Origin of the sequence: Caballeronia sp. PC1 (genome assembly GCF_021353155.1) — a bacterium.
Taxonomy (GTDB): domain Bacteria; phylum Pseudomonadota; class Gammaproteobacteria; order Burkholderiales; family Burkholderiaceae; genus Caballeronia; species Caballeronia cordobensis.
Genome location: NZ_JAJUBH010000002.1, coordinates 345,904 through 401,329, shown reverse-complemented (window position 1 = coordinate 401,329; position 55,426 = coordinate 345,904). Strand labels below are relative to the sequence as shown.

The 55,426-nt window shown below is 63.9% G+C and carries 56 protein-coding genes and 1 pseudogene (2 of these 57 running past the window's edge); 29 read left to right on the top strand and 28 right to left on the bottom strand.

Features of this window, described 5'->3' with window-relative positions:
• The 4 genes and pseudogenes from ehuA to LY284_RS17585 form a co-directional block, all read left to right on the top strand.
• Window positions 1-355, top strand: the 3' portion of a protein-coding gene (gene ehuA, locus LY284_RS17600) for an ectoine/hydroxyectoine ABC transporter ATP-binding protein EhuA (RefSeq protein ID WP_375294265.1). 500 nt of this gene lie to the left of the window's left edge; the window shows 355 of its 855 coding nt (coding positions 501-855); the start codon falls outside the window, past its left edge; it ends in the stop codon at window positions 353-355.
• Window positions 356-433: 78 nt separating this feature from the next.
• A complete protein-coding gene (locus LY284_RS17595) occupies window positions 434-1,996 on the top strand; it encodes an FAD-dependent oxidoreductase (protein WP_233387455.1) in 1,563 nt (520 codons plus the stop codon).
• Window positions 1,997-2,048: 52 nt separating this feature from the next.
• Window positions 2,049-2,177: pseudogene (locus LY284_RS17590) on the top strand (uracil-DNA glycosylase); the annotation flags it as partial.
• Window positions 2,177-2,569: a DUF3175 domain-containing protein gene (locus LY284_RS17585; protein ID WP_233387454.1), complete on the top strand. Its 393-nt coding sequence runs from the start codon at window positions 2,177-2,179 to the stop codon at window positions 2,567-2,569. The pseudogene LY284_RS17590 and the gene LY284_RS17585, both read left to right, overlap by 1 nt.
• A 68-nt stretch (window positions 2,570-2,637) precedes the next feature.
• On the opposite strand, the gene LY284_RS17580 is transcribed toward LY284_RS17585, so the two are convergent.
• Entirely contained in the window at window positions 2,638-3,048 is a 411-nt protein-coding gene (locus LY284_RS17580; protein WP_233387453.1) for a hypothetical protein, read from the bottom strand.
• A gap of 34 nt (window positions 3,049-3,082) precedes the next feature.
• Between LY284_RS17580 and LY284_RS17575 the strand changes: the two genes are divergently transcribed.
• The 3 genes from LY284_RS17575 to LY284_RS17565 all read left to right on the top strand — a co-directional run bounded on the left by LY284_RS17575 (window position 3,083) and on the right by LY284_RS17565 (window position 5,103).
• The gene (locus LY284_RS17575; RefSeq protein WP_233387452.1) at window positions 3,083-3,250 is read left to right on the top strand and encodes a hypothetical protein; all 168 of its coding nucleotides are present in this window, start codon (window positions 3,083-3,085) and stop codon (window positions 3,248-3,250) included.
• Window positions 3,251-3,351: 101 nt separating this feature from the next.
• Window positions 3,352-4,626: a sorbosone dehydrogenase family protein gene (locus tag LY284_RS17570; RefSeq protein WP_233388363.1), complete on the top strand. Its 1,275-nt coding sequence runs from the start codon at window positions 3,352-3,354 to the stop codon at window positions 4,624-4,626.
• The gene (locus tag LY284_RS17565; protein WP_233387451.1) at window positions 4,627-5,103 is read left to right on the top strand and encodes a hypothetical protein; all 477 of its coding nucleotides are present in this window, start codon (window positions 4,627-4,629) and stop codon (window positions 5,101-5,103) included.
• A 23-nt stretch (window positions 5,104-5,126) separates the two neighbouring features.
• Here LY284_RS17565 and nadE read toward each other — a convergent pair whose 3' ends face one another.
• Together nadE and LY284_RS17555 are read right to left on the bottom strand one after the other, a co-directional pair.
• Entirely contained in the window at window positions 5,127-5,984 is an 858-nt protein-coding gene (gene nadE, locus LY284_RS17560) for an ammonia-dependent NAD(+) synthetase (RefSeq protein ID WP_233387450.1), read from the bottom strand.
• 60 nt (window positions 5,985-6,044) lie between these two features.
• Window positions 6,045-7,247: an ammonium transporter gene (locus LY284_RS17555; protein WP_045453570.1), complete on the bottom strand. Its 1,203-nt coding sequence runs from the start codon at window positions 7,245-7,247 to the stop codon at window positions 6,045-6,047.
• A 312-nt stretch (window positions 7,248-7,559) separates the two neighbouring features.
• On the opposite strand from LY284_RS17555, the gene LY284_RS17550 reads away from it, so the two are divergent.
• Both LY284_RS17550 and LY284_RS17545 read left to right on the top strand, forming a co-directional pair.
• The gene (locus LY284_RS17550) at window positions 7,560-8,369 is read left to right on the top strand and encodes a crotonase/enoyl-CoA hydratase family protein (protein WP_233387449.1); all 810 of its coding nucleotides are present in this window, start codon (window positions 7,560-7,562) and stop codon (window positions 8,367-8,369) included.
• Window positions 8,366-9,016 carry a phosphoribosyltransferase gene (locus LY284_RS17545; protein ID WP_233387448.1) on the top strand — a complete coding sequence of 217 codons (651 nt, stop codon included), beginning with the start codon at window positions 8,366-8,368 and terminating at the stop codon, window positions 9,014-9,016. Before LY284_RS17550 ends, LY284_RS17545 begins: the two co-directional genes overlap by 4 nt.
• On the opposite strand, the gene mdeB is transcribed toward LY284_RS17545, so the two are convergent.
• Window positions 9,013-11,721: an alpha-ketoglutarate dehydrogenase gene (gene mdeB, locus LY284_RS17540; RefSeq protein WP_233387447.1), complete on the bottom strand. Its 2,709-nt coding sequence runs from the start codon at window positions 11,719-11,721 to the stop codon at window positions 9,013-9,015. The two genes, LY284_RS17545 and mdeB, sit on opposite strands and share 4 nt — an antisense overlap.
• A gap of 139 nt (window positions 11,722-11,860) precedes the next feature.
• Here mdeB and LY284_RS17535 point away from each other — a divergent pair, with 139 nt between their 5' ends.
• The 3 genes from LY284_RS17535 to LY284_RS17525 all read left to right on the top strand — a co-directional run bounded on the left by LY284_RS17535 (window position 11,861) and on the right by LY284_RS17525 (window position 13,605).
• On the top strand, window positions 11,861-12,391 hold the full coding sequence (locus LY284_RS17535; RefSeq protein ID WP_233387446.1) for an Lrp/AsnC family transcriptional regulator: 531 nt from the start codon (window positions 11,861-11,863) through the stop codon (window positions 12,389-12,391).
• Window positions 12,392-12,547: 156 nt separating this feature from the next.
• Window positions 12,548-13,360, top strand: coding sequence for a mechanosensitive ion channel family protein (locus LY284_RS17530; RefSeq protein ID WP_014250597.1), 813 nt, complete (start codon window positions 12,548-12,550; stop codon window positions 13,358-13,360).
• 80 nt (window positions 13,361-13,440) lie between these two features.
• Window positions 13,441-13,605, top strand: coding sequence for an FmdB family zinc ribbon protein (locus LY284_RS17525; RefSeq protein ID WP_014250596.1), 165 nt, complete (start codon window positions 13,441-13,443; stop codon window positions 13,603-13,605).
• A gap of 20 nt (window positions 13,606-13,625) precedes the next feature.
• On the opposite strand, the gene LY284_RS17520 is transcribed toward LY284_RS17525, so the two are convergent.
• The 8 genes from LY284_RS17520 to LY284_RS17485 form a co-directional block, all read right to left on the bottom strand.
• Window positions 13,626-14,528: a LysR family transcriptional regulator gene (locus LY284_RS17520; protein WP_233388361.1), complete on the bottom strand. Its 903-nt coding sequence runs from the start codon at window positions 14,526-14,528 to the stop codon at window positions 13,626-13,628.
• Between the two features lie 167 nt (window positions 14,529-14,695).
• Entirely contained in the window at window positions 14,696-15,460 is a 765-nt protein-coding gene (locus tag LY284_RS17515; protein WP_045453549.1) for a ParA family protein, read from the bottom strand.
• Window positions 15,461-16,198: 738 nt separating this feature from the next.
• Window positions 16,199-16,708 (bottom strand): hypothetical protein, encoded by a 510-nt coding sequence (locus LY284_RS17510; protein ID WP_014250592.1) that lies wholly within the window; start codon window positions 16,706-16,708, stop codon window positions 16,199-16,201.
• 62 nt (window positions 16,709-16,770) lie between these two features.
• On the bottom strand, window positions 16,771-17,895 hold the full coding sequence (locus LY284_RS17505; protein ID WP_304503012.1) for an ABC transporter ATP-binding protein: 1,125 nt from the start codon (window positions 17,893-17,895) through the stop codon (window positions 16,771-16,773).
• Window positions 17,896-17,900: 5 nt separating this feature from the next.
• Window positions 17,901-18,938 (bottom strand): carbohydrate ABC transporter permease, encoded by a 1,038-nt coding sequence (locus LY284_RS17500; protein ID WP_233387445.1) that lies wholly within the window; start codon window positions 18,936-18,938, stop codon window positions 17,901-17,903.
• Complete coding sequence (locus LY284_RS17495; protein ID WP_233387444.1) at window positions 18,935-20,086, bottom strand: carbohydrate ABC transporter permease; 1,152 nt, start codon at window positions 20,084-20,086, stop codon at window positions 18,935-18,937. The genes LY284_RS17500 and LY284_RS17495 overlap by 4 nt, the downstream gene beginning before the upstream one ends.
• 47 nt (window positions 20,087-20,133) lie before the next feature.
• Window positions 20,134-21,612: an extracellular solute-binding protein gene (locus LY284_RS17490; protein ID WP_053569105.1), complete on the bottom strand. Its 1,479-nt coding sequence runs from the start codon at window positions 21,610-21,612 to the stop codon at window positions 20,134-20,136.
• Window positions 21,613-21,661: 49 nt separating this feature from the next.
• On the bottom strand, window positions 21,662-22,390 hold the full coding sequence (locus LY284_RS17485; protein WP_233387443.1) for a GntR family transcriptional regulator: 729 nt from the start codon (window positions 22,388-22,390) through the stop codon (window positions 21,662-21,664).
• Between the two features lie 123 nt (window positions 22,391-22,513).
• Between LY284_RS17485 and LY284_RS17480 the strand changes: the two genes are divergently transcribed.
• The 3 genes from LY284_RS17480 to LY284_RS17470 are packed head-to-tail and all read left to right on the top strand — an operon-like array spanning window position 22,514 to window position 25,767.
• A complete protein-coding gene (locus LY284_RS17480) occupies window positions 22,514-23,812 on the top strand; it encodes an L-fuconate dehydratase (RefSeq protein WP_045455599.1) in 1,299 nt (432 codons plus the stop codon).
• Window positions 23,800-24,684: a DUF4922 domain-containing protein gene (locus tag LY284_RS17475; RefSeq protein WP_233387442.1), complete on the top strand. Its 885-nt coding sequence runs from the start codon at window positions 23,800-23,802 to the stop codon at window positions 24,682-24,684. The genes LY284_RS17480 and LY284_RS17475 overlap by 13 nt, the downstream gene beginning before the upstream one ends.
• A gap of 54 nt (window positions 24,685-24,738) precedes the next feature.
• Window positions 24,739-25,767, top strand: a complete 1,029-nt coding sequence (locus LY284_RS17470) for a S1C family serine protease (RefSeq protein WP_045453537.1) — start codon at window positions 24,739-24,741, stop codon at window positions 25,765-25,767.
• A 21-nt stretch (window positions 25,768-25,788) separates the two neighbouring features.
• On the opposite strand, the gene LY284_RS17465 is transcribed toward LY284_RS17470, so the two are convergent.
• Complete coding sequence (locus LY284_RS17465) at window positions 25,789-26,082, bottom strand: hypothetical protein (RefSeq protein WP_041731551.1); 294 nt, start codon at window positions 26,080-26,082, stop codon at window positions 25,789-25,791.
• A 281-nt stretch (window positions 26,083-26,363) separates the two neighbouring features.
• Between LY284_RS17465 and LY284_RS17460 the strand changes: the two genes are divergently transcribed.
• Window positions 26,364-26,537: a hypothetical protein gene (locus LY284_RS17460; RefSeq protein WP_156903116.1), complete on the top strand. Its 174-nt coding sequence runs from the start codon at window positions 26,364-26,366 to the stop codon at window positions 26,535-26,537.
• A 60-nt stretch (window positions 26,538-26,597) separates the two neighbouring features.
• Here LY284_RS17460 and LY284_RS17455 read toward each other — a convergent pair whose 3' ends face one another.
• Window positions 26,598-26,972, bottom strand: a complete 375-nt coding sequence (locus LY284_RS17455; protein ID WP_233387441.1) for a hypothetical protein — start codon at window positions 26,970-26,972, stop codon at window positions 26,598-26,600.
• A 245-nt stretch (window positions 26,973-27,217) separates the two neighbouring features.
• Here LY284_RS17455 and LY284_RS17450 point away from each other — a divergent pair, with 245 nt between their 5' ends.
• Window positions 27,218-27,652, top strand: coding sequence for a hypothetical protein (locus tag LY284_RS17450; RefSeq protein ID WP_045453529.1), 435 nt, complete (start codon window positions 27,218-27,220; stop codon window positions 27,650-27,652).
• A gap of 11 nt (window positions 27,653-27,663) precedes the next feature.
• On the opposite strand, the gene LY284_RS17445 is transcribed toward LY284_RS17450, so the two are convergent.
• The 5 genes from LY284_RS17445 to LY284_RS17425 form a co-directional block, all read right to left on the bottom strand.
• Window positions 27,664-27,876 carry a hypothetical protein gene (locus tag LY284_RS17445; RefSeq protein WP_233387440.1) on the bottom strand — a complete coding sequence of 71 codons (213 nt, stop codon included), beginning with the start codon at window positions 27,874-27,876 and terminating at the stop codon, window positions 27,664-27,666.
• A gap of 114 nt (window positions 27,877-27,990) precedes the next feature.
• Entirely contained in the window at window positions 27,991-29,091 is a 1,101-nt protein-coding gene (locus tag LY284_RS17440; RefSeq protein ID WP_233387439.1) for a fimbrial protein, read from the bottom strand.
• Window positions 29,025-31,541: a fimbria/pilus outer membrane usher protein gene (locus LY284_RS17435; protein ID WP_309243201.1), complete on the bottom strand. Its 2,517-nt coding sequence runs from the start codon at window positions 31,539-31,541 to the stop codon at window positions 29,025-29,027. Before LY284_RS17435 ends, LY284_RS17440 begins: the two co-directional genes overlap by 67 nt.
• Window positions 31,542-31,894: 353 nt before the next feature.
• Window positions 31,895-32,626, bottom strand: a complete 732-nt coding sequence (locus LY284_RS17430) for a fimbria/pilus periplasmic chaperone (RefSeq protein WP_233387437.1) — start codon at window positions 32,624-32,626, stop codon at window positions 31,895-31,897.
• Between the two features lie 79 nt (window positions 32,627-32,705).
• Window positions 32,706-33,275: a fimbrial protein gene (locus LY284_RS17425; RefSeq protein ID WP_045453518.1), complete on the bottom strand. Its 570-nt coding sequence runs from the start codon at window positions 33,273-33,275 to the stop codon at window positions 32,706-32,708.
• Window positions 33,276-33,839: 564 nt separating this feature from the next.
• On the opposite strand from LY284_RS17425, the gene LY284_RS17420 reads away from it, so the two are divergent.
• Complete coding sequence (locus LY284_RS17420; RefSeq protein WP_053569096.1) at window positions 33,840-34,778, top strand: DMT family transporter; 939 nt, start codon at window positions 33,840-33,842, stop codon at window positions 34,776-34,778.
• Window positions 34,779-34,809: 31 nt separating this feature from the next.
• On the opposite strand, the gene LY284_RS17415 is transcribed toward LY284_RS17420, so the two are convergent.
• The gene (locus tag LY284_RS17415) at window positions 34,810-35,025 is read right to left on the bottom strand and encodes a hypothetical protein (protein ID WP_081478199.1); all 216 of its coding nucleotides are present in this window, start codon (window positions 35,023-35,025) and stop codon (window positions 34,810-34,812) included.
• Window positions 35,026-35,625: 600 nt separating this feature from the next.
• On the opposite strand from LY284_RS17415, the gene phaP reads away from it, so the two are divergent.
• Complete coding sequence (phaP, locus tag LY284_RS17410; protein WP_233387436.1) at window positions 35,626-36,219, top strand: TIGR01841 family phasin; 594 nt, start codon at window positions 35,626-35,628, stop codon at window positions 36,217-36,219.
• 67 nt (window positions 36,220-36,286) lie between these two features.
• On the opposite strand, the gene LY284_RS17405 is transcribed toward phaP, so the two are convergent.
• The 4 genes from LY284_RS17405 to LY284_RS38660 are packed head-to-tail and all read right to left on the bottom strand — an operon-like array spanning window position 36,287 to window position 38,746.
• Window positions 36,287-36,661, bottom strand: coding sequence for a DOPA 4,5-dioxygenase family protein (locus tag LY284_RS17405; protein WP_233387435.1), 375 nt, complete (start codon window positions 36,659-36,661; stop codon window positions 36,287-36,289).
• A 53-nt stretch (window positions 36,662-36,714) separates the two neighbouring features.
• On the bottom strand, window positions 36,715-37,065 hold the full coding sequence (locus LY284_RS17400; protein WP_233387434.1) for a hypothetical protein: 351 nt from the start codon (window positions 37,063-37,065) through the stop codon (window positions 36,715-36,717).
• Window positions 37,062-38,585 carry an FAD-binding oxidoreductase gene (locus tag LY284_RS17395; RefSeq protein WP_233388357.1) on the bottom strand — a complete coding sequence of 508 codons (1,524 nt, stop codon included), beginning with the start codon at window positions 38,583-38,585 and terminating at the stop codon, window positions 37,062-37,064. Before LY284_RS17395 ends, LY284_RS17400 begins: the two co-directional genes overlap by 4 nt.
• A 32-nt stretch (window positions 38,586-38,617) precedes the next feature.
• Window positions 38,618-38,746, bottom strand: a complete 129-nt coding sequence (locus tag LY284_RS38660) for a hypothetical protein (RefSeq protein ID WP_255724411.1) — start codon at window positions 38,744-38,746, stop codon at window positions 38,618-38,620.
• 156 nt (window positions 38,747-38,902) lie between these two features.
• On the opposite strand from LY284_RS38660, the gene LY284_RS17390 reads away from it, so the two are divergent.
• From LY284_RS17390 to LY284_RS17375, 4 genes are all read left to right on the top strand, one after another.
• Window positions 38,903-40,306 (top strand): PLP-dependent aminotransferase family protein, encoded by a 1,404-nt coding sequence (locus LY284_RS17390; RefSeq protein WP_233387433.1) that lies wholly within the window; start codon window positions 38,903-38,905, stop codon window positions 40,304-40,306.
• Between the two features lie 31 nt (window positions 40,307-40,337).
• On the top strand, window positions 40,338-42,659 hold the full coding sequence (locus tag LY284_RS17385; protein ID WP_233387432.1) for an ATP-dependent DNA helicase: 2,322 nt from the start codon (window positions 40,338-40,340) through the stop codon (window positions 42,657-42,659).
• Between the two features lie 131 nt (window positions 42,660-42,790).
• A complete protein-coding gene (locus LY284_RS17380; protein WP_045453508.1) occupies window positions 42,791-43,285 on the top strand; it encodes a hemerythrin domain-containing protein in 495 nt (164 codons plus the stop codon).
• Window positions 43,286-43,367: 82 nt separating this feature from the next.
• Window positions 43,368-44,102, top strand: a complete 735-nt coding sequence (locus LY284_RS17375; RefSeq protein ID WP_233387431.1) for a 2OG-Fe(II) oxygenase — start codon at window positions 43,368-43,370, stop codon at window positions 44,100-44,102.
• 7 nt (window positions 44,103-44,109) lie between these two features.
• Here LY284_RS17375 and ribA read toward each other — a convergent pair whose 3' ends face one another.
• Window positions 44,110-44,778, bottom strand: a complete 669-nt coding sequence (gene ribA / locus LY284_RS17370; RefSeq protein WP_041731543.1) for a GTP cyclohydrolase II — start codon at window positions 44,776-44,778, stop codon at window positions 44,110-44,112.
• 3 nt (window positions 44,779-44,781) lie between these two features.
• Window positions 44,782-45,150: a hypothetical protein gene (locus LY284_RS17365; protein WP_233387430.1), complete on the bottom strand. Its 369-nt coding sequence runs from the start codon at window positions 45,148-45,150 to the stop codon at window positions 44,782-44,784.
• On the opposite strand from LY284_RS17365, the gene ahpC reads away from it, so the two are divergent.
• Both ahpC and ahpF read left to right on the top strand, forming a co-directional pair.
• Window positions 45,140-45,703 carry an alkyl hydroperoxide reductase subunit C gene (gene ahpC / locus LY284_RS17360; RefSeq protein ID WP_014250566.1) on the top strand — a complete coding sequence of 188 codons (564 nt, stop codon included), beginning with the start codon at window positions 45,140-45,142 and terminating at the stop codon, window positions 45,701-45,703. The two genes, LY284_RS17365 and ahpC, sit on opposite strands and share 11 nt — an antisense overlap.
• Window positions 45,704-45,846: 143 nt before the next feature.
• Window positions 45,847-47,433: an alkyl hydroperoxide reductase subunit F gene (gene ahpF, locus LY284_RS17355; protein ID WP_014250565.1), complete on the top strand. Its 1,587-nt coding sequence runs from the start codon at window positions 45,847-45,849 to the stop codon at window positions 47,431-47,433.
• A gap of 58 nt (window positions 47,434-47,491) precedes the next feature.
• On the opposite strand, the gene LY284_RS17350 is transcribed toward ahpF, so the two are convergent.
• Window positions 47,492-48,724, bottom strand: a complete 1,233-nt coding sequence (locus tag LY284_RS17350) for a sensor histidine kinase (RefSeq protein ID WP_233387429.1) — start codon at window positions 48,722-48,724, stop codon at window positions 47,492-47,494.
• Between the two features lie 298 nt (window positions 48,725-49,022).
• Here LY284_RS17350 and tam point away from each other — a divergent pair, with 298 nt between their 5' ends.
• A complete protein-coding gene (gene tam, locus LY284_RS17345) occupies window positions 49,023-49,790 on the top strand; it encodes a trans-aconitate 2-methyltransferase (RefSeq protein ID WP_233387428.1) in 768 nt (255 codons plus the stop codon).
• Window positions 49,791-49,799: 9 nt separating this feature from the next.
• Here tam and LY284_RS17340 read toward each other — a convergent pair whose 3' ends face one another.
• Complete coding sequence (locus LY284_RS17340) at window positions 49,800-50,735, bottom strand: LysR family transcriptional regulator (RefSeq protein ID WP_233387427.1); 936 nt, start codon at window positions 50,733-50,735, stop codon at window positions 49,800-49,802.
• Between the two features lie 140 nt (window positions 50,736-50,875).
• Between LY284_RS17340 and LY284_RS17335 the strand changes: the two genes are divergently transcribed.
• From LY284_RS17335 to LY284_RS17325, 3 genes are all read left to right on the top strand, one after another.
• Window positions 50,876-52,459, top strand: coding sequence for an aldehyde dehydrogenase (NADP(+)) (locus tag LY284_RS17335; RefSeq protein ID WP_233387426.1), 1,584 nt, complete (start codon window positions 50,876-50,878; stop codon window positions 52,457-52,459).
• Between the two features lie 579 nt (window positions 52,460-53,038).
• Window positions 53,039-55,006 carry a zinc ribbon domain-containing protein gene (locus tag LY284_RS17330; RefSeq protein WP_233387425.1) on the top strand — a complete coding sequence of 656 codons (1,968 nt, stop codon included), beginning with the start codon at window positions 53,039-53,041 and terminating at the stop codon, window positions 55,004-55,006.
• A gap of 187 nt (window positions 55,007-55,193) precedes the next feature.
• Window positions 55,194-55,426, top strand: partial view of a TAXI family TRAP transporter solute-binding subunit gene (locus tag LY284_RS17325; protein ID WP_063177198.1) — the start only. Its footprint extends 907 nt past the window's final position; only the first 233 of its 1,140 coding nucleotides appear in the window; it begins with the start codon at window positions 55,194-55,196; its stop codon lies off the right edge, out of view.

The following is a 55,426-nucleotide window of genomic DNA, read 5'->3' as shown; positions in this document are numbered from 1 at the left end:
GGAGAAATGCAATCACTATCCGTCGCAACTATCGGGCGGACAGCAGCAGCGCGTTGCGATTGCGCGCGCGCTCGCGATGCGCCCGAAGATCATGCTGTTCGACGAAGTGACGTCCGCGCTCGATCCTGAACTCTGCGGCGAAGTGCTTAACGTGATTCGCCGCCTCGGCGAGGAACATAACCTGACGATGCTGATGGTCACGCATCAAATGGGCTTCGCGAAGGAATTCGCCGATCGCGTGTGCTTCTTTTCACAAGGCAAGATCATCGAACAGGCGCCGCCGCAGCAGTTCTTCACCGCGCCGCAGCATGAGCGCACGCGTCAATTCCTGCGCGCAGTGACCGACGCGCTTTGAGCTTTTTTCAAGGTCCCGCGGTCCGATAATTGCTTCGCGCTCTTCGATGGCTTGGCCTTTCAGCCAACGGAGAGTGCGATGTCCCCCACCCTGCATAAAGTCGCGCGTTTCGCGGATCTTTCCGCCGAGCGCGGCACACGCGTGTGCATCAAGAGCGATGCAAAAGACGCCAAGGAAACGCCGATCTTGCTCGTGCGCGATAGCGACGCCGTGCGCGCTTATACCGCCGAATGTCCCCACGCGGGCGGCCCGCTCGATGAAGGCGCGATCTGCAACGGACGCATCGTGTGTCCGTGGCACAAAGGCACGTTCGAAGTTCGCGACGGCAGTCTCGTCGAACCGCCGCCGTTGAAGGCATTGACGCGCTACGACGCAAGCATCAGGGACGGCGACGTCTATGTATCCCTGCCGCCCGCCGACAGCGGCGCGGTGAAAGAGACACGGCATACGAAAGACCGCACGATGCTGATCGTCGGCGCGGGCGCGGCAGGCGCGGCCGCCTGTTCGGCATTGCGCGAAGCGGGCTTCGACAGCCGCATCGTGCTTGCGGGCGACGACGCGCGCGAGCCTTACGATCGCACGTCGCTCAGCAAGTTCACGCTCGCGGGCGACATGCCGCCCGACGACGTTCCACCGCTGCTGGATCAGGATTTCTTCGCCACGCACGATATCGAGCGCATCGATTCGAACGCCGTTCGTCTCGATGCCGGAGACAGGCACGCCGAACTCGCGAACGGCCAGCGCATCGATTACGAAGCCGCGCTCGTCTGCACGGGCGGCGTGCCGAAGCCGCTCGATATCGCGGGCTCCAATCTCGACCATGTTCATCTACTACGCACGCGCGAGGATGCGCGCGCGATTCTCCAGTCGCTCGAAGGGCGCAAGCGTGCGGTGATCGTCGGGGCGAGTTTCATCGGGCTCGAAGCGGCGTCCTGTCTCAGGAAGCGCGATATCGACGTGACGGTCGTCGCGCCCGGCAAGGTGCCGTTCGCGAAACAGTTCGGCGAGCGCATCGGCGAGATGTTCAGGAAACTGCACGAGAAGAACGGCGTGAGCTTTCATATGAATGCGCGCGTGAACGCATTCCGGGGCGGCAATGCGGTGCGCGAAGTCATCCTCGATTCGGGCGAGAAGCTCCTGGCCGATGTGGTGCTCGCCGGTACGGGCGTCGGACCGGCGACATCGTTTCTGTCGGGCGTGACGCTCGACGACGATGGCGGCATCGCCGTCGATGACACGATGCTCGCCGCGCCCGCGCTGTATGCCGCCGGCGATATCGCGCGTTTTGCGCTGCCGCGCTCGGATCAGCGCGTGCGCATCGAGCACTGGCGCGTCGCACAGCAGCATGCGCGCGTCGCCGCGTACAACATGGCGGGCAGCCCGCGCAAATACGTGGGCGTGCCCTATTTCTGGACCTATCACTACGAGAAGACGTTCGATTATCTCGGGCACGTGAAGGAGCCCGACAGCATCGAGATAGACGGTGATCTCGATGCGCAGCATTTCATCGCTTATCTGATGAAGGACGGCCGCGTAGGCGCGGTCGTCGCATGCGAGCACGACGCCGCCGTGTGCCGCCTTGCCGAAGCGATGCGCGAGCCGCTCACGCTCGCCGACGCGCGGCACATCGCGAACGCATGAGCGGCTGACATGGCCGCGACGAAGCAGCCGCAGCTCGGCGTCGAACCTGATCGTCGCGACGTATCACCCTTCGTTCGCGTTGCGCGCGCCCGATCCCGAAACACGCGAACGCGCCTACAAGGCGATCGTCGATGCGTTGCGCGAGGCGCATCGGCTCGTCACGCATCACAGGACACGATAATGGCAACAGCTACCAAAACGGCATCGAAGAAAAAGAGCAGCAAGACGGGCAGCGGCAAGCGCCCGAGCACGCGGCAAAGGCACGCGCTCGCGGGCGCGCGCAAGAAGCCGGAGCGGTCGTCGCACCGCTGGTCGCATCACGTGATGGAGACGAGCGACGCAATGGATATTCAGCGCGATATCTTCAAGAGCGGCAATGCGCAGGAAATCGCCGATTCACTCAAGCGATCTTCCACGCGCAGCACGCGCCGCAAAGGCTCGCCGTTTCAATCGGCGATGTCGATGCTCAATTTCTATATCAATCGTGCGGGACGCAATCTGCCGAAGTCGCGCAAGAGTACGCTCGAACGCGCGAAGAAAAGGTTGCGCGAAGCGTTTGGGCGCAAGCCGTGAAGACGACCGCGCGCGGCCCCGCGAAGGCGAGACCGCGCGCGTTGCTTACTGCCACGACTCCAGGATGATCAAGGTTGACGCTGGCCGCCCTGATGTTGCGGCTGCGGCTGATTCTGTTGCCGCTGACCAGACTTCTGACCTTGTTGCGATTGCCCCGGTGACTTCTCTTGTTGTCCGTGCTGCCTGTGAGACTCGTTCGATTGATTCGGCCTGGACGGTTCACTGCCCATCTGCTTTTTGTTTCCGCTCATAAAGTCCCTCCTGGCTTTGTCGTCGTACGGCGAAGAAATCCGCGCGACGGCGTTTGCAGTGGTAAAAGCCGCGGCTCGCGCCGCATGAAAGTAAAAGCATCGTGCGTACCAGAACAGCGCCCCGCGCAGCAAGGGTTTGCAGGCCCCTGCGCGCGGCACGTATGAAAAAACTTCCACACTGCTGCAAGCCTTGCAAAAGCGATGAGGAACGCTGATTGCTCCCTTCATGGCATTGCAACGCTTCAGAAGCGAGGAAACAGCGATGGCCCAACAACCTCCACTCAATCCCGGCGATGAAGCCGAGCCCGGCGCGCCCGGCAGCGGCGAAGACGTCTGTCCCGACTGCAACGGCTCGGGCAAGATGGAAGGCGCGGACTGCAAGACATGCGGCGGCACAGGCACCGTGACGCAAGGCATCGGCGGCGGTTGAATGGGCCGCGTCGAACTCTCATTGGCGTCGAACTCTCATTCGTCAGGAGCGCTCGCTTGAACAATCGATCCAGGCAACTCGCGCAGGCGACGGCCTTCACTTTGGTCCTGGCGAGCGGCGCAGCCATCGCCGACGATTACGCGCAGGACTTCGGCCCGAATCCGACGCTGCCCGCACCGCATAAATCGCTGATGCCGACGGTGAACATCGCGCCGGCAAAACCCTGGCCGCAAGGACAAAAGCCCACGGCTGCCGAAGGCTTCAGCGTGAACGCGTTCGGCACGGCGCTCGATCATCCGCGCTGGCTCGCGACGCTGCCCAACGGCGATGTGCTCGTCGCCGAAAGCAACGCGCCTGCGAAGCACGACGAGAACGCCGGCATCAAGGGCTTCGTGATGAAGAAGATGCAAAAACGCGCGGGCGCGGCCGTGCCGAGCGCGGACCGTATCGTCCTGTTGCGCGATGCCGATGGCGACGGCGTCGCGGAAACGCGCAGCGTGTTCATCGACAAGCTGCATTCGCCCTTCGGCATGGCGCTGGTCGGCGACGCACTCTACGTCGCGAACACGGATTCGATCGTGCGCTTCAAGTACGAAACCGGCGCGACTCAAATCACGACGCCCGGCGAGAAGCTCATCGACCTGCCTGCCGGCGATATCAATCATCACTGGACCAAGAACGTCATCGCGAGCCGCGACGGCAAGAAGCTGTACGTGACCGTCGGCTCGAACAGCAACGTCGCCGAGAATGGCATCGACGCGGAGAACGGGCGCGCGGCGATCATGGAAGTGGATATCGAATCGAAGCAGTCGCGCCTGTTCGCCTCCGGCCTGCGCAATCCGAACGGCATGGCATGGCAGCCGCAAAGCGGCGCGCTCTGGACCGTCGTGAACGAGCGCGACGAACTGGGCAACGAACTCGTGCCGGACTATCTGACTTCGGTGAAAGACGGCGCGTTCTACGGCTGGCCGTATAGCTATTACGGACAGCATGTCGATGACCGCGTGAAGCCGCAGCGCGCGGATCTCGTGCAAGCGGCGATCGCGCCCGATTACGCGGTCGGCGCGCACACGGCATCGCTCGGGCTCGCGTTCTACGACGGCAGCGCGTTCGCGGAGCGCTATCGCAACGGCGCGTTCATCGGTCAGCATGGCTCGTGGAATCGCAAGCCGAGAAGCGGCTACAAGGTCATCTTCGTGCCCTTCGAGAACGGCAAGCCAGCCGGTCCGCCCGAAGATATCCTGACGGGCTTTCTCTCGTCGGATGGCCGTGCGCTCGGACGCCCTGTCGGTGTCGCGGTCGATGGCAAGGGCGCGCTGCTCGTCGCGGACGATGTCGGCAACACGGTGTGGCGGGTCACGCCCGCTTCGAAGTGAATGGCCGCGAGAAAGCCTCGACGGACGCAGGGCGCGCCGAGCCTCTTCGCGCTCGCGGAACGGCAGATCGTCGCGCTCTACGATGCCGGTGTCATGTCGCCCGCGGTGCTGCATCACGTCGTCGCGGCGTATGCGGATAGCGGCATCGACTGGGACGAGGAAGGCACGCTGCAAACCGTGGACGGTCACAGCGTGCAGGAAGCCGTGGTGCTCGTGATGATGCCCGCGCGCGGCCTCAAAAGCGTGCGTAAAGACTTCATATCGATCGTCGGGCATCTTGCTGCCAGCGAGCCGCAGGAAAGCGCGCGGGAAGCAGCCCCGCCCGAAGACGACGAAGACTTGCTGAGCCAGTTAAGCGGCAACGATACCGAACCGAAAACCCGCACGGCGAAGAAAGCCTCAGCCGCCGAACCGAAGCGCGCCGCCTTCAATCCCCTCGTCGGCGCGCGCGCCGTGCCCGCGCGCAACAAGCGCTGAGTGCGCGTCGATGACAGGATCTATCAGCGAAGGGCGTGTCTGCGCCAGTCGTCATAGGGCGTGATCGGCAGCACGCGCTTGTGATGCGTCGCATCGTAGAAGCGGTAGACGGTCGTGTAGACCTGGTCCGACACCGGCTTGCCTTCGAGGAAGTCGTCGATGTCTTCGTAGCTGATGCCGTAGCTGTCCTCGTCGGGCTTCATTGGCGTGAGCGTCTCGAGGTCGGCGGTCGGCACCTTTTTCGATATCTCGACGCTCGCGCCGAGCGCTTCCGCGAGAGCGCGCACGCGGCGCTTGTTCAGGCCATAAAGCGGCAGCACGTCCGCGCCGCCATCGCCGAACTTGGTGTAGAAGCCCATCAGCGATTCCGCGGCGTGATCCGTGCCGATCACGATGCCCGCGTGCGCCGCGGCCACCGCGTATTGCGCGATCATCCGCTGACGCGCCTTGATGTTGCCGAGCACGAAATCCTCGTGGCGTTCGTCGCGAAACAGCAACTCGCCGGCCTTGAGCGCTTCGCGCATCGCATCGGCGGCGGGCTTCACGTTCACGGTGATCGTTTCGTCGGGCCGGATGAAGGCGAGCGCGCGCTGCGCATCGGCTTCGTCGCGCTGCTCGCCGTAGGGCAGACGCATCGCGATGAAGCGCGCATCGACGTTGCGCGCGCGCAGGCGCTCGACCGCGAGTTGCGCGAGCCGGCCGGCCGTGGACGAATCCACGCCGCCGCTGATGCCGAGAACGTAGGTCCTGAGCTTTTGCGCCTCGAGATAGTCGGCGAGAAACGCAATGCGGCGCTCGCGTTCCGCTTCGAGATCGAAGACGGCGGGAACCTTCAGTTCCTCGATGATGCCGGGCTGGCGGGAGGCGTGATCGTTCGACATTGTCCTGGCTCGTTTGATGGATGAACTTCGCTACGTTACCCCAAAGTCCGAGCCAAGACTTTACCCCGCCATTTCGCGATCCGGCGTCGACGAGATGCGATGAATCGCGAGATCCGCGCCGTTGAACTCTTCCTCGCGATCGAGCCGCAGACCGACCGTCAGCTTGATCGCGCCATACACGGCCGCGCCGCCCGCGAGCGCGAGCGCCACCGCGCCCACCGTGCCGATAAGCTGCGACCAGATCGAGACGCCGCCGATGCCGCCGAACGCCTTCTGCCCGAACACGCCGGCCGCGATGCCGCCCCACGCGCCGCACATGCCATGCAGCGGCCACACACCGAGCACGTCGTCGATGCGCCAGCGGTTCTGCACGCAGGTGAACATCTGCACGAACAGCACGCCCGCGACCGCGCCGACGATCAGCGCGCCGAGCGGATGCATCAGGTCCGAGCCCGCGCATACCGCGACCAGTCCCGCGAGCGGCCCGTTATACGTGAAGCCCGGATCGTTGCGGCCCGCGAACCACGCGGCGAGCGTGCCGCCGACCATCGCCATCAGCGAATTGACGGCGACGAGTCCGCTGATCTTGTCGACGGTCTGCGCGCTCATCACGTTGAAGCCGAACCAGCCGACCGCGAGCACCCATGCGCCGAGCGCGAGAAACGGAATGCTCGACGGCGGATGCGCGGCAATGCGCCCGTCCTTGTGATAGCGCCCGTGACGCGGCCCGAGCAGCAGCACGGCCGGCAGCGCGACCCAGCCGCCGAACGCATGCACCACGACGGAGCCCGCGAAATCGTGGAACGGCGCGCCGAACGCATGGGCGAGCCAGCCCTGAATGCCGAAGCGCTCGTTCCACGCCACGCCTTCGAGCAGCGGATAAACGAAGCCGACGATCACGCAGGTCGCGAACAGTTGCGGATTGAATTTCGCGCGCTCCGCAATGCCGCCCGACACGATCGCCGGAATCGCGGCGGCGAACGTGAGCAGAAAGAAGAAGCGCACGAGCGCATAGCCATTGTGCTCGGCGAGGATATCGGCGCTATGCATGAACTGCACGCCATACGCGATGTTATAGCCGATGAAGAAATAGGCGAGCGTCGATACCGCGAAATCGACGAGGATCTTCACGAGCGCGTTCACCTGGTTCTCGCGGCGCACCGTGCCGAGTTCGAGGAAAGCAAAGCCCGCATGCATCGCAAGCACCATCGCGGCGCCAAGCAACAAAAAGAGTGTGTCGGTTCCGGACTGAAGTGCCTGCATGATCGAACGGTCGGTGGAGACAAGGCCGCCTTTTTTGCAAGTTCCGGGCCAAGTTGGCGCATGAGCATCGAAACGGTGCGTGCGCGTTGTGCGTGGCGGCTTAGGGATGGTGCAGCACGCAATTCCATGCTGATCCACTTTCGCCCTCTCATGGTGCATTGCCCCGTTACGTGGCGTCGCATGCACCGCACGCGAGCCAAATATTTCAGGACGCAGGCCTCATGTAGGGCTATCGCAAGGCTTCGATGGGGCACACGCCCGCGCCGCGCGGCGAGTATCCTGAGATGTAATCGGAATGCAACGGAGCCGTCGATGTCGCCTCGCATCGAATCTGTTGGCGAGCACGTACGCATGGAACAGCTCGCGCGCGATCCGCGCGTCGTCACGATCGTGCTCGATAGGCCCGCGCGCCGCAACGCGGCCGATCGCGGCATCGCTAATGCGTTGCGCGAAGCCTTCGAACGCTTCGAAGCGGACGATGCGTCGTCGGTCGCCGTGCTGTGGGGCGCGGGCGGCACGTTTTGCGCGGGCGCCGATCTCACCGCCCTGAACGACGATACGCGCCGCAACGAAATCCATGCCGACGGCAGCGGCCCCGGCCCGATGGGCCCGACGCGCCTCGCATTGACGAAACCCGTGATCGCCGCCATCGCCGGTCATGCGGTCGCGGGCGGCCTCGAACTCGCGGCGTGGTGCGATCTGCGGGTCGCGGAAGAGGATGCGGTGCTCGGCGTGTTCTGCAGACGCGTCGGCGTGCCGCTCATCGATGGCGGCACGATACGGCTGCCGCGCCTCATCGGCATGTCGCGTGCGCTCGATCTGATCCTCACCGGGCGCGCCGTCGATGCGCACGAAGCGCTCGCCATCGGCCTCGTCAATCGGCTCGCGCCGCCGGGCGAAGCGCGCAGCGTCGCTGAGGCGCTCGCGTGCGAACTGGCCGCGCTGCCGCAAGGCGCCTTGCACGCGGACTTGCGCTCGGTTCACGAGAACGCGTTCGATGACGATCTCGACCGGGCCTTGCAGCGCGAAGGCGCGAATGGCTACGGCGCGGTATTCGATGAAGGTCTCGACGGCGCGGCGCACTTCGTCGCGCGGCCATCGGACAAAGGACGGGCGACATGAACTCAGCGTTCGAGAACCGCAGGGAAGCGGGCCGCGAACTCGCCAGGCTTCTGAACGAGTACGCCAATCGCGACGACGTCACCGTGCTCGCGCTGCCGCGCGGCGGCGTGCCGGTTGCTTATGAAGTGGCGCGCGCGCTCGGTGCGCGGCTCGACGTGCTCGTCGTGCGCAAGCTCGGCGTGCCCGTGCAGCCGGAACTGGCGATGGGCGCGATCGCATCGGGCGATGCGTTCTTTCTCGACGAACGCATCGTCGACTATGCGGGCGTCGACAAGCACGATCTCGAACGCGTGATCGCACGCGAGCGCGCCGAGCTCGAACGGCGCGAGAAGCTCTATCGCGGCGACGCGCCGCCGCTCGATATGAAAGGCCGCATTGCGATCGTCGTCGATGACGGCATGGCCACCGGCGCGACCATGAAAGCCGCGGCGATGTCCCTGCGTCATGCGCATCCCTCGAAGATCGTCGCGGCGCTGCCCGTCGCGCCGCTGGATTCGGAAGCGCGCATCGAAGATATCGTCGATGACTTCGTCTGCGTGATGCGGCCGGAGCGGTACTTCGGCGTCGGTCAGTTCTATGTCGACTTCGATCAGACCAGCGACGACGAAGTACGCGAACTGCTCGATGCGGCCCGCAAGGACGCTTAACGCAGCCAGGGCGCGTCGTGCGCTTCCTGCGTCTTGCCGTATTTGTCGCGCGCGGCCTTCAATACGGTTTTCTCGATGACGCCTTCATCCGCGAGCGCCTTCAACGCCGCGATGACGATCGATACGCGGTCCACTTCGAAGAACGCGCGCAAGGCTTGACGCGTATCGCTGCGGCCGAAGCCATCGGTGCCGAGCGTCACGTAGCGGCCCGGCACGTAGGCGCGAATCAGCTCGGGCACGGCGCGCACGTAGTCGGTTGCGGCGATGACCGGCCCGCGCGATGTTGCCAGCGCGCGCGTGACGAAGGGCGTCGGCGCATCGTCGTTCAGACGCGCGAGCCGCTCACATGACGCGCCATCGCGATGAAGCTCCGTGTAGCTCGTCACGCTCCACACGGCGGCCTCGATGCTCCAGTCGCGCTTCAACATCTCGCGCGCGGCGATGGTTTCGTTGAGGATTGCGCCGGAGCCGAGGAGTTGCACTTGCGCTTGCTTCTCTTCCCCGCCGATGCGATAGATGCCGCGCAGAATGCCTTCGCGCGTGGCTTCGTCGAGCGAGCCGCCGGGCGCGGACGGCTGCGCGTAGTTCTCGTTGGTCACGGTGACGTAATAGAACACGTCGTTCTGGCGTTCCATCATCTCCTGCATGCCTTCGTCGACGATCGCCGCGACTTCGTAGGCGAACGCGGGATCGTAGGCGCGGCAGTTCGGTATCGTCGATGCGGCGAGATGGCTCGTGCCATCCTGATGCTGCAAGCCTTCGCCGCCGAGCGTCGTTCTGCCCGCCGTCGCGCCGATCAGAAAGCCGCGCGAGCGCTGGTCCGCCGCCGCGAAAATCAGATCGCCGATGCGCTGAAAACCGAACATCGAGTAGTAGATATAGAACGGCAGCATCGGCAGATCGTGCACGCTGTAGGATGTCGCCGCCGCGATCCACGACGACACCGCGCCCGCCTCCGAAATGCCTTCCTCCAGAATTTGCCCGCGCGTGTCCTCGCGGTAGTAGAGCATCGAGCCCATGTCTTCCGGCTCGTACAACTGGCCGAGCGGCGAATAGATGCCGACCTGCCGGAACAGATTGGCCATGCCGAAGGTGCGCGCCTCGTCCGCGACCACGGGCACGACGCGCGGCCCGAGCGTCTTGTCCTTCAGCAGGCTGCCGAGCATGCGCACGAAGGCCATCGTGGTCGACATTTCCTTGCCGGATGCATCGAGCGCAAACTGGCCCCACGTGTCGAGCGCGGGCGGCGTGAGACCTTGCGAAGCCTTCGCGCGGCGGCGCGGCAGATAACCGCCGAGCGCCGCGCGGCGTTCGTGCAGATAGCGCATTTCGGGCGCAGTGTCGGCGGGCTTGTAGAACTTGAGCTGTTCGACATCTTCGTCCGACAGCGGCAGACGGAAGCGGTCGCGAAACGCCTTGAGATCGTCGAGATCGAGCTTCTTCTGCTGATGCGTCGTCATGCGCCCCTGCCCGACCGCGCCCATGCCGAAGCCCTTCATCGTCTTCGCGAGAATCACGGTCGGCTGGCCCTTGTGCGAAAGCGCCTTCGCGTAGGCCGCGTGCAGCTTGCGCACATCGTGGCCGCCGCGCCGCAGACGATCGATGTCTTCATCCGACATATGCGCGACGAGCGCGGCCAGCTCGGGATTCTGTCCGAAGAAACGCTCGCGGTTATAGCGGCCGTCGTTCGCCGAGAAGGTTTGGAATTGTCCATCGACGGTATGCGCGAATGCGCGCAGCAAGGCATTCGAGCGATCGCGCGCGAACAGCGCGTCCCAGTCCGAACCCCACAGCACCTTGATGACGTTCCAGCCCGCGCCGGTGAATTGCGCTTCCAGTTCATCCACGATGCGTCCGTTGCTGCGCACGGGACCGTCGAGCCGCTGCAGATTGCAGTTGATGACGAACACGAGGTTATCGAGCTGCTCGCGCGCCGCGAGCGACAGCGCGCCGATGGATTCGGGCTCGTCCATTTCGCCGTCGCCGAAGAAGCCCCATACCTTGCGGCCATCGGTCTGCAGCAGATTGCGGTTTTGCACATAGCGCATGAAGCGCGCTTGATAAATCGAATTGATCGGACCGATGCCCATCGAGCCGGTCGGGAATTGCCAGAAATCGGGCATCAGCCACGGATGCGGATAAGAACACAGGCCCGGCCCCGCGATTTCGCGGCGATAGTGCTGCAAATGTTCTTCGCCGAGAAAGCCTTCGAGGAACGCGCGGGCATAGACGCCCGGCGACGAATGCGGCTGAAAGTAGACGATATCGCCGCCATTGTTCGCATCGGCGGCTTTAAAGAAATGATTGAAGCCGACTTCGAAAAGATCCGCCGCCGAGGCATAACTTGCGATATGCCCGCCGAGTTCGCCATAGGCGCGATTGGCCCGCACGACCATCGCGAGCGCGTTCCAGCGCAGCACGGCGGCGAGCTTTTCCTCGACGTCCAGATTGCCCGGATAAGGCGTCTGCTGCGAGACGGGAATGGTGTTCGCATAAGGCGTCGCGCGCGCCCGCGCCGATTCGACGCCCACCGACAGTGCGTGCTCCGCGAGCCGGTCGAACAGATATTGCGCGCGCTCGCGGCCGACATGCGCGACGACCGCATCGAGCGCCTCCAGCCATTCTGCGGTTTCCTCGGGATCGATGTCCTCACGTCCCTTGGCAATGGAAAGAAGCTGGCGGGTTCCGCTCGATAAGTCGGTCATGGCGCGACTCCGTTAAGGCTTGAGAATGCATTCAAGCATATCCATAGCGGCGCAGAATGTGCGTCTCATTTGGCTGCCGTCCCGCTTTGCGGTAGTGTACTTATTCTTCAAAAACGCCCGAAACCGGAATCTTTCGACTATGACGGCCAATGCCAAGCAACGCCTCGACCGCACCGATATCGGCATCCTGAATCAGCTTCAGCAAAATGCGCGCATCACCAATTCGGAACTCGCGCGCGCGGTGAATCTTTCGCCGACGCCCTGCTTTAACCGCGTGCGCGCGCTCGAGAACGCGGGTCTTTTCAAGCAGCACGTCACCTTGCTCAATCCGGAAGCGCTGGGCTTATCCATCAATGTATTCATCCAGGTGAGTCTGGAAAAGCAGATCAAGGACGCGCTCGCGCGCTTCGAACAGGCAATCAGCGAGCGGCCAGAAGTGATGGAGTGTTATCTGATGACAGGCGATGCGGACTACCTCTTGCGCGTGGTATTGCCCGATGTGGCCGCACTCGAACGGTTCATTCTCGAACGGCTGACCAAGATGCCCGGCGTTTCCAATATCCGTTCGAGCTTCGCGCTCAAGCAGGTGCGCTACAAGACCGCGCTGCCGCTGCCCGCATCCGGGCTTACCCTGCCCGATCAGAACGCCGATGAAGCCGAATGGACCTGACCGTTGCGGCTGCACGGTCGAACCTTCCGATCAAACTTAAACATTCCTGTAATTCTTGCGATGACGCAGTGCGTCGCCTATAACTTGTCAGGCCTGTCGGCATGATTTCCCGGTCGGACACGTTATCTGGCGCAGCGCTACACGAGCGAGAACGACATGAATATCGAAACCGTACGTGTATTCATCATGACGCGCGGCGTCGACTTCGCGATCATGGTTATCGGCGCGATTGCGCTATGGATCATCGGGCGCTGGCTCATCGGTCTCGTCACGGGCACGCTACGCAAGCTGCTGTCGCGCAACGGCCGCGTCGATCCGACGCTCGCGCATTATCTCGGCTCGATCCTCGGCGTCATTCTCAATCTGCTGCTGGTTCTCGCGATTCTGCAGATTTTCGGCGTTCAGACCACGTCGTTCGCCGCGCTGCTCGCCGGTCTCGGTCTCGCTATCGGCACCGCGTGGGGCGGACTGCTCGCCCACTTCGCGGCGGGCGTTTTCATGCAGGTGCTGCGGCCTTTCAAAGTGGGCGATTTCGTGACGGCGGGTGGCGTCACCGGCACCGTCACCGAGCTTGGCCTGTTCGGCACGACGATCACGACGCCCGATAACGTCGCGGCCATCATCGGCAATAACAAGATCTTTTCCGACACGATCTGGAATTTCAGCCTGCTTCCGCACCGGCGCGTGGAACTGACGGCGAAGATCGCAAACGGCGTCGATCCGCTCGATGCGATCGCGCGCCTCAAGGAAGCCGTCGCCAAGATTCCGAACGTCGCGACGACGCCGCCGCCCGATGTCGAAGTGCTGTCCTTCACGCCGGAAGGACCGCTCCTGTGCGTGCGGCCCTATACCAATACGAGCGACTACTGGCAGGTCTATTTCGACACCAACCGCGCGATCATCGAAACATTCAAGCAGGCGGGTTATCCCACGCCGGAGACGCCGCTTTCGCGCCGCGTCGTGAACTGACTTTGCTGCGCCAATGCTGAACTAGAATGGGTTGAACCGGCGCTCATCGCGCCGGATCACAGTCGCGCGCGGAGGAAGCCATGCCGACTTATCAATACCGTTGCCAGGATTGCGGCGAGACCTTCGAACACGCGGAGCACATCGCCGAGCATGCAACGGTGCAACTCAAATGCCCGAAGTGCGGCAGCGAGAAGATCGCGCACGCGCCGGCGCCGTTCGTCGCGAAGACGACCAAGAAAAGCTGACGCATTGACGCATTGACGCGTCAGGCGGCGCGGAATCGCACTTCGTGCGACGGCAGGCCGCCTAGCCGCGATGCGACGTGATCGATGAACGCGCGCAGGCGCGGCGCTTCGTGACGGCTCGGCGGCCAGAGAATATGGAATACGCCTTCCGTGCCCATGTGCGCGCCGAGCACCGCGCGCAGCAGGCCGCCTTCGAGCGCGCCCTTCGCGATGAAATCCGGCACGCATGCGAGGCCCAGCCCCGAGATGCAGGCGGCGAGCACGGCTTCCATGTCGTTGAAGGTGAGCGTCGCGTGCGGATCGATGGCGAAGCTGTGATCGTCACGCGCGAAGCGCCACGGCTCGGGCCGCCCGCTTGCCGGGGAACGGAAGCGGATGCACGCATGGCCTTCGAGATCGGCGGGCGTCGCGGGCTCGCCGTGTCCCGCGAAATAGGCGGGCGAGCCGACCACGACCGGGCCGTATTGCGCGAGCGGGCGCGCGAGCAGTTGCGAATCGGCGAGACGACCGGTGCGGATCACCGCGTCATAGCCTTCCTGCGTGACATCGACCATGCGGTCGCTGAAATCGATATCGAGTTCGATGTCGGGATAGCGCCGCCTGAATTCCGGCACGAGCGGCAACAGGAGACGGCCGCCGAGCGATGGCGCGGCGATGCGCAACCGCCCGCGCGGCGACGAGGTCGAATGAAACAGCTCGTTCTCCGCCTCTTCGAGATCGGCCAGCATGCGTTTGCAGCGCGCGAAGAAGCGCGCGCCTTCGTGCGTGAGGCCGATCCTGCGCGTCGTGCGATTGAGCAGTTGCACGCCGAGCTTCGCTTCCAGCCGCATCACGCTCTTGCCCACCGCCGACGCCGACAGGCCGAGCGCGCGTCCCGCCGCCACGAAACTGCCCGATTCCGCCGCGCGCACGAAAGCGACCATGCCGGAGAGGCTTTCTGTCGAGGGAGGTCCGTTGGGTGCGGGATGGGCCTGCGAGGGAACGGTCGTCATATGCGTGATCATCGGGAAATGCGGCGCAACGGAATGCGCCTGTCTCCTGCATGAACGTCCGCGACGCCGATTTATTCCCGACTATTGCACGCGTTGCATCATCCGTTCAGTTCCTCGTGCAGCGCGAGATACTCTTGCGCGAGCTTGTGACGCGGTTCGAGGTAGATCATCGGGCGCGCGTGCTGATGACTCTCGCGGATTTTCACCGAGAGCGACAGATGCGAATTGAGCACGGGCAAGTCTTCGCCGCGCAGTTCGTCGACGAGTTGCTGCGGCAGGCTCGCACGCGGCTGAAACTGATTGATGACGATGCCTTCGACGCTCAGATCCGGATTGTGATCGTGGCGGATTTCCTGCACGTTTTCGAGCACGGAGTACAGCGCGCGGCGCGAGAAGTCGTCGCAATCGAAAGGAATCAGACAGCGCTCGACGGCGATCAGCGCGGAGCGCGTGAAGAAGTTGAGCGCGGGCGGCGTGTCGATATAGACGGCGTCGTAGTCTTGCAGGCCTTTGAGCGCGTCGCGCAGCTTATAGATCTTGTAGCGCGATTCGAGCTTGCTTTGCAGCGATTCCAGATTCGGATGCGACGGCACGATGTCGAGATTTTCGAACGGCGTCGAATGAATGAAGGAATCGAACGCCGGTTCGCGAAAGCTGTAGCTCAATGCCGATTCGAAGAAACTCGCGAGATTCGGCTGCGCGTCGCGGGCGTTGGCGCCGAGCAGATACTGGCTCGCATTGCCTTGCGGATCGAGATCGATGACCAGTGTGCGCAAGCCGCGGGAGGCGCTGATCGCGGCGAGATTGCAGACGATGGTGGATTTGCCTACGCCACCCTTTTGATTGAAGACCACACGGCGCATCGGGGTTTTGTTCCTTCGGGGGTTTTTGAACGTTCGTTCGGGTTTGGGGTTTGGGCTTCGGATTGCTGTTGATGGGGGATATTAGCGCATCGCGCGTGACGAAACGTTTGCGGTCTTTGTTTTCGTCGTGGAGCTTGTATTCGTGTCGGTCTATTGGCTCTGCCCCTCCCCGGGGCGGGGGTAACTTTCTTTGCTGCTGCAAAGAAAGTCACCAAAGAAAGCAGCTTTGTCACCGCCCGCGGTCACACGCAGTTTGGCCACTCTTCTCCTCGGGGAACGGCCCTCGCCTAAAGAGTGCCCCCATAGGCCCAATCGGGCTTGGATCGCGCACGGTCTGACAAACCATAACTTCGAAGGCGCTGGTTCAGCACAAAATAGCTTCGGCACAGCGCTACGCGCTGCCGCTGGGTATGCAAGGGAAACCGCACGCAGACCCGATTAACCCGTCGGCCGCGAAGCGGGCCGGAGCTTGAAATGGCTGTGCCAGTTTGTTGAATGGCGCGGTGTGACGGACCGTGCGCGATCCAAGCCCGGTTGGGCCTTTGAGGGCACTCTTTAGGCGAGGGCCATTCCCCGAGGAGAAAAATGGCCAAACTGCGTGTGACCGCAGGCGGTGACAAAGCTGCTTTCTTTGGTGACTTTCTTTGCAGCAGCAAAGAAAGTTACCCCCGCCCCGGGGAGGGGCAGTGCTAATAAACCAACACCAAAGCAAGTTCCACGAAACCAAAACCAAAAACCTCAAGGAAAAGCAGGAATAGTAGGATCCGCCCCTTCAAGATCCGCCTCCGGATGATGACTCTTGACAAGAGCCTCAATCTCTTCGAGCCGCCCCGTAGGCACATCCACCATCATCAACAATTCCCCTTGATCGATCGCATGCTCGAACCGCCGCAACCGCGTATTGGGAATCCCGACCCCGATCATCGTGGCGGCCCACGCCCCAAACCCCATGCTCGCAAGCGTCATGCAGACCACGACCCCACCGGCAATCGTCAACCCCGCCGGCGGAAACGCCATCGCCACGAGCCCGGCGAGCGCGCCCGTCACGCCGCCCGCGGCCGTTCCGCGCGCAAGCGCCGGCAATAGATCGGTGCGTTGAACCAGCGTGGCTTCCGGCAAGTCCGCAAGCGGCGTATGAGGCCGCGCAAGCACATGAATATGCCGCCATTCGATCCGCTTGAGCAGCAGTTCGTCGATGATTCCCTTCGCGCTCGCTACGCTGGGCAGTAGAAAATAGATGCGCCGCATTTCGCGCCTCCAACTATCGAATCTCATGCATTCAATATAGACGACGCACGAAAGTACGTTTTTCAAACAGCTTTCTTGATGCGCGCACCGCTCTCATCGAAGAAGTAAATGCGTTCGCGATTCACACGCACGCCCGCCGCGCCGCCTATTTCGCCCGCAAAAGTATTCGGCACCTTCACGACGATCGGCTGCTCGCCCACATGCAGCGTAACGAGCGAATGATCGCCGATCAGTTCGACCGAATAGATGCGTCCCTGCAATTCGCCCTCGCCCTGGCGCGTCAATGCACACTCCTCGGGACGCACACCGAGCGTCGCGCTGCCTTCGTGACGCAATGGCGCTTCAGGCTGAAGTGAAAGGCCGGGTGCATCGAAACGTCCCTGCGCCAGCGTGCCGCGCAGAAAATTCATCGGCGGCGAACCGATGAAGCCCGCGACGAACAGATTCGCCGGATCGGAATAGATGCGCGCGGGGGTATCCAGCTGCTGCAACGCCCCCTTGTCGAGGACAGCGACGCGGTGCGCGAGCGTCATCGCTTCGATTTGATCGTGCGTCACGTAGATGGTCGTGATGCCGAGCTCGTGCTGCATGTGCTTCAATTCCGCGCGCATGTGACCGCGCAGCTTGGCGTCGAGATTGGAAAGCGGCTCGTCCATCAGGAACGCGGCGGGCCGCCGCACGATCGCGCGCGCGAGCGCCACGCGCTGACGCTGCCCGCCCGACAACTGACGGGGCAAACGCGCAAGCAAAGGTTCGAGCTGCACGCTCGCGGCCACTTCGCGCACGGCCGCCTCGATCTCGGCCTTCGGGCGCTTTCTCACGATGAGCGGATACGCGATGTTCTCGAACACCGTCTTGTGCGGATAGAGCGCGTACGACTGAAACACCATCGCCACATCGCGGTCGCGCGGAAGCTGATGCGTGACATCGGTATCGCCGACGAACACCGCGCCTTCCGTCGCCGATTCGAGCCCCGCGACGATGCGCAAGGCCGTCGTCTTGCCACAGCCCGATTCGCCGAGCAGCACGAGAAATTCGCCCGCCTGCACGTCGAGCGACAGGTCGCGCAGCACGCGCGTGTCGCCGAACATCTTGCCGACGTTTCGCAACGACACACTCTTGGACTGTCGCGCCGCCGCGATCTTCGTCAGGCGGGCGTCGTCGAGCTTCGCCGCCTCGCTATCCATGACCGTCATCCTTTCACCGCTCCCACGAGAATGCCCCGCACGATGAAGCGCTGCAGCGTGAGCGTGAGCAGCATCACCGGCAGGATCATGATGAGTATCAGCACCGACATGTTCCACCATTGCGGACCCCGCGTCGCGTTCTGCGCGGCGACGAGCAGCGGCATCGTCTGCGCATTCGCGGTCGTCAGAAAGAGCGCGAAGAGGTATTCGTTCCACGACAGGATCAGCACGAGCAGACTCGTCGCGACGAGGCCCGGCGCCACTAAGGGCAGCACGATGCCGAAGAGAATCGAGAAGCGCGTCGCGCCGTCGATCTGCGCGCTTTCTTCGATCTCGCGCGGCACGCCTTCGAAGAAATCGAACATCAGCCAGACCACGATCGGCAGGTTCGCCGTCGCATACGTGATGATGAGCGCGAGATGCGTATCGAGCAGCCCGACATCCCTGAAGATGAGATAGATGGGGATCACCGTGACGACGGGTGGCAGAATGCGCTGCGACACGACCCAGAACAGAATGTCGTCATTGTTGAGCCGTCGATGCGCGCGGCGCATGATCGGCCGCAGCAGCAGAAAGAAGAGCGCGAACGCCACCGCGAGCGCAATGCGCAAATCGGCATGCCCCCACGCGACGGCCGCGATCAGCAGCGCGATCAACACCACGCCGAGGCCCACCGCCGCAACCGGCGGCCGGTACTCGATGCGCGCGAGCGCATACGCGGCCATCGAGCCGAGAAACACCGTGGCCGCGGTACTGCCCGCCGCGACGATCAGCGAGTTCATGTAAGGCCGATACGTGTCGGGACCGAGATCGACGAAGATGTAATGCCACGCGTCGAGATGCGGCTTGAAATCGACGAACGGAAGATAGAGCGGTCCTGTGGAAACATCCACCGGCAGCTTGAACGAGGTAATCGCCATCCAGTACAGCGGAAACAGCACGACGAGCGACCAGAACCCGAGCAACAGATACGCGATCGCCTTGCCGCCGGCGGGCAACTCATCCACGCGCGTGGGCACGAACCAGCGTTTGAGCGCGTTCATGACTGATCTCCCCGCGCGCGCCGCACGACGAACTGGAAGAAGGACACGCATGCGATGGTCGAGACGAAGAACAGCATGTACGCCACCGCCGACGCGCCGCCGAGATTCAACGCGCGCCATTCGATGAACGCATGCAGCGTCATCGATTCGGTCGCGATGCCGGGGCCGCCATTGGTCAGCACGTTCGGCAAATCGACGATCTTGAACGCTTCGATCAAACGAATCAGCACGGCGCTCGCCGCGACCGGCGCGATCGACGGCCACGTCACGTCGCGAAACACGCGCCAGGCGGATGCGCCGTCGAGCTGCGCCGCTTCGATCTGTTCGCGCGACGTGCCTTCGAGCGCCGCCAGCATCACGAGGAACATGAAGGGCACCCATTGCCACGTATCGCCGATCACGACCACGAGCCGCGCGAGCCACGGGTCGGCGGCCCACGCGATCTGACCCAGGTCGAGCCACGACCATAGCGGCGCGAGCGGGCCGATCGACGTATCCGCCATCATGCGGAACATGTAGGCGATGCCGACGGGCGTCACCATCAGCGGGAGAAAGAACAGCAGCCGGAAGAAGCGCCCGCCTTTGAGCGGCAGCGTGCACAGATAAGCCAGCCCGAGTCCGATCAGAAATTGCAGCGCGACGCCCGAAAGGACATAGAAGATCGTGACCATCAGGCTGCCGAGCGCACCGCCGCCGCCCAGCGTGTTCGCCGCGAGCCACACGAGTGCGAGAAACGTGCTCGCCGCGATCAGCCGGCCCAGCGCGCCCATGATCGAGCGCCGTGCGCTTGCGAAGTAACGATACAACCAGACGAGCACCGCGAGCACGGCTATCGCCATCGCTGCCATGCTGACGATGCCCGGCGCGCGAAACACGCCGGTGAAGTGATACTGCTGACTGCCGGAAAAGAGCCGCACGAAATTGCGCAGGCCCGTGAAGGTCAATTGATATCCGCCTTCGCCCAGTTCGAAACGCGTCAGCGAAAGATAGGCCGACGTGACGAGCGGAAAGATCGAGAACCCGAGAATCAGCAGCACGGTCGGCAGCACGAAGACATAAGGCGCCTGCCTGTCGAGCCAGTTGGCGACGCGTGCGCGCGAGCCACGTTCGTGCGCGCTAACCGGCGATGCGTGCGACGGCGTATTCATCGAGTCTCCATGACGGCGCGGACCACGATCCGCGCCGCGTGACAACATCACTTCGCGCCGATCGACGCCTTGTATGCGCGCAACTGGGTGTCCTTGCCGAGATCGTCGGTGATCTCGCTCCAGCCGCTGTCGATAGCTTTCATGGTTGCGTCGGCATCGAGTTCGCCCGCGACGAAGCGCGCCACCGCCGTATCGAGCACGACCTGCTCATAGCGCTGATTCTGCGGAATACGCAAATCGATGATCATGTTCGGGCTTTGCAGGCTCTGTTGAATCGCGCCGAGATAGGACTTCGCCGCGGCATCGCTCATGCCCGCCTTCTTCCATGCCGACATGTCCGTGAACTGCGAGCGCCGGTATGGATTGAAGCCCGATGCGCCGATCGTCACATCCACGTTCGACTGAGCCGGCTGGCTCATGAACGAAAGGAACGCATAGGCCGCGTCCTTGACCTTCGGTTTCGCCTTCGCGTTGATGCCGCCCGACCAGCCGCCGAACGCGGCGAACGGCGCATGATTCACGCCGTCGATCGCGTAGGGACACGTGGTTTTGTCGCACGGCACGAGCTTGCCCGTATCGCGATCGAGCACCTTGCGCGAGCCGGGCAGAATCACCGCGCCGACCTTGTCGATCACTTTAGATTGCTTCGGATCGATAGCGAGCACGCCGATATCGCCCCAGTCGAGCGTCAGGGCGCAATGGCCGGAGATGAACGCGCTGCGCGTATCGCCGACATCGAGATTGATTTCGTTGGGCGGGCCGTAGCTCGTCGATTCCTTGTAGATGCGCAAGGCTTCCTTGAAGCCGTCGTTGTTCACGAGCGACTTGAAGTTGCGCGGATCGAAGAATGCGCCCTGCGCGGTGCCCTTCGATTGCAGATAGCCGCCCGCGATGGAAATGATCGCCCAGTACGCCTGCGCATTGCGCTTCTTCGAAATGCACGAGCCCGCGACGGGCTTGCCGTCGCCGCCGAAGGCCTTGCCGTTCGCGGCCTTGGCGATGTCGAGATAATCGTCCCACGTCTTCGGCGGCTCCTTGCCGAGCTGCTTCAGAATATCGGTGCGGTAATAGACCATCTGAAAGTCGCCGTCGAGCGCGACCAGATAGGTCTTGCCGTTGTACTTCTGCGAGAAGTCGACGAAGAACGGCATCACGTCGTCTTCCTTCAGCGCCGCGTCTTTCGCGACGCGCTGCGTCAGGTCTTCGAGAAACGCGCCCTTGGTGTAATCGACCATCCATTGCGGCGCGAACACGGCGGCATCGACGGAATTCGTGCCGGACGCCCAGTCGGTCAGGAGCTTCTGATAGAGATCGGAGAACGGCACCGTCAGCACGTTCACCTTCGCGCCCGTCAGCTTTTCGAACTCGGGCGCGCGGCGTTGCAGCGGCTCGGCGATCTGCGGGCCGACGAAGGTCATCACGTTGACGGTCACGCCCTTGAAGTCATCGGCGGCCATCGCGGGCGATGCGGCACAGCAGGCCGCCGCGAGCGCCGCCACGGCGCCCGCTTGCTTGAACAGGTTCATTGTGTGTCTCCTCCATTGCGGTTGATCACGCTGGGTTCTTTCTTGTCTTCTACTCCCTGAACAGGTCCGGTCTTTCAGCCGAAAAGCGCCGCAGTTCCGCGACGACTTCATCGAGGTGATCGTGCATCGCGCGCGCGGCGGCCTCGCCGTCACGCTTGCGGATGGCATCGGCAATGCGTCTGTGCTCCGCGAGCGTATGCGCGTGCCGCTCGGGACTCGCCATCAGCCGGCGCGCGCGATCGAGCGCGTTGCGCGAGGCCGCGACGATCTCCTTCACGCGCGGCAGGTCGATCGCATCGAGCAGCAGCGCATGAAACGCGAGATCCAGCACATGAAACTCGCGGCGCAGGCCTTGCTGCACCGCATCGTGTTCGCGCTCGAGATTGGCGTCGAGCGCATCGAGCGTGGTTTCATCGCACGCGACGGCCAGCGTGCGAACGGTCTCCACCTCAAGCGCGCTGCGTATGAAGAGATGCTGGCGTATATCGTGCATGACGATCGGCATGACGCGCGTGCCGCGTTGCGGCAACACTTCGACGAGACCCGCCGCCGCGAGCTTGGCCAGCGCGGACGAAACCGGAAAGCGCGACACGCCCATGCGCTCGCACACCGCGAGCTTGTCGATCATCATGCCCGGCTCCAGCGCGAGATTGACGATGGCCGCGCGCAAGGCTTCCTCGACCGCGTCGGTAAGGTTGCCGCGCTCCGAACCGTGCAATCGAGGCAATGCGCGATACGGGTCGGCGGCAAGACTGTTTTCATTCGTCGATGAGTTCACGCCGCCCCGGATTTCGCACTAACATGCTAGCAGGCTAGGAGGCGAAACACGGGTTGTCAATGTCGATAAACCCCTTGATTCTCAGCATCTGAAGCCGTCACGCCACTTTTGGAGGAGATGAAGATGACCCGCATCACGAAGCTCTCCGTGCGCGATATCCGCTTTCCCACTTCGCGTTCGCTCGACGGCTCGGACGCGATGAACGCCGCGCCCGACTACTCCGCCGCCTACGTGATACTCGAAACCGATGCGCCCGGGCTCGCCGGTCATGGCCTCACGTTTACCATCGGGCGCGGCACCGAAGTCGTCGTCGCGGCCGTCGAGGCGCTCGCGCCGCTCGTCGCCGGCAGAACGATCGAGGACATCGCCGCGGACATGGGCGGCTTCTGGCGCGCGTTCACGTCGGACAGTCAGTTGCGCTGGATCGGCCCGGACAAAGGCGCGATTCATCTCGCCACCGCGGCGGTGGTCAACGCCGTGTGGGATCTCTGGGCCAAGAGCGAAAAGAAGCCCGTCTGGAAGCTGCTCGTCGATATGAGCCCGGAAGAACTCGTGCGTTGTCTGGACTTCCGTTACGTGACCGATGCGATCACGCCGTCGGAAGCGCTCGCCTTGCTCAAGCGCCTGCAAGGCACGCGCGGCGAACGCGAAGAGGACATGCTCATGCAAGGCTTTCCCGCTTACACCACATCGGCGGGCTGGCTCGGCTACGACGACGACAAGATCCGCCGGCTCGCGCGCGAAGGGGTCGCGGCGGGCTGGACGCACTTCAAGCAGAAAGTGGGCGGCAATCTCGAAGAAGACATCCGGCGCGCACGCATTTTGCGCGAAGAAATCGGCCCCGACCGCAAGCTCATGATGGATGCGAATCAGGTGTGGGAAGTCGATGAAGCCATCGCCAACATGCGCCGTCTCGCGGCCTTCGATCCGTGGTGGATCGAAGAGCCGACGAGCCCCGACGACGTGCTCGGGCATGCCGCCATCCGCAAGCGCCTTGCGCCGATGATCGGCGTGGCGACCGGCGAGCATTGCCAGAACCGCGTCATCTTCAAGCAACTGTTGCAGGCCGAGGCCATCGACTTCTGTCAGATCGATAGCTGCCGTCTCGGCGGCCTGAACGAAGTGCTCGTCGTGCTTCTGATGGCCGCGAAGTTCGGCGTGCCGGTGTGCCCGCATGCGGGCGGCGTCGGCTTGTGCGAGTATGTGCAGCATATTTCGCTGTTCGATTACATCTGCGTGTCGGGGTCGCTCGAGAATCGCGTGCTCGAATACGTCGATCATCTTCACGAGCATTTCCTCGATCCCGTTGTCATCAGGAACGGGCGCTACATGCCGCCGCACGCGCCGGGCTACAGCATCGAGATGCACGCCGCATCGCTCGACCGGTACGAATTCGGCAAAGGAGAAGCATGGCGCACATGACCGCACCTTCATGGTCCGACGTCGTCGCGCAAACCGGGCGCGCGCTCGCATGCGGCGCGCTGCGTTCGTTCGATACCGTGCAAAGCGTGATCGAGGACGGCGGCGTGCGCTTTCTCGTGCGGCAGGCGGCGAATCTCGCGCGCAAGGAACAGGCGTCGAAGCTCGCGGCGAAATCGGCTGCGGACGCCGCGAGCGAATGGCGCGATCCGTTCTCGCCGTGCGAGGAAGCGTTGCGTGTCGGCGATATCGGCGCGCGGCATTTCCTCTTGCTCAACAAGTTCAACGTGCTCGCGCATCATCTCCTGATCGTGACGACGGACTTCGAGCCGCAGGAATGCCTGCTCGGCGAAGCGGATTTCGCCGCGCTGTTTGCCTGCCTGAACCGCTTCGACGGCCTGGGCTTTTATAACGGCGGCGCGATTGCCGGTTCGAGCCAGCCGCACAAGCATCTGCAAATGGTGCCCTTGCCGCTCGACGCCAACGCGCGCAAAGCCTTGCCGATCGAGCCGTCTCTCGACGCCGCGCGCAAGGACGGCGTCTTTCGCGCGCCCGAACTCGCGTTCGCGCATGCGGCCGCTTTTCTCGAAGGAGATGACGCGGCACACGCACGCGCAACCTATCTGCGCCTGATGCAAGCCATTGGCGTGGAAGCGCTCGATGTCGCGGGCGTCGCGCATCAGAGCGCGCCTTACAACCTGCTCGTCACGCGCCGCTGGATGCTCGCGGTGCCGCGCGGCGTGTCGCATGTCGAAGGCGTCGCGGTGAATGCGCTCGGCTTCGCCGGCTCGCTCTTCGTGCGCGACGACGCGCAGCGCGGCATCGTCGAATTGCTCGGGCCGATGAAGTTGCTCGCCGCCGCGACGGTCTCTTGAAATCGGCGGCGGCGGCCCGCATGTCGGCTTCCAGACATCGGGAGTTCAAGCAACATGGGAAGCCGGCCTCAATTCATCGACGACCTCGCGCGCGGCGCGCAGGACGCCGCGCCCTCCGCCCCGCTCGACGACACCGCGCTGCTCGACGCCTATTCGCGCACGGTCATCGGCGCACTGGAGCGCGTGCAGCAAGCCGTGGTCTTCATCTCCGTCGAGCGCCAGGTCGCCGATCAGCGCGGCGCGCGCCGCACGGTCGGCGGCACGGGCTCGGGATTCATCTTCACGCCAGACGGTTATCTGCTGACCAATAGCCATGTCGTGCATGGCGCGACGCATATCGCCGTCACGCTCGCGGACGGCGCGCGCTTCGACGCCGATCTCGTCGGCGACGATCCCGCGAGCGATCTCGCGGTGCTGCGCATCGGCTCGGCCGAACCGTTGCCGCATGTCGAACTCGGCAGCTCGGGCGCCTTGCGCGTCGGGCAGATCGCCATCGCCGTGGGCAACCCGCTCGGGCTTGCGCAGACTGTCACGACGGGCGTCGTGTCCGCGCTCGGCCGCACGCTGCGCTCGACCTCGGGCCGCATGATCTACGACGTCATCCAGACCGACGCCGCGCTCAATCCCGGCAATTCGGGCGGCCCGCTCATCGATTCGGCGGGACGCGTGATCGGCGTGAACACGGCGATCATCTCGGGCGCGCAGGCCATTTCCTTCGCCACGGCAATCGATACGGCGAAGTGGGTCATCATGCAGATCTTCGCGCATGGGCGCGTGCGGCGCGCCTATATCGGCGTGGCGGGCACGACCACGCCGATCTCGCGCCGCGTGCAGCGCTTCTTCGGCCTGAGCGCGGCAAGCGGCGTGCATGTCATGGAGATCGTGAAAGGCAGCCCGGCCGCGCTCGGCGGATTGCGCACGGGCGATCGCATCGTCGCGGTGGACGATATCGCCATCGATAGCGTCGATGGCCTGCAGCGCACGCTGGATGCGTCGCGCATCGATCGGCCTGTGACGATCGCCGTGCTGCGCGGCGCGCAGAAGCTCAGCGTCGACGTGACGCCCGTCGAGCAGGCCGGATGATGACGCCGCGGCGGCTTCGTTTCATTTTCTGCCGCCGGTCTCCCGCGCAACACGCTCCTCCGCGTGCCCCGTGTCTCGTTCATGGGCCTCGGCGAACACGTCCGCCAGGCGCTCGCGCAGCGCAGCCGCATCGCGCCGCAGCGGCTCGTTCGGGCAAGCGCCAAGCAACGCATCGATGCGCCGCTGCCAGTATTCCTGCCGCATGACGGCAGGACGCATCGGCGCGGCGCGTCCGCTCGTCGCGACGCGCTCAAGCTCCGCGATCATCCGCCCGATGTGCGCGAGCTCTTCTTGCGCACGCTGATCGGCGCTCACACGCTTTCTCCTCCGCTTGCCCCGTCTCCATGCCAGCGCGGGTTCATGCCGTGTTAAACGGCCGGGCCGGCACCTTTATTCCGGATTCGCAAGCGAATGGCCCCCGCGTGCGCCAGGCGCGCGCTTTGCGCTATCGCGTATGTGTTGACGACTATGTGCGCTAACAGCCAGTGGCGCGAGCGCGCCTACGGCTTAATGTGGCAGCAGGCAGTGTTCGCGCGCACGGGTCGCTCCGTCGAACGACCCTGCCCTGTCGGGGAAGGTCCTAGAAAAGGATTGCCATGACCACGCACAAGAAAAACCAGACGGCGCCGCGCCGCGCGGGAATCCGCTGCACCGGCCAGCAACTGGACGCCATCTTGCGATTCGCCGAGGAACGCAAGCTCGATCATCAACCGCTGCATATCGTGGTCGCCGAATACTGGCGCTATCACGCGCACGCCAAAGCGGCCTGATCGTTCGTTCTTCTGTCGCACTCAAGCGCACGGCCCATGCGGGCAACGCGGCGCTATCGTCTATTGTCCCGAAAGCACGCGCTGCTTGAGCACCCAGATCGCGGTCGGCACCGCGTAATAGCCGCTGACGTTGCCCGTCACCAGCTTGCCCGTAAGCTGGATGCGCGCGTTTTCAGGCGGCGTCGCGTCGATGATCTGCACCGCCGATACGTTCGACTGCTGCCGCCCGCCCTGCCCCGCGCCCGCGCTCAACACGCAGATCGGACTCGACAGCGAAAGCACCCACGCTGATTTCGCGGACGCATCGCCTTCGTGCGCGGCCTGGCGCGCCGCCGTGCCTTCGAGCATGACGACATCGCCGTCGTTATAGCAAGGCGCCGCCGCCGCGGAGCCCGCCATCAGCATGAGCACCCAAGCACAGGCTTTCGCAGTCATTCGAACCTCGCGAAGAGCGCGTCACGCGACGCACGGTTCCGGGAAAAGAAGCTCAGTTACTTTAGGTGATAGCCGTGGGGGTCGCAACCCGCGGAAAACCGCTTATCGACCTGCTACTTTCAAACTGTCATGCGGGAACGGGTGTTGCTGATGTTCATATGACAAATCGAACAGCGTGCATCATGCGCATGAAGACATCTGTTGCTTGGTCCGTGCGATAAGGCGGACTGACAGAGGGGGCGACGATGAATCAGGTCATAGTTGGCGTGTTCGGCTCCTATCGGGACGGACACGACGCGCTTCGTGCATTGCAGCTTGCAGGCCTGCGACGCGACGATGCGCATCTTTACAGAGCGGGACGCGGCGACATGAATCTCGACGCGCTCTTGCCGCCCACGCACGACGAAGACGACGCGGAATACGTCGCGCACGGCGAGCATCAGGGCGTGATCGGCGCGCGCAACCGCTTCGTTCCGCACGAACCGTTGCCACGCCATCCGCCCGCGCCGCATATGACCGATGATGCCGCGCCGCAGCGCACCTTGCTCGTCATCCGCATATCGGACGACATCAAGCCGGGCGCCATCGGCGAGGTGCTGCACGAGCATGGCGCAATCGCGGTGAAGGACGCGAGCGGACACTGGCGCTTCTCGCCCTTCAGGAATTCGGCGCGCGTGTAGCGGTCGGTCGCTCAGTGCATGCCGCGATGCGGCTTGCGCGACGCGAGCCGTTCATCGGCCGCCGATGTTTCCGCACGTTCGTCCTCCTGCGCGTCGTCCGGCGATTCTTCGTCGGCGAGGGCGCGCGCTTCCTGCGCCGCCGCGGCCGCGCGCAGGCGCCGGCAATGCGCCGAATGGCGGAATGTCGCGAGCATGCGCACGACTTCGCGGGTTCTCGTTCTCATCGTTGCCTCCTTCGAAGCAGTTGAGAAACTACTTTAAGTGTAGGCGGCAGATCAGCATCGGAAAAGGTGGAACGCGAAATATTGAATCGCGGCTGCGCAAATTCGATACGCGCGCTATTGATACGACATCGTGAACGTGGCTTTTGCCTTCACGCTGCCGGGAATGAGCGTGCCCGCCGCGCGAACGTAGCGCGCCGTGAGCGGAATTTGCATCTGACCGCCTGCCGCCGTGCCGGCCGTCCATTGATTGATCGTGCCAGCTACGGCTGAATCGGGGCCGAACGCGATGGCGGTCGAGCCGTTCAGAATCTGGATGCCCAATCCGGATGCCGACGATCCCGGGGCCAGCGCCAACGCCGTCGAGCGGTTTGCCGAATTGGTGGAGTCCGTGATGGTCATCGCGATCCTGACCCCTGCCGGACAGGCGAGCACGAGCGGAACGGTCGTGTCGCCCGTCGTCGCGCCTGCGGTGAGCAGATCTTTGGCGAAGGCTTTCGGAAGATTGAATTGGAGCGTCGGCGTGGAGATGCTGCACGTGTTGCCCGTGATGATGGTCGTTCCGGTCACGGGCTGTGTGGCTGTCGTAGTCGAATAGCAGGGTCCCGAAAACGAAACGTTCATGCTTGGCCAGTTCGTGATGGTGCCGTTGCCGATCGGTCCGGTCACCACGAGATCAGCCCGGGTGTAATACTCCGTGTTGATGTTGACGGGGCCCAACGACTCCAACATCGGTACGGAACCGTAGAAGTTGTTCCAATAGTCCGTGATATAGAAGCGCACGCCGACACCCGGCACGCTGGTCTGATAGGTGTTCGAAGATCCTGGAACGAGCGTTCCGGTGACCGTGACACTCTTGGTCGTCGTACAGGTGGTACTGGCCACCAGTCCCGGAATTCCATACTGACTCGAGAGAATCGTCCCGACCGCTGCATCCCGGCTCGCCGAGACCGAAGCAGGAAACGACAGAACCGGCATCGCGGACCTGGGGAACGTGACCGAGTCGGCGGCAGCGTGAGATGCCGCTGCCGACAGCCCGATCGTGACCAGGATACGGAGCGCGCTAACCGCGTCGTTATACACGCGCGTCACAGTGATAAAACTGGCATCGTTGTTATGTTTCATTTCGCCTTTCCTGAGTGATCGAACACCTACACCCCCGCGCCAGCGCGTCGTCCCGCTTCGTGGGCCGAATCGCCCGCGGTCGTGGTCGGCCATGCATCAATACACTTTGATTGCACCGTGGCATAGCCCATGTCCGGGCCTGTTTTCGCGGACAACGTGTAACCGATGCTGCATTGCTCGCCGGCCCCGTCGCCCCACTTGACCCGAAGTGCGCCCTTGTCCGCGAGACCGCGCGCAAAGATGCGGCTGTCCTGCGCCACCACGCCGACGACATGCCCTTCGCCATCGGTCACGTCGGCGCCGAACGGCAGCGGCTCGCCGTCGAGTCGTGGCGCGCGGATCAACGCAGCGCGGCCCGTGACGGTCTTGTACTTGAGCATCACGATCGAACCCAGACGCGGCGCCGCGCTTTCCGATGTCGACTGGAACTCCACATCGGTGGACGAGCCTTTCGGGTCGATATCCACCATGTTCATGCCATACGGCGTCATATACGGCACGACCGCATAACCGCGCGAATCGACCTTGACGTCTTTCGAGCTCGAAATCGTCGCGCCTTGCGCCCCTTTCGCTTCGACGATGGCGAAGGTATCGCCGACCGTCTGCGACAAGGTCACGCCGCCCGGATGCGCGACGATCGACCCGCTCACGCCCGCCGACATCTGCGACGAATTCGCGCCGCCGCTCGCCGATGCCGTCACCGTCGCATACGGCGCGCGATAGACGCCGCTCGCGCCGGCATTTGCGTTGACGCCCGAGTTCGAGCCTGAGGTCGCCGAGCCGTACACGTTGTACGAATACTGATCGCGCTCGCCCGCGGCGCCGCTCACGCTCGCTTGCATGCCCGATGCGCCTTGCCCCGTGCTCGCGTTCAGGCTCAGTTGCGGCGCGTGTTGCGAATGGCCCAGCGGAATGCTCGTGCTCACCATGATTTCGTTCGACAAGGTGCCGTCGGCATTGACGGAACGTCCGGCCGTCACGCTATAGGTGCCGTATTTGAAACTGTTCGAATATCCCGCCTGGAAGAACACATCGCGCCCCGGCCGGTTCCAGTAACGTTGCGATGACGCCGTCGCGAACACGGAGCCGTGGTCCTTCAGCGGCTGATTGACCGTCAGTTGCATGCGCCCCCGCTGACGGTCCATCACGTTGCCGCCGTTCTGCGCGTAGTCGCGCACGCGCGCCGCATCCGCGAAGCCGAGATAGCCCGTGTCCGAATAGCGGTACGCGCCGAGCGTGAAGTTGGTGTCGGTTGCATCGAAGAACTTGCTGTAGCCCAGATGAAGACTCTTGCCCTGCATCGTCTGATAGCCGGGAATCTCGGTGCGCGCGCCGGTGATGTCAACCGCGAAGGCGCCGTACTTCGTATTCAGCGCAGCGCCGACATTCGCCGCCGCATAGCCGTTCGATGCAATGCCGCCGCCATATACCGTGACGAGATCGGTCAGGCCGCGCTGTACGGTGAACTGCGTGAAGCCGGGCTTCATTTGCAGGCTGTCGTCGCGCAACTGGCCGGCGGTGAAGGCAAAGCGCGTCGTGCCGGGGCGCAACGATTGCGCCACCGATGCATACGGCACGGTGAAGCTCTTCGCGTGACCATCGGCTTCCGTGACGGTCACGTCGAGATCGCCGCCGTAGCCCGTCGCGTACAGATCGCGAATTTCGAAAGGCCCGGGCGATACGCTCGTCTCGTAGATCACCTGTCCGCCCTGACGCACCGTCACGCGCGCATTCGACGCCGCCGTGCCGCGCACGACCGGCGCATAGCCGCGCAGCGATTCGGGCAGCATGCGGTCGTCGGTCGAAAGTTGCGCGCCGCGAAACGCCACGCTGTCGAAGACGTCGCCGGGCGTTTGCGCGTCGCCGAGCGTCGCCTGCGCCTTGAGCTTCGGCACGTCGTGCTGAACGTAAGTGGCGATATTGTCGAACTGCGTTGCCTGACCGGTCGCCGCCGTCAACGACGACTGATGCCTGAAGTGCCATCCGCCGATGTTCACGCCCGCGTTCAGGCCGAGATACGACTGCGTCGAATGCGCGCCGCCGCTGTGGCTGTCGTACGCATTCGCGTTATAGCTGAGAAAGGCCGCGTTGACGCCTTTGTCCCACAACTCGGGCGACACGTAACCGCGCGCGGTGTTGCGCATGTACTTTTGCGGCACGGAGAGCACGAGCTTCTGCTCGGAGAAATCGAAGTCGACCGTTGCGTCGGGAACGGCTGCGGACAGGTCGATACATTCGGCGCCGGCCAATGCGCTCGCGTCTTGCGGCCGGTCCACCGCAATCTTCGCGAAGTCGAGACCGAAGCGTTCGAGCATGGGGCGCGTGAGGCAAGCACGCGCGCTTTCGCCCGGATTCGCCGCGGCGAAGCGCACTTCCTGCCGTGCGATGCGGATGTCGTTCAGCCAGATGTCCACGGCGTACACGCCGGGCGATACGACGTTGCCATGCGCGAAGCGCGCGATATCGACGCGCTCTTTCGAATCGAGCTGCAGGAAAGTCGTGTCAAATTCGACCGCCTGATTCGCTTCGTTTGCGGCCGCCACGCTTGCCGTGCTCGCGGTTATCGCAAAGAGCGACAACGCCACGGCAACCAGCGGATCCAGAACAAATGAAATCAGCCTTCGCATTGCGCAGCGTGTGAGATTGCCCTTTGCATGACGACTTCATAACGTTAGCCTTCGGTTCGGATGGATCGAATTGATTGACGACCAGCAAACCGATGCTACGTATTTCCGAGATACAGATATCTAGGACGAATTCGAATTTTAAGATGCAAATAGGCCTATAAAAAAGGCTCGGGCGCATCGACAAACGATGCGCCCGAGCCTTTTCGAGATTTGAAACAGCGTGATGCAGTTACCGTGATGCCATCGTCGTGCGTCGCGCTTCGCGTTGCTCACTCGGTGGCATCAGCATCGCCTTCGATCGCGCCGCCGAAATCGCTGATCGCAATGTAGTGAACCTTGCCCGCATGCACGCCGCTCATCTTCGGGATAGCGATGATCTCTTTGCCATGCGGCGCGACCATGCCGCCGGTTTCGTTCTTGTAGCTTCGTCCGTTGACGGTAACCTGAATTTCGCTGAACGAAACGTAGTATGCAGTCGGATTCGATACGGCCAGCGCATTGCCGCCGCCCTGAGCCGCCGGCACGATCTTCCAGTCGAGCATGCGCGGCGCGTCTTCCGGCTTGCCCGGCAGCTTGGGCGGCCGCACGAACACCTTGATGCGCGTGCGATAAGCCAGTTGCAGCGTGTTCACATCAGGATTGGCTTCCGCCTTGGGCGGCACGTCGAGCACGTTGAGCCAGTAGATGGATTCGCGGTCTTGCGGCAACGCTTCGCCGCTGAACATCACACGCAGCGTTTGCGACTTGTTCGCGTCCATGCGGAAGATCGGCGGCGTGATGACGAAGGGCGTCTTGCTCTCGGCGGGCTTCGTGTCGGCGTTGCCGTCATCCATCCAGACCTGCACCAGCGATGGCGTGCGGCTGTCGTTATTCAGCTTGACCGTGACTTCGCGCTGATCCAGTGGATAGACAACGCGCGTTCCGCCGATCGTTACGCTTGCGTGAGCAGCGCCCCCGAACATTGCAATCATCAACCCAATTGCGGCTATCCATCGCTTCATCGTCTGCTCCCTGGCTTGTGCTCATGCTTACGGGCGTTGGCCAGCGCCAACGCCCGGCTTGCTGCGTACGCCCTGCTGCTTACTGATACTGCATCGTGTATTCGACCGACGTGTTGACGCTGCCCGCCGTTGCCTTGCCCGTCGCGTAGTACTGCGCGAAGTAGTTGAGCGTCGCCGCACCGCCCGAAATGGCCGCGCCGCTGGTGGCGACGTCGTTGTTCGTGTTGGTGAGGATGTTGATCGGCTGAAGGTTCGCATTGAGCAGGCGCACCTGAACGTTGTTCGCCGGCGAAGCCGATGCCAGATTCTTCAGATTGCCACTGCTCTGGTCAATGGTCGTACCGTTTTCGAAGCGTGCGACGGCTTTGGTCGCCGCGCCCGAGCAACCGCTCAGCGTCAGCTTGATGTCGCCGAGGTTCGAGATGCCCGCCGTCGCACCCGCCGCCGACAGCGCGCCTGCGGTCACGGTCGGAAGCGTCGCGGTGACGTTGGCGGGCGAGCCGCTCGCGACGCCATTGATCGAGCACGTCGTATCGGAAACCGCACCGTTGACCGTGATCGTGCCATCCGAGGCGTGAGCGTTCATGGAGGTGAGGGCGACGAGGCTCATCGAAACGATGCCGGCTGCGAACAAGATGCCTTTTTTCATGGGGTGTCCAGATAACTTGAATAAATGGTTAAAACTATTTATGGAGTCGTCGGCGCGCTTTCTTTTGCGCATCGTCTCCGCGGATGACGCGTGTACCGTGTCCAACTTTCTGGTTGATCCGGCGTTCTGCGTTGAGGGAATAGTAGAAAACCGAGACCAGGAAAGATCTAATCTTCGTCTTAGATTTTCAAGACAAGCATTAGGACTCAATCGGAGAATAGCCTCGAAGCCCCTATTGGCGGGCTTCCCGGCGTATGTTTCGAAAACTGCAATGCGCTATTCCAGCGCGCGAGGCTTATTGCACGCCGTTTCGACAGCGCGTCCATCGCAATCGAAAGGCACGTTCGTTCGAACTGGATAGTACATTTCTGACGGCGTGACTCTCGCACAACAATGTGGGAAGTTCTTGACTGTTGCCTTGCAAGCGGGCCGCTGCGCCGGGACAATGAAGCACGGCCCGATGGGCCGCTCATTCATGAAGAGCCGTTATCAGAAGCGTTGCCGCGATGCCATCCGGGCCGTTGGACGCGCTTCAACGTGCGGCGGCGAACCGACAGGAAATCGATGGCAAGCTTAGAGGGCAAAGCGCGATACCGCATTGATACCGATAACACCGGAGCCGGTATCGGCATCATGATCCTGACGACGGCGACCTTCGCGGCCAGCGATTCCACCGTCAAGGTGATCGGCGACGCGGTCCCTCTACTGGCGCTTCTCTGGGTGCGTTACCTGTTTCAGATGATCGTGCTGGGCGTCTGGCAAGCGCGACGCGGCGCATTCGGGCTCTTTCGCACCGGCAGCGTGAAGCTGCAGGTCGTGCGCGCGGTGCTGCTGCTCACCAATTCCGCCTGCACGTTCGCGGGCCTGCGCCATCTGCCGCTGCCGGTCACGACTTCGCTCGCGATGCTCGCGCCGCTCATTTCCACGCTGCTCGCCGCGCTCGTGCTGAAGGACGACGTGCCGCGCAGCAAATGGGCGATGGTCGTGCTCGGCTTCATCGGCATGCTGCTCGTCGTGCGGCCGGGCGGCAGCCAGTTCAGTTGGACCGTGGCTTATCCGATCGGATCGGCGCTCACCTTCGCGTGCTTCCAGGTCGTGTCGAGCCATCTGTCGCGCGTCGACGATGCGATCACGACCAACTTCCTCACCGCGCTCGTCGCGACGGTCGTGCTGTGCGTTCTCGTCTGGATGGATCAGGCGGAAATGCTGCCGGCGCTCGCGCAGGTGCGAGCGGGAAGCTGGCTGCTGGTCGTCTTCATGGCGACGATGGCGACGCTCGGCCAGGCGCTGATGCTCCAGGCGCTCAAGCGTGCGTCGCTGTCGATCCTCACGCCCTTCTCCTACGGTCAGCTCGCGTTCGCGGCGCTCTTCAGCTGGCTGCTGTTCGGCCAGGTGCCGGACACGTGGATGGCGATCGGCATGGGCGTGATCGCGGCGAGCGGCATCGGCACGGTGCTCTTGCACGGACGCAAGCCGTCGCCGGCCGTATCGACCGAAATCTGACGCTGAAGAAGGTTGGCGAGCGCGAGTGCGGTCAGTTCGCCGGATGCGCGCCCTGATCCTGGCCCGTGCAGAGCCAGTGCGGATCGATATCGAGCGCCTTCGCGATGCGGTTGAATGCGTAGAACGGCGGAACCGTAATGCCGCGCCGCCAGAATTGCACATCGTGCTCGCTCACTTCGAGCCAGCCGGCGGCTTTTGCGGAACTGACGTTGGCCTTCTGCAAGGCCCGGTCGAGTCGTGCGGCCATGGCGCGCCGCAAGGTGTTGTCTTCGTGGCTACGTTCCAGGTGGCCAAGTGTTTGGGTATGTCGCCCCATTTTCTTCAATTCTCTCGATTTATATTTTATGCCGTTCAGCGCCGGCTCATTCGCGCGAAAAGAATCGTACGCATTCCCGATGACGTGGCAGTGACAACCAAAACCCGGAAATGCTTGCCGATAATCTGCGAATTCTTCACGCGTATTGCAGTGCGAGATTGTTCCAACTGGCGCATGAATGCGTCAAGTGGGGAAACAACGCATTCGGTAACTTTGGGCTTAGGTGTTTACGAGGGGAATGCCGTTAAATCGCGCGTGGGCAGTGTTGGCGAACGCACGTTCGCCATCCGCGCAGACGGGAATTACTCTGAGTTATGGAACACTGCCCAGACTTTAAAATAGTCCTACTGTTTATGTGATGTCTGATCACTTTGTCTTATCCGCGAATATCTATATGCGCACACGGTGCGGTTCTTTTTGGAAAAAATGAACGTATGATTTAATGTCAAGCGGGGAAAACGTAATTGACACTTCACTCGCTTTCCTTAAAATAGGTGATTCGCTGCACTGCACAAATTCATCGCGTAATCAATGGGGAACATCCATATGGAATCGAGCATCAGCAGTCTTGCGCCGGAAAACGTCATTGCGTCACAAAAGGCGGGAGTCAATACGACTTTCGGCCTCGCCGCCCAAGCCGTCGAAGGTTTCGAAAAGCTGGTCGATCTGAACGTGCGTACGGTCAGGACGGTGCTCGACGAGCATCAGGCGCTCTTCGCCCGGTCGTTGTCGGTGCGCGATCCGCAGGAATTCTTCGCGCTTCAGAACCAGCATTTGCAGGACAGCGCCCAGCGCGTGCAGGCGTACTGGCTGAACGTCTACGAAATCGCCACGGGCGTGCGCGGCGGCTATCTGGAAGCGGCGCAGGATCAGATCGAAAAGTCGCAACGCAATGTGCAGGCGTTCGTCGAAAGCCTGGCGAGCAATGCGCCCGCCGGGAGCGAAGCGGTCGTTTCCGCGTGGAAATCCGCAATCGACGCCGCCACGGAATCAGCGAATTCGGCTTACGAAGCGGCTCGTAAAGCCGCGCGTCAGGTGGTCGAGGCCGCGCAAAACGATGCCACCGTCGCGAGCCAGTCGGCTGTGCGCGCCGTGACGCCGAAAACGGCCAGCGCGAAGAAGTAATTTCGCGGGACGTTTCAGGAAAAAGGCGGACGCGTTCCGCCTTTTTCTTTTTCGGTGTCAGGCAAAGTCAGCCGATCAGCCGATCAAGCACGAGCGCGTGCGAGCGGCCAATCCACACCGCCGAATCGCGATGATCGACGAGCGCATCGCCGGTATTCGGGTGCATGAAGACATCGAGCGCGCCGTGGTTCAGCGCGAGCCAGGAAAGCATGGACGCGAGCAGACTGTCGCCGAATCCCAGTTGAAACGACCACATCGGATGCGGTCCGACCGGACGTTCGTGAAAGCGGCCAAGGCGCAATGCACCGCTTTGCAGTTCGCTCGCAAAGCGCGCCTCGATGACCTGCCGCAACTGCCACGCGGCGTCGCGAGTCACGGCGTCGAAGTAAATATGCGCGTGCCAGTCGGCGATCGTACGGGTGCGGGTGTCCGTGGTGTCCATCGTTTCGTCCGTGCGCGGCAATATCGAGATACGTTTATTTTATCGGGCGCTTTCTAGCCGCGCTCGAACGTCCAGAGCAACGCGCCCTCCTTCCATTCACGATGATGCAACGCGCGCATGCCGATGCCCGCGCCGAGTTGCGCCAGCACGAACGCATCGGAAAAGCGCGTCAGGCCGCCGATCGCCGCTTCGTTCGACAGGCGCTCGAACCACAGCCAGCCTGCATCGCCTGAAAGCGAGACGACGCGCGCGCCGTGCTCGTTCATGCGCCGCACGAGCACACGGCTTTGCGGCAAGTCTTCGTCGATAACCCACGTTCGCGCCGAAGACGTCTCTACGGCCGCGACGCACGGAATCCACATCGAACCGGTTGCGAGCAGGAAGGCGCGTCGCGTGACGTTCATCGCGTGGTCCAGATGCCCTGCTTGCCCGGCGACAGAATGCCGTTCGGATCGAGCGCGGTCTTGATCGTATTCGATAAGCGCATCAACGCGTGGTCGTTGAAATCGTACTGCGCGGCGGCGAGATCCATATACGCCAGATGCGCGCGATATTGCCCGTAGCCCGCCGCGCCCGCGTCGCGAATCAGCGTTTCGATCAGCGCGCCGGCGTTGCGCGATTGCCGCGGATCGTCGCGGTCGAAAATCGCTGCGAAAATGTGATGCATCGCGCGTTCGCCCGCCGTGAAACCGCCGTAGTAATCGAAGCCGAACTGCGCGGCGCGCTCGCGCACCATGCGCGCCTGCTTCGCGGCATCGCGTCCGAGCGGCGGACAAATCGGCGAATAGTCGATATGCGCGCCCGAGCCGCCGCGCCAGTCGAGCAAGCGAAACGCTTCGAGCCCCGGAATGCCGACCTGCGCGCGATCGCCGCCGCCTTCCGGTTCGACGCCGCCATCGCGATACGGCATCTCGAAGAGCGTCGCGCCTGCTATCGGCGCAAACCGCGCGTGAACGATATCGCGCCGCGCCTTCACGAGCGAAGGCGGCCCATACAGGCAAAAACGCAGATTCCAGCGCCCGATGCCGATCTTGCGCGCCATTGCGTCGATGGCGTCGTCGGGCATCGCGCCGTCGCCGTCGTACCATTGCTTGCGGGTCGAGACGCCCGCCGCCCAGCGCACGGCGCTTTCGATCACCGCGTTGCTCTGAATCGTGCCGTCCATTTTGAGCGGACGCAGCGTATCGACGACGCGCTCCAGATCGTCCTCACGCGCGAACGCGTATCGGCAGATCATGTAGCCCTCCGGCGCGGGCATGAGCCAGATGCCGAGCTTCGTGACGATGCCGAAACTGGACTGCATGAATATGCCGTCATACGACGGCCCGAAGCCGCTCTTGAACACTTGCCAGGCGCGGCTCGCGGACATCGCGCCCATGCCGGTGCGCACCACGTCGCCGTTCGCGAGCACGACTTCCATGCCGCATTGATTCGCGGCGTGGTCGCCGTACGGCGTCGTGCCATAGCCGCGTTCGAGCGTGTTGCCGACGACACTGCCCCAGCCCGCCGCGGGCGGATCGAGCCAGAAGCGCCTTGGCGAGCCGAGCGCGCGATGCAGGTCGTAGTACGTCACGCCCGGTTCGACGAGCGCGTACCCCAACGTTTCATCGATCTCGATGATGTGATTCATCCGCCGCAAGTCGAGCACGACCGAGCCGCGCAGGCGCGGCGCAGCGCCGCCGTAAGCGAAGTTGCGTCCCGTCGATACGGTCCACAGCGGCACGCCATACCGATTCGCCACGTCGAGCGCCGCGCGCACGCCCTCGACATCGCGCGGCAGCACGACGGCGGACGGCGCATGCGCGAGCGCATCGCCGGGCGCGAACGGATCGAGATACGAAACGTCGTCGCTGGCTTGAACGGCATCGTCGCCGAGGGCCGCCGCGAAAGCCGCGAGCGCCGCGTGGAACCGCGCCGCCGTCATGCCCGGAGGCAGCGGCGCGGCATCGGACGGACTCAATATCCGCCGCTGCTGCCGCTGCTCGATGTCGTGCCGGACGAACTGGACGAACCGTCCGTCTGACATCCCGCGAGCAGACCGGCGAACAGCACCATCATGACCGTGGCGATTCTGGCGAGCTTCATGACACACCTCCAAAAGGAACGTAGGCATTCAACGCGGCGACCAAGCCGCTCGTTCATTAAACGCATGACGGCCAGCCGATATTCCTTCGCAAATCCGTGTGAGACAATTTCGCGCCCGCTCTTTCACGGTCTTTTCACGCACTTTTCAAGCATGCGATGAAGCGTTACCAAGCCCTTGCCGACACGATGGCCGCCGAGATTCGCGCGGGACAACTGCCCGTCGGCACGCGCCTGCCTTCCGTGCGGCATCTGACGACGCAATATGGCGTCGGCCAATCGACGGTCTTTCGCGCGTACTACCTGCTCGAAGAGTGGGGCTTGATCCGCGCGCGCGAGCGCTCCGGCTATTACGTCGCGCCGGGCGCCGCACTCGCGCCGAAAGTGCACGCGACGCTGACGGAGCCCGCGCCCATCGACGTGAGCAGCCTTGTGTTTTCCGTGCTCGATGCCGTGAAGCGTCCGGATGTCGTGCCGCTCGGCTCCGCGTTTCCATCGCCGAAACTGTTTCCGCTGGCGCGTCTCGCGAAGTCGCTCGCGCATGCGTCGCGCATGCTCGATCCGTGGAGCACCGTCGTGGACATGCCGCCGGGCAACGAGCCGTTGCGGCGGCAGATCGCGCTGCGGTACATCGGCATGGGCATCGCGCAGCCGGTGGAGGAACTCATCGTCACGAACGGCGCGATGGAAGCGCTCACGCTCTGCCTGATGGCCGTGACCAAGCCGGGCGATGTCGTCGCGATCGAATCGCCGTGCTTCTATGCCGCGTTGCAGGCGGTCGAGCATCTCGGCCTGCGCGCGGTCGAGATTCCCGTCGATCCGCGCGACGGTCTCGATCTCGAGGTGCTCGCCGAAGCGCTCCAGAAGCATCCCGTGCGCGCTTGCTGGTTCATGACCAACTTCCAGAATCCGACGGGCGTCACGCTCTCCGTCGAGAAAAAGCGCGCGCTCGTCGAACTGCTCGCGACGCACGGCGTGCCGCTCATCGAAGACGACGTCTACGGCGAGCTGCATTTCGCGCAGGATCGTCCGCCGCCCGCGAAAGCCTTCGACACGCAAGGTCTCGTGATGCATTGCGCCTCGCTGTCGAAGACGCTCGCGCCGGGATATCGGCTCGGCTGGGTCGCGGCGGGCCGTTTCGCCGACGCGATCCGCCGTCTCAAGCTGATGACGAGCATCTCGACCAGCATCCCGATTCAGGCGGGCATCGCCGATTATTTGCAGCACGGCGGTTTCGACAAACATTTGCGCAAGCTGCGCGGCGCGCTGCTCGTCCAGCGCAATGCGATGGAGCACGCTATCGCGCGCTGGCTGCCGCCGGACGTCGAATTTCAGCGGCCCGACGGCGGCTATTTCCTGTGGCTGCGGCTCGCCGAGCACGTCGATGCAATGCAGTTGCATCGGCGCGCGCTCGAAGACGGCATCAACGTCACGCCGGGGCCGATCTTTTCCGCGCGTCACGCGTATGGAAATTACGTGCGCATCAACTTCGGCCATCCGTGGTCGCCGCAGATCGAAAGCGCGATGAAAACGCTCGGGGAATTGCTGCGCGCGGCGTCGTGATAGCCGATTCCCGCATGCTAGACTGCTGTACATGCATACAGTATCCGCGCCCGCCTACACCGTCGCCGTGCGCGCGCTGTGCGAGTTCACGGCGAAACAGGGCGATCTGGATCTTCGCTTCACGCCGACGCCGAGCGCGCAGGAAGGCGTCGCGGGCCACGTGACCGTCACGGGCCGGCGCGCGGCGGGTTATCAGAAAGAGATTTCGCTTTCGGCGGAATACGGGCCGCTTCTCGTGCGCGGCCGCGCCGACGGCTACGATCCCGCGCTCAATCGCCTCGAAGAGATCAAGACGCATCGCGGCAGGCTCGATTCGATGCCGCTCAATCATCGGCATCTGCACTGGGCGCAGGCGCGCGTCTACGGGCATCTGATGTGCCTCAAGCTCGGGCTCGAAGCCATCGAGATCGCGCTCGTGTATTTCGATATCGTCGATCAGACCGAGAGCGTGCTCGTCGAAACGCAAAGCGCGAGCGCGCTCGCCGCGCATTTCGAGGCGCAATGCGAGCGCTTCATCGCGTGGGCGCGGCAGGAACTCGCTCACGGCGCGGCGCGCGATGCCGCGCTCACGGCGCTCTTGTTTCCGCACGCGGATTTCCGGCCGGGCCAGCGCGCGCTCGCCGAAGCGGTGTATCGCTCGGCGGTGTCCGCGCGCTGTCTCGCCGCGCAGGCGCCCACGGGCATCGGCAAAACGGTCGGCACGCTGTTCCCGCTGCTGAAGGCGTGGCCGGGCCAGCGGCTCGACAAGATCTTCTTTCTCACGGCAAAAAGCGCGGGACGCCAGCTTGCGCTCGATGCGCTGACAACGCTCGCGGCCACGCCCTTGCGCGTCGTCGAACTCGTCGCGCGCGACAAGGCCTGCGAGTATCCCGACCGCGCGTGTCACGGCGAATCGTGTCCGCTTGCGCGCGGCTTCTACGATCGCCTGGCCGGTGCGCGCGCCGCCGCGCTCGAATGCGCGCAGCTCGATCGCGCGGCAATCGCGGACGTGGCGCGCCGGCACGAGGTCTGTCCGTACTATCTGAGCCAGGAGCTGTCGCGCTGGGGCGACGTGATCGTCGGCGACTACAACTATTACTTCGATACGAGTGCGATGCTGTTCGCGCTCTCGGAGGCGAATCGTTGGCGCGTCGCGGTGCTCGTCGACGAAGCGCATAACCTCGTCGAACGCGCGCGCGGCATGTACTCCGCGACGCTCGATCAGGCCGCGTTCAAGGTCATGCGCCGGGCCGCGCCGCCGTTGCTGAAGAAGGCGTTCGGCCGCGTCGCGCGAAGCTGGAGCGAGACGGCGGCCGGGCAGCATGCGGCCAACATCGACTACGCCGCGCACACAGAGCCGCCCGCGCGCTTTCTGGCCGCGCTCGGCCAGGCGGTCTCGCTGATGACCGAAACGCTCGGCGAGCAGCCGGACGCCTTCACGCCCGACATCCTGCGCTTCTATTTCGATGCCGTGCACTTCACGCGCATCGCGGAGCGCTTCGGCACGCATTCGATCTTCGACATCTCGCTCTCGGGCGCGGCGTCGAATGCGAAGAAACACCATGCCGTACTGTGTCTGCGCAATGTGATTCCCGCGCCGCACCTCGCGCCGCGTTTCGCGCGCGCTCACAGCGTCGCGCTCTTTTCCGCGACGCTCACGCCCGCGCATTTCTACGCCGATACGCTGGGCTTGCCGGCCTCGAGCGTGCGCATCGACGTCGAATCGCCCTTTTGCGCCGATCAACTCGATGTGCGCGCGATCGCGGATCTGTCCACGCGCTACCGCGATCGCGAGCGTTCGGTCGATCGCATCGCAGATCTGATCGCCGCGCAATTCGTTCGCGCCGAAGGCAACTATCTGAGCTTTTTCAGCAGCTTCGAGTATCTCGCGCAGGTCGCGGCGGCGCTCGCGGCACGGCATCCGTCGATTCCGTGCTGGCAGCAATCGCGCGCGATGAGCGAGGCCGCGCAGCGCGAGTTTCTCGCGCGCTTCGTGCCCGACGGCCGCGGCGTCGGCTTCGCGGTGCTGGGCGGCGCGTTCGGCGAGGCGATCGACCTGCCCGGCACACGGCTCATCGGCGCGTTCGTGGCGACGCTCGGCCTGCCGCAGTTGAACCCCGTGAATCAGCAGATGAAGGCGTGCATGCACCAAGCCTTCGGCGAAGGTTACGCGTACACGTATCTTTTTCCCGGCTTGCAGAAAGTCGTGCAGGCCGCCGGGCGCGTAATCCGCGGGCCGCTCGATCGCGGCGTGCTCTATCTGATCGACGACCGCTTCGCGCGCGCCGAAGTGCGCCGCCTGCTGCCCGCCTGGTGGCAGGTGAAAGTGCTGCGCCAGCGCGACCTGAGCGGTTCGAGGGAATCGCCTATTTAGAGGCGCGGACGGCCGCCGTTAACTCGTCAATCGCGGGCATTCGTCTTGCTGCTCTCGGGCGCTTCAAGGACACGAAGAGGACACGAAGATGTTCCTCGCGGGCCCGTCAGCGCCCTTTCTGGAGAACCCACATGTCCACCGCTCATACCCCGCGACCCGTCGATGCGCTCGACATGCTCGAAGCCGATCATCGCGCGATCGAACAATTGTTCGACGCCTTCGAACGCGCCGACGCCGCCGACCACGAACGCCGGAACGCGCTCGTGCAGCGCGCGTGCGAGTTGCTGACGATCCACACGATCGTGGAGGAAGAACTGTTGTATCCGGCCGCGCAAACGGCGCTCGCCGCGCATGACCGCATCGACGTCGACGAGGCGTACGTCGAGCATTTTCTGGTGAAGACGCTGATCGACCGGTTCGCGACGCTGAAGGCCGGCGAAGACGGCTTCGATGCGACCTTCAAGGTGCTCAGGGAGAACACGGCGCATCATATCGAGGAAGAGGAAACGACGCTCTTTCCCGCGGTGCGCAAGACGCAGATCGATCTCGTCACGCTCAGCGCGAAGATGGCCGCGCGCAAAAAGGCGCTGCAGGAGCGCATCGCCGAAACCGCGGCGGCGCACTGAATTGCACCGCAAGACCCGGAGTGCGTGACGTGGGCGGGCAATGCACACTGCATGCAAACTCACGCCTATCCGGAGAGAGCCAATGAAGGTGCTCGAACGCCCGACGACCGAGGACATGGAAGCACGCATCGGCGCGCTCGACTGGGCCGCGCTCGAATCGCAACTGAACGACTACGGCTGTGCGGTCGCGCCCGCCCTGCTCTCGCGCGACGAATGCGAGGCGCTCGCCGCGCTTTACGATCGCGACGCCGTGTTTCGCAGTCGTGTGGTGATGGAGCGCCACGGTTTCGGGCGCGGCGAATACAAGTACTTCGCGTATCCGCTGCCCGACCTGCTCGACGAGGTGCGGCGCGCGGTGTATCCGCGTCTTGCGCCGCTTGCGAATCGCTGGAACGAGGTGATGCGCATCGAGACGCGCTATCCGCGCGAGCATGCGGCGTTCGTCGAGCGCTGTCATCGCGCGGGGCAGACGCGGCCGACGCCGCTATTGCTGCGTTACGTGCCCGGCGATTTCAACTGCCTGCATCAGGATCTGTACGGCGAGCACGTCTTCCCGATTCAGACGGCGATCCTGCTTTCCGAGCCCGGCCGCGATTTCACCGGCGGCGAGTTCGTGATGACCGAGCAGCGTCCGCGGATGCAGTCGCGCGCCGAAGTCGTGCCGCTTTCACAGGGCGACGCGGTGTTCTTCGCGGTGCATCGCCGGCCCGTGCAAGGCACGCGCGGGCCGTATCGCGTGAACATGAAGCATGGCGTGAGCCGCCTGCGCTCCGGGCGGCGGCACATGCTCGGCGTTATTTTTCACGACGCCAGGTAGGCCGCGCTTACTCGTTTTCGTCGAAGTAATGGCCGAAGCGCGCCTGCTTCGTCTTGATATAGCGCTCGTTTTCCTCGCGCATCGGGATGGCGAGCGCGACGCGTTCGCACACGGGAATATCGTGCTTGAGCAGCGTGTCGAACTTCGACGGATTGTTGCTCATCAACCGCACCGATTTCACGTTCATCGCGCGCAGGATCGCGGCGGCCGAATCGTATTCGCGCGCGTCGTCGGGCAGGCCGAGATGCAGGTTCGCATCGACGGTGTCGAGCCCCTGCTCTTGCAGCGCATACGCGCGGATCTTGTTCGCGAGACCGATCCCGCGCCCTTCGTGCCCGCGCAGATACAGCAGAATGCCGCGGCTCTCGGCGGCGATATAGCGCAGCGCGAGATCGAGCTGCTCGCCGCAGTCGCAGCGGTAGGAGCCGAATACATCGCCCGTCACGCATTCGGAATGCAGGCGCGTGAGCACCGGCTCGCCGCCGCTCACGTCGCCCATCACGAAGGCGATATGCTCGACGTCCGTATGCTTCACGCGATACACATAGGAACCGAAGGTGCCGTAGCGGGTCGGAATGGTGGCGGTAGCGACGAGTTCGACATCCGCGCACTCGTCACACTCGCCGAAGCGATGTTGCGGGGCCTGCACGTCCTGCGGGGGAGAAGCGGTTTTCATAAGTCAATCTGCGAGTCCACGGCGCCGGACCTTGGCTGATGAATTGCGCCAGCCCGGTTCGTCATGGTAAAGCCCATCGGGAAAGTTTGCAGATTGTCGCACGGCGCGCGCCGCTTCCCGCGCTTTCCCGTACGAGCGTTCCGCGTAATCGAATTTTCCGAATTCGATGCTGCTGCCGTTGAAACCGCGTCGCACGCCGCCATGTCTTCCAGATGTGCGCGGCAAGCGCGGCGTGGGCGACATATCGTCGCGATAGGAAAACCCTATCCCGACAATAAAATCAATCCACTTCGCAGCTACGATAGCTTTCCTGTATAGTTCACTTACTTCTTCAACACCACTCCAAAAAGGAAACCGGTAAATGCCCATCATCAACAGCCAAGTCAAGCCGTTCAAAGCAACCGCCTACCACAATGGCGATTTCGTGACCGTCACCGATGAAAGCCTGAAGGGCAAGTGGTCGGTGTTCGTGTTCTACCCGGCCGACTTCACGTTCGTGTGCCCGACGGAACTGGGCGACCTGGCTGACCGCTACGAAGAGTTCAAGAAGCTCGGCGTGGAAATCTACTCGGTCTCGACCGACACGCACTTCACGCACAAGGCCTGGCACGACACGTCGGACACGATCCAGAAGATCCAGTACCCGATGGTCGCCGACCCGACGCTCGCGATCTCGCGCGCTTTCGACGTGCTGATCGAGGAAGAAGGCCTGGCGCTGCGCGGCACGTTCGTGATCAACCCGGAAGGCGAGATCAAGCTGTGCGAAATCCACGACAACGGCATCGGCCGCGACGCAGGCGAACTGCTCCGCAAGGTTCAGGCTGCGCAATACATCGCCAAGAACCCGGGTCAAGTGTGCCCCGCCAAGTGGACGCCGGGCGCTGAAACGCTGACCCCGTCGCTCGACCTGATCGGCAAGATCTAAGCTCGTACCCTCTACGAGCCGTATCGAATCTGCCGCGCGTCAGCGGCGGATTCACCCCAAAAACGCGTTCGTCCGGCGCTGCGATCTTCGCAGCGCCGCGGCGCGACGCGTCTGCACCACCCAGTCAAGGAACGGACATCGCCATGCTCGACGCCAATCTCAAGAATCAGTTAAAAGCGTATTTGGAAAAAGTCACCCGGCCGATCGAACTCGTCGCCTTCCTCGACGGCGGCGACAAGTCGCGCGAGCTGAAAAGCCTGCTCGATGAAATCGCCTCGCTGTCCACGCGGATCAGCGTCGTCGAGAAAGAGGACGCCAGCGTGCGTCGTCCGTCCTTCACCATCGGCGAGCCGGGCAAGCCCGCGGGCATTCATTTCGCCGGCATCCCGATGGGTCATGAATTCACATCGCTCGTGCTCGCCTTGCTGCAGACGGGCGGCCATCCGGTCAAGCTCGACGACGCCACCATCGAGCAGATCAAGAATCTCGACGGCGACTTCGCGTTCGAGACGTATTTCTCGCTGTCGTGCCAGAACTGCCCGGAAGTCGTGCAGGCGCTGAATGTGATGTCGATCATCAATCCGCGCATCAAGCACGTTGCGATCGACGGCGCGCTCTTCCAGCAGGAAGTCGAAGCGCGTGAGGTCATGTCCGTGCCGATGATGTTCGTCAACGGCGAGAGCTTCGGCTCGGGTCGCATGGGCGTGAAGGAAATTCTCGCGAAGCTGGACACGGGCGCTTCGGCGCGCGCCGCGAAGGAACTGGAAAACAAGCCGGTGTTCGACGTGCTGATCGTCGGCGGCGGTCCGGCGGGCGCGGCGGCGGCGATCTACGCGGCGCGCAAGGGCATCGCCACGGGCGTCGTCGCGGAGCGCTTCGGCGGCCAGGTGCTCGACACGATGGCCATCGAGAACTTCATCTCCGTGCAGGAAACCGAAGGGCCGAAGTTCGCGACCGCGCTGGAGCAGCACGTCAAGAGCTATGAAGTCGACGTGATGGACGTGCAGCGCGCCGACAAGCTCGTGCCGGGCCGCGTGAACGAGATTCATCTCGCGAGCGGCGCGGTGCTGAAGGCGAAGACCGTGATTCTCTCGACCGGCGCGCGCTGGCGCGAAATCAACGTGCCGGGCGAGCGCGAGTATCGCGGCCGCGGCGTGGCGTACTGCCCGCATTGCGACGGCCCGCTCTTCAAGGGCAAGCGCGTCGCGGTGGTCGGCGGCGGCAACTCGGGCGTGGAAGCGGCGATCGACCTCGCGGGCCTCGTGTCGGCGGTCACGCTGATCGAGTTCGGCACGGAGCTGCGCGCCGACGCGGTGCTGCAAAAGAAGCTGCGCAGCCTGAAGAACGTGACCATCGTCACGAACGCGCAGACCACGGAAATTTCCGGCGACGGCAAGAAGGTCAGCGGCATCGCCTACACGGACCGCGCGACGGGCGCGTCACATCACGTCGAACTGGAAGGCGTGTTCGTGCAGATCGGTCTCGTGCCGAACACCGAATGGCTCAAAGGCACGGTGGAACTGTCGAAGCACGGCGAGATCGTCGTCGATGCGAAGGGCGCGACCTCGCTGCCGGGCGTGTTCGCCGCGGGCGACGTGACCACGGTGCCGTTCAAGCAGATCGTGATCGCGGTCGGCGAAGGCGCGAAGGCATCGCTGTCGGCGTTCGATCATCTGATCCGCGCGTCGGTGGAAGACGAAGCAGTGGTCGAAGAAGAAGCGGCGGCCTGAGCGTTCAGTCAGGCGTCGAGTTGACCGGAGGCGGACGGGGCGACCCGTTCGCCTTTTTTTATTTCGTATCCGCGCCCGCTTTCGGCTCCAGCACGAGCGGGAACGTGACTTCGAATACGCTGCCGTGCCCTTTCGTCGACTGGAAGCGCAACTCGCCGTCGAGCGTGCGCGACAATTCCTTGACGATGGCAAGCCCGAGCCCCGCGCCGGGAATGTCGTCATCGGCGGCGCGCTCGAATTCCTCGAACACGCGCTCCTGATCCGCCGCGCCGATGCCCACGCCCGTATCGGCGACGAGCAGCTTCCAGCGCGCGTCGGCCACGCCGGTGATCGACAGCACGATCTCCCCCGACGACGTGTACTTGATCGCGTTCGACAGCAGATTCAGCGCGACCTGCTTGACCTTCAGCCGGTTCGACGTCACCACGCCGAGCGCCGGGTCCAGATGGCCGACGAGCTTCAGCCCCTTCGCCTCGGTCGAGACGCGGCAGGCCTGCATCAGTTCGTCGAAGAGTCCGACCAGATCGAAGGCTTCGACGGTCAGCGCCGAATCGTCGCCGAGCACTTTCGAGTATTCGACCATTTCATCGACGAGCGTCGCCATGTCCGCGACCTGCCGGTTGGCGAGGCCCAGCGCCGTTTCGCGCTTCGCGGGCGAGCGCGAAGCGAGTTGCAGCGCCGTCGAGAAAACGTTCAGGAAATTGCGCAGATCGTGTGCGACGCGGCGCGTTATCTGCATGCGCGTTTCGTAGAGATCGCTGATCAGCTTTTGCCGCAGCGTCAGTTCGAAGTTCGCGCGCTCCAGCATGCCGGTGTATTCGTCGATCTTGCGGTCGCGTTCGCCGATCGCCTCGCGAATCGACGCGAGCGTCACGAAGCTCAAGACTTCGTCGGTCATGAGGCGGGCGTGCTCTTCGTCGGCGCGGGCAAAATCGTCGTGCGTGGCGGCGTAATCGCCGATGGCGAGCAGCAGCACCTGACGGAACAGATCGAGCTCGCGCACCAGTTCGTCGACGCGATAGCCCTGCTGCCAGCGCCATTGGCCGTGCTGGCGCGCATCGTGTTCGATCGCGCCCTCCTGGTCTCGCAAATTGCGCGATTCCAGCACGATGCAGATTTCGTCGAAGATGCTCGGCAGATGATCCGCGAGCTGCCGATAGGTGAGTTGGTCGGAATGTTCGACTTCCTCATCGCCGAACACGAGTTTCATCCATCGTTCGGTGAGCGCGTGTTGCTGCTCGCGCAACGCGGCCACGAGACCGCTCAATCCGCCGACTGACGTATCGCTCATCTGCGAGTTCCCGATTGCTTGAGGCGCCGGTCGCGGCGCGTGTGGTGATCGTGATATGCAGTCGAAAGCCATGCCCCGATGCCGCCTGGAGCCGCCCGTAGACGCTTCGCCAGTATAGGCCCGATGCCTGCGCGGAAAGCGCATATCCGAGTGTTCTTCTTGATTTTGCGACGCGCGCCGGATTCAGCGTTCCTTTCATAGTTCATCGCTACTCGCAGCGCGAATTCATTTTACGCTGCGCGCGCACGCGTTCAGAATCGCGGCTGTCTTCACAAAAAAACCGACTGCGGAGTTCTCCATGTCAGACTGGCAAGCCCGGCAATACACGCTTTTCGAAGCGCAGCGCACGCGCCCCGTGCGCGATCTCCTGAGCGCGGCTCAGCCGGACACCGCACGCACGGCGGTGGATCTCGGCTGCGGCCCCGGCAATTCGACCGAAACGCTGCTGGACTTCGCGCCACACGCGCAGGTGATCGGCGTCGACAATTCCGCCGACATGATCGATGCAGCGAAAAAGCGTCTGCCGGCCGTGCGTTTCGAACTCGCCGATATCGCCGCGTGGCAGGCCGAAAGCGCCGTCGATCTGATTCTCGCGAATGCGTCGCTGCAGTGGGTGCCGGACCACGATGCACTATTGCCGAAGCTCGTCGGCATGCTGTCGGAAGGCGGACGGCTCGCCGTGCAAATGCCCGACAATCTCGACGAGCCCGCGCACCGGCTGATGCGCGAAGTCGCCGCCGACGGCCCCTGGCGCGACAAGCTGAAGGGCGTGGAGCGCACCGCGCGCTATCGCGCCGAATGGTATTACGCGCTGCTGAAGCCGCTGTGCGCGCACGTCGATGTGTGGCGCACGACGTATCATCATCCGCTGCAAGGCGGCGTCGATGCGATCATCGAATGGTTCAAGGGCAGCGGACTGCGTCCGTTTCTCGCGAAACTCGACGAAGAGGAAACCGCCGCGTATCTCGCGCGCTATCGCGCCGGCCTCGAAGCGGCGTACACGGTCTTCGACGACGACACCGCGCTCTTGCCCTTCCCGCGCATTTTCATCGTCGCGACACGCTGAACCTGTAATTCAGTGCGGCCGGCTCTGTTCGCGCAGCATCTGCACGAACTGCCGCGCCGCCGGCGACAGCGCGCCGCCCTTGCGCGTGACGATGCCGTAAGTCTGCGATTTCGATTTCATGCGCACGGGCAGGATGCGCAGCAAGCCGTGACGCTCGAAGACCTTCGCGACGCTCGCGGGCAGGATCGACACGAGATCGGGACTCTCCCGCAACAGCGTCACGGTCATGAGCGGCGAGGCGGTGGAAATGGGATTGGCGGGCATCGGCAGGCCGGCGAGATCGAGTTCGCGTTCGAGCAGCGCGCTCATCGGCATATAGCTCGGATACGTCACCCAGCGGTAATGCGCGAGATCGTCGAAACCGACTTCGCGCGCGCCCGTGCGCTCGTGGCCATGCCCGACGACGATGCAAAGCGGCTCGTCCGCCAGCGGCTGATAGTGATATTTCGACGGCTGATCCGACACGCTCGATCGGCCGATCACGAGATCGACGCGGCCGTCGTCGAGCATCGGCAGCATGCGCGCGCTCGTATCCTCGACCACCTCGATGGCGAGATCGGGATGCTTCGCGTGCATTTCATTGACGATGGGCGCGACCACGTCCGGCACCGCGCCCATGATCGTGCCGACCGTCAGACGCCCGCCCGTGCCCGCGCGAATCTGCGCGACTTCCTGACACAGCGCGTTCAGATCGGCGGCGAGCACGCGCGCATAGCGCACGACGCAGCGGCCGAACGGATTCGGAATCAGTCCGGTTTTCGCGCGTTCGAAAAGCGGCGCTTCCAGCATGGATTCGAGCTCCGCGAGCGCCTTGCTCGCGGCGGATTGCGTGATCGACATCGCGCTCGACGCCTTGTGCAGCGATTTGTGATCGTCGAGCGCGATCAGCAATTGCAACTGCTTCATGCGCAGCCGCGACATGAGCACGTCCAGCGTGTTCTTCATAAAGCGGGTGATTCCCAAAAGCGATCATGCGATGGAAAGGTTTCACTATACAGGCGCGCCAGCCAGGCCGTATAGTCGGGCAAGGTGGCAGTCATCGTACAACTGCCCGCTCGACACATTTCAAGCAAGGACGAGACAACATGCAACTCACTGGCAACCTGCTCATCGGTCAGGAATCGGTCTTCGGCTCGAACGGCGCGATCAAGGCCGTCAACGCCTCGACCGGCGCGGCCATCGAACCGGCTTTCGGCGGCGCGACGCTCGCCGATCTCGACCGCGCCTGCGCGCTCGCGTGGACCGCGTTCGACGTGTATCGCGAGACCGCGCCCGAAGCGCGCGCCGCGTTCCTCGAAACGATCGCGCAGAACATCCTCGATATCGGCGACGACCTGATCGAGCGCTGCATGATCGAAAGCGGCCTGCCGCGCGCGCGTCTCGAAGGCGAGCGCGGCCGCACGGTCGGCCAGTTGCGCATGTTCGCGGACGTGGTTCGCAACGGCGATTTCCTCGGCGTGCGCATCGATCCGGCGCAACCGGAACGCAAGCCGCTGCCGCGCGTGGATCTGCGCCTGCGTCATGTCGGCGTCGGCCCGGTGGCGGTGTTCGGCGCGAGCAACTTCCCGCTCGCGTTTTCGGTCGCGGGCGGCGATACGGCGTCGGCGCTCGCCGCCGGCTGCCCGGTCATCGTCAAGGCGCACTCGGCGCATCCGGGCACGGCGGAACTCGTCGGCCGCGCGGTGCAGAAGGCCGTGAAGGATTGCGGCATGCCCGAAGGCACGTTCTCGCTGCTGTTCGACAGCGGCCGCGACGTCGGCCAGGGTCTCGTGGCAGACAACCGCATCAAGGCGGCGGGCTTCACCGGCTCGCGCGGCGGCGGCACGGCGCTGATGAAGATCGCCGCGGCACGCGCCGAGCCGATCCCCGTCTATGCGGAAATGAGCAGCATCAACCCGGTCCTGTTGTTCCCGAACGCGCTCAAGAACCGCGCGGAAGGCATCGCGAAGGCGTTCGTGGGCTCGCTCGTGCTCGGCGCGGGCCAGTTCTGCACGAATCCGGGGCTGATCCTCGCCGTCGATGGCCCGGATCTCGACACGTTCATCGCGGCAGCCTCGGCGGCGCTGAATGAAACCGCCGCGCAGACGATGCTCACGCCGGGCATCTGCAAGACCTACCAGAGCGCCGTGTCGCGCGCCGCCGGTCATGAAGGCGTGACCACCGCCGCGCGCGGCGTCGAGGCGAAGGGCGAGAACCAGGGCCAGTCGGCGCTGTTCGTCACCACCGCCGACGCCTTCCGCAAGAGCCACGAACTTCAGGAAGAAATCTTCGGCGCGTCGTCGCTCGTCGTGCGCTGCCCGGATCTGGCGACGATGCTCGCGCTGGTCGAATCGCTGGAAGGCCAGTTGACGTCGGCGCTGCACATCGACGAAGCGGATCACGCCGACGCCCGCGGCTTCCTGCCCGCGCTCGAACGCCGCACCGGCCGCATTCTGGTGAACGGCTTCGGCACCGGCGTGGAAGTCGGCCACGCGATGGTCCACGGCGGCCCGTACCCGTCCACGGCGGATGGCCGCTCGACTTCGGTCGGCAGCCTCGCGATCAACCGCTTCCTGCGCCCGGTGAGCTATCAGGATCTGCCGGACGCGCTTCTGCCCGACGCGCTCAAGACGGACAATCCGCTCGGCCTGAACCGCCGCATCGACGGCAAGCTGCAACTGGCCAAGTAAGCCTTTCTCCGGTCCAGTCGCTACGGCCCGCGGCGCGAGATTTCGCGCCGCGGGCATTTTTACGTCTGCCCGGCGGACGAAAAGCGCTGATTCCGGACGACGATTCGGAAACCTTATCGATTTCGGGCCGCCTTTTTCCTGCCGCCCGCCTCCCGCCGTTGGCGCGCTACAACGCCCGGCCGCGCGCGAGAATCGCTTTGGCATCAGTGGGTTATCCGGCCGCCGCGCGCCCTTGTCGTCTAACGGCTAAGGATTGGCGGTTCACTACCGCCGGCGCCATCCCAAAATGTCAGAAACATCGTGAGCGAGAAGCCGCGCGTTGTGCGCCGTACCAGGCGCGCCGCGCAGTGGTGTAGTCGCTTAAGATCGCGGTCCGGAATAGGTGCGAAAGGCAATTGACGTCCGATAGCGGTTGAACCATAGTCGGAATGTCGTTTCCCGCCAGCGCCCATCGCAAGCGAGGAAACAAAACGAAGGATTGCTGCCGCGGGACCGCGTCCCTGCGACTACGCGCGACTCGGCGCGCATTGGCCACGCGAAATCGGCAAGCTCACGCAAACGTCCTTCGAGGGCTCCAGCATGACCACGCGTCTGACGTTTCCCGCATCCATGTTCTCCGTCGTCTGCCAGCGGTGCGGCAGCACGGTGCGCAAGAACGCCGACAGTTGCCCCAATTGCGGCGCCGACCGCAGCGCCGCGTTCGGCCAGAAGCGCGAGGCCCGCGCCGAGAAACCGCGCGCACCCATTTTCGACGAGGCGGCCGCGCCGCTGGCGTCCGCTTCGGCTTCCGCTTCCGCTTCCGCATCTCATGTTTCCGGCTCGATCGGCGGGCGGGGAGAGGCGTCCGAGCGCGTCGAGCCGGGCCTGCGCTCGCGCTGGACGGAGCGCGCGAGCGAGCGCATCGCCCAGAAAGCGGCGGAATATCGCACGCGCCGCGCCGAGGAATCCGCGCGCAACGCCTACGCCGAATCCAGCAACGATCCGGACGCCCTGCCCGGCTCCGACCGGTGGAGCCAGAAGAAAACGATCATCGCGGGCGCATGCGGGCTCGTCCTCGTGCTCGGCGCGATGTTCTACTACCAGCTCGGCGATTCCGACCACGTCGGCACGCCTTCCGCCGAACACAGCGTCTCGGGCGCGATCGATTCGAAGGTCGGTGCGCTCGTGCGCGGCGCGACGGACACGTCCACCCCCTCCGTCATGCCGGCGGCGCCCGCCACGGCCGAGCGGCATGCATCGGCGGACACCCGCGCGGCCAGAGCCAGCTCCGGCGATGCGCTGCAAGACGTGCGCTTCGCGCTCGATCAGCACGACCTCGCCAGCGCCCGCGCGTTGCTCAAGGTCCTGCCGGCGCAGCAGCAGGCGCGTGCGGAGTACGAAACCCTGAAGGACGAGCTCGTCAAGCGCGAAGCGCAGCGCGACGCCGCGTTGCAACTCGCGCGAGCCTGCGAGCGGACGTCCGCCTGGGCGTGCGTGCAGCAGAATGCGGGCGAGGCACTCGCGCTCGACGGCAGCAACATCGAATCGCAGGCGATGCTCGAACGCGTGATCTCGCATGCAGGCTGGCTCGCCCCGACGGCGGCCGCCGCGCTCGCGAAGAAGATGCCCGGCGCCGGGCCTGCCGCGGGCGACACGGCGAACACCGCCGCCGCGGCCGCGCCGAGGGCCGGCGCGGCGGCTCCCGCGCCCGTTCCCGCTCAGGCAAACGTTGCAGCGGCCGCGCCGGGCGCGAAACCCAACGCCTTCGCGCAGAAACCCGCGGCGGAACGCCGGCCGGGGCAGCGCAGCGCCGCCGCCGCGCGCCAGGCCGAGGAAGATGCGCGCGCGGATAAGATTGCGCGAGGCCAGGCGGCGACCAACGCGCTCACCGCGACGATCATGCCGCCGCCGACGGTCGCGACGACGATGACGACGCCGCCCGCGCCCGCCGCGCAGACACCCCGGCAGGCGACGCCATCGGCACAGGCTGCGGCGCCATCGTCACCGCAGCCGGCGGCGAAGAGCAACACGGCGCGCGCACCCTACTACCTCGGCGATGAAGAAGCGCAGCCTTCCACCTCGGCCAACGCCCGAAGCGCGAATCCACGCGCGCCGTACTATCTCGGCGACGAGGCCGCGCAGCCCGCGCGCCCGGCCAACTCGCGCGGCGCGTATTACCTGGGCGAAGATCCGCCGCAACCGTCCGCGCCCGCCCCGCGCGCCTCGGCGCCGCGCGCGGCCCAGCCCGCCAACCAGAGCAGCGCGCTGCCGCCTTCCACTTCGACGATGCAGGCCGCCGTGCCGCGCACGCCCGCGGCCGGCGCGCAGCCCGCCGCCCAGACGGCTGGCGCGCAAGCGCAGCGCGTTCCCGTCGTCAGCCAGCCCGGCACGCCGGCGAACGCCGCCCCGCGCACCACGCAGCCGGCGGCCGCCGCGGCGACGTCGCCCCAGTTCGCCGCCATGCCGGCGGGCTCGCATATTGACTCCGACAAGACCGAGGAGCTCGAACGCGCCATCAAGCAATACGGCTGGAGCGGCGGCGAATCGGCGCCGAAGCCGTCGCGTTAAAAATAAAGAACGACGCAAGAACAAGTACATACAGAGACAACCGCACGGCAGGCACACACGTCACGCAGCTTCGCGTGCCAACGCATGTGAATGACCGGGCATGAGCAGATTGCGCGCGCCGCGAAGGGTCAACCGTATCGCGCGAGTTTAAAAAGCACCCGTTCCAACTCCGATTAAAGGGTCAATCATGTTCACCAGGAAAGACATGCGCAACGCCGCACGGGGCGCGCTGGCGCTTCTCGCCATCGCCGGGCTGATCGGCGCGACATCGAGCTTCGCCGCCGATCCGATTCCCTACAAGATCACGACGGGCCAGGAACGCGGCACGTATATCCAGATCGGTCAGGATCTGTCGAAGTACGTGGCCGAGCCGGCGGGCATCGAACTGGAAGTGCTGCCCTCGAAGGGATCGGCGGAAAA

Excerpts from the sequence above, each read along its gene's own strand:
- LY284_RS17510 (WP_014250592.1), bottom strand. The coding sequence starts at position 16,708 with ATGCGGCGCATCTATTTTCTACTGCCCAGCGTAGCGAGCGCGAAGGGA.
- LY284_RS17475 (WP_233387442.1), top strand. The coding sequence starts at position 23,800 with ATGGCGCACATGACCGCACCTTCATGGTCCGACGTCGTCGCGCAAACC.
- LY284_RS17425 (WP_045453518.1), bottom strand. The coding sequence starts at position 33,275 with ATGAAAAAAGGCATCTTGTTCGCAGCCGGCATCGTTTCGATGAGCCTC.
- LY284_RS17420 (WP_053569096.1), top strand. The coding sequence starts at position 33,840 with ATGGCAAGCTTAGAGGGCAAAGCGCGATACCGCATTGATACCGATAAC.
- LY284_RS17530 (WP_014250597.1), top strand. The coding sequence starts at position 12,548 with ATGAATATCGAAACCGTACGTGTATTCATCATGACGCGCGGCGTCGAC.
- LY284_RS17555 (WP_045453570.1), bottom strand. The coding sequence starts at position 7,247 with ATGCAGGCACTTCAGTCCGGAACCGACACACTCTTTTTGTTGCTTGGC.
- LY284_RS17470 (WP_045453537.1), top strand. The coding sequence starts at position 24,739 with ATGGGAAGCCGGCCTCAATTCATCGACGACCTCGCGCGCGGCGCGCAG.
- LY284_RS17340 (WP_233387427.1), bottom strand. The coding sequence starts at position 50,735 with ATGAAGAACACGCTGGACGTGCTCATGTCGCGGCTGCGCATGAAGCAG.
- ahpF (WP_014250565.1), top strand. The coding sequence starts at position 45,847 with ATGCTCGACGCCAATCTCAAGAATCAGTTAAAAGCGTATTTGGAAAAA.
- LY284_RS17575 (WP_233387452.1), top strand. The coding sequence starts at position 3,083 with ATGGCCCAACAACCTCCACTCAATCCCGGCGATGAAGCCGAGCCCGGC.
- LY284_RS17445 (WP_233387440.1), bottom strand. The coding sequence starts at position 27,876 with ATGAGAACGAGAACCCGCGAAGTCGTGCGCATGCTCGCGACATTCCGC.
- LY284_RS17375 (WP_233387431.1), top strand. The coding sequence starts at position 43,368 with ATGAAGGTGCTCGAACGCCCGACGACCGAGGACATGGAAGCACGCATC.
- LY284_RS17405 (WP_233387435.1), bottom strand. The coding sequence starts at position 36,661 with ATGGACACCACGGACACCCGCACCCGTACGATCGCCGACTGGCACGCG.
- LY284_RS17545 (WP_233387448.1), top strand. The coding sequence starts at position 8,366 with ATGAACTCAGCGTTCGAGAACCGCAGGGAAGCGGGCCGCGAACTCGCC.
- LY284_RS17455 (WP_233387441.1), bottom strand. The coding sequence starts at position 26,972 with ATGACTGCGAAAGCCTGTGCTTGGGTGCTCATGCTGATGGCGGGCTCC.
- LY284_RS17500 (WP_233387445.1), bottom strand. The coding sequence starts at position 18,938 with ATGAACGCGCTCAAACGCTGGTTCGTGCCCACGCGCGTGGATGAGTTG.
- LY284_RS17585 (WP_233387454.1), top strand. The coding sequence starts at position 2,177 with ATGGCAACAGCTACCAAAACGGCATCGAAGAAAAAGAGCAGCAAGACG.
- LY284_RS17415 (WP_081478199.1), bottom strand. The coding sequence starts at position 35,025 with ATGGCCGCACGACTCGACCGGGCCTTGCAGAAGGCCAACGTCAGTTCC.
- LY284_RS17440 (WP_233387439.1), bottom strand. The coding sequence starts at position 29,091 with ATGGCCGACCACGACCGCGGGCGATTCGGCCCACGAAGCGGGACGACG.
- LY284_RS17460 (WP_156903116.1), top strand. The coding sequence starts at position 26,364 with ATGACCACGCACAAGAAAAACCAGACGGCGCCGCGCCGCGCGGGAATC.
- LY284_RS17520 (WP_233388361.1), bottom strand. The coding sequence starts at position 14,528 with ATGGTCGCTTTCGTGCGCGCGGCGGAATCGGGCAGTTTCGTGGCGGCG.
- LY284_RS17350 (WP_233387429.1), bottom strand. The coding sequence starts at position 48,724 with ATGAGCGATACGTCAGTCGGCGGATTGAGCGGTCTCGTGGCCGCGTTG.
- LY284_RS17330 (WP_233387425.1), top strand. The coding sequence starts at position 53,039 with ATGACCACGCGTCTGACGTTTCCCGCATCCATGTTCTCCGTCGTCTGC.
- nadE (WP_233387450.1), bottom strand. The coding sequence starts at position 5,984 with ATGTCGAACGATCACGCCTCCCGCCAGCCCGGCATCATCGAGGAACTG.
- LY284_RS38660 (WP_255724411.1), bottom strand. The coding sequence starts at position 38,746 with ATGAAGCTCGCCAGAATCGCCACGGTCATGATGGTGCTGTTCGCCGGT.
- LY284_RS17480 (WP_045455599.1), top strand. The coding sequence starts at position 22,514 with ATGACCCGCATCACGAAGCTCTCCGTGCGCGATATCCGCTTTCCCACT.
- phaP (WP_233387436.1), top strand. The coding sequence starts at position 35,626 with ATGGGGAACATCCATATGGAATCGAGCATCAGCAGTCTTGCGCCGGAA.
- LY284_RS17550 (WP_233387449.1), top strand. The coding sequence starts at position 7,560 with ATGTCGCCTCGCATCGAATCTGTTGGCGAGCACGTACGCATGGAACAG.
- LY284_RS17580 (WP_233387453.1), bottom strand. The coding sequence starts at position 3,048 with ATGAAGGGAGCAATCAGCGTTCCTCATCGCTTTTGCAAGGCTTGCAGC.
- LY284_RS17565 (WP_233387451.1), top strand. The coding sequence starts at position 4,627 with ATGGCCGCGAGAAAGCCTCGACGGACGCAGGGCGCGCCGAGCCTCTTC.
- LY284_RS17490 (WP_053569105.1), bottom strand. The coding sequence starts at position 21,612 with ATGAACCTGTTCAAGCAAGCGGGCGCCGTGGCGGCGCTCGCGGCGGCC.
- ribA (WP_041731543.1), bottom strand. The coding sequence starts at position 44,778 with ATGAAAACCGCTTCTCCCCCGCAGGACGTGCAGGCCCCGCAACATCGC.
- LY284_RS17335 (WP_233387426.1), top strand. The coding sequence starts at position 50,876 with ATGCAACTCACTGGCAACCTGCTCATCGGTCAGGAATCGGTCTTCGGC.
- LY284_RS17395 (WP_233388357.1), bottom strand. The coding sequence starts at position 38,585 with ATGACGGCGGCGCGGTTCCACGCGGCGCTCGCGGCTTTCGCGGCGGCC.
- ahpC (WP_014250566.1), top strand. The coding sequence starts at position 45,140 with ATGCCCATCATCAACAGCCAAGTCAAGCCGTTCAAAGCAACCGCCTAC.
- LY284_RS17515 (WP_045453549.1), bottom strand. The coding sequence starts at position 15,460 with ATGCGCCGTGTGGTCTTCAATCAAAAGGGTGGCGTAGGCAAATCCACC.
- LY284_RS17430 (WP_233387437.1), bottom strand. The coding sequence starts at position 32,626 with ATGAAGCGATGGATAGCCGCAATTGGGTTGATGATTGCAATGTTCGGG.
- LY284_RS17385 (WP_233387432.1), top strand. The coding sequence starts at position 40,338 with ATGCATACAGTATCCGCGCCCGCCTACACCGTCGCCGTGCGCGCGCTG.
- LY284_RS17495 (WP_233387444.1), bottom strand. The coding sequence starts at position 20,086 with ATGAATACGCCGTCGCACGCATCGCCGGTTAGCGCGCACGAACGTGGC.
- mdeB (WP_233387447.1), bottom strand. The coding sequence starts at position 11,721 with ATGACCGACTTATCGAGCGGAACCCGCCAGCTTCTTTCCATTGCCAAG.
- LY284_RS17535 (WP_233387446.1), top strand. The coding sequence starts at position 11,861 with ATGACGGCCAATGCCAAGCAACGCCTCGACCGCACCGATATCGGCATC.
- LY284_RS17595 (WP_233387455.1), top strand. The coding sequence starts at position 434 with ATGTCCCCCACCCTGCATAAAGTCGCGCGTTTCGCGGATCTTTCCGCC.
- LY284_RS17400 (WP_233387434.1), bottom strand. The coding sequence starts at position 37,065 with ATGAACGTCACGCGACGCGCCTTCCTGCTCGCAACCGGTTCGATGTGG.
- tam (WP_233387428.1), top strand. The coding sequence starts at position 49,023 with ATGTCAGACTGGCAAGCCCGGCAATACACGCTTTTCGAAGCGCAGCGC.
- LY284_RS17505 (WP_304503012.1), bottom strand. The coding sequence starts at position 17,895 with ATGGATAGCGAGGCGGCGAAGCTCGACGACGCCCGCCTGACGAAGATC.
- LY284_RS17450 (WP_045453529.1), top strand. The coding sequence starts at position 27,218 with ATGAATCAGGTCATAGTTGGCGTGTTCGGCTCCTATCGGGACGGACAC.
- LY284_RS17390 (WP_233387433.1), top strand. The coding sequence starts at position 38,903 with ATGAAGCGTTACCAAGCCCTTGCCGACACGATGGCCGCCGAGATTCGC.
- LY284_RS17525 (WP_014250596.1), top strand. The coding sequence starts at position 13,441 with ATGCCGACTTATCAATACCGTTGCCAGGATTGCGGCGAGACCTTCGAA.
- LY284_RS17365 (WP_233387430.1), bottom strand. The coding sequence starts at position 45,150 with ATGATGGGCATTTACCGGTTTCCTTTTTGGAGTGGTGTTGAAGAAGTA.
- LY284_RS17380 (WP_045453508.1), top strand. The coding sequence starts at position 42,791 with ATGTCCACCGCTCATACCCCGCGACCCGTCGATGCGCTCGACATGCTC.